The 56,923-nt window shown below is 64.5% G+C and carries 52 protein-coding genes and 4 pseudogenes (1 of these 56 cut by a window edge); 24 read left to right on the top strand and 32 right to left on the bottom strand.

The features are described 5' to 3' along the window. The 4 genes in view from QTI04_RS26890 to QTI04_RS26875 are tightly spaced (at most 11 nt apart) and all read left to right on the top strand, a layout consistent with a single transcriptional unit that may run on beyond the window. Nucleotides 1–449: the end of a glycosyltransferase family 2 protein gene (locus tag QTI04_RS26890; protein ID WP_286618218.1), read on the top strand. It extends 817 nt beyond the left edge of the window; only the last 449 of its 1,266 coding nucleotides appear in the window; its start codon lies beyond the left edge, outside the window; the stop codon is at nt 447–449. Beyond that, entirely contained in the window at nt 439–1,506 is a 1,068-nt protein-coding gene (locus QTI04_RS26885; protein WP_286618216.1) for a glycosyltransferase, read from the top strand. The genes QTI04_RS26890 and QTI04_RS26885 overlap by 11 nt, the downstream gene beginning before the upstream one ends. After that, nucleotides 1,500–2,243: an FkbM family methyltransferase gene (locus QTI04_RS26880; protein WP_286618215.1), complete on the top strand. Its 744-nt coding sequence runs from the start codon at nt 1,500–1,502 to the stop codon at nt 2,241–2,243. The genes QTI04_RS26885 and QTI04_RS26880 overlap by 7 nt, the downstream gene beginning before the upstream one ends. An 11-nt stretch (nt 2,244–2,254) precedes the next feature. Continuing rightward, complete coding sequence (locus tag QTI04_RS26875; RefSeq protein WP_286618213.1) at nt 2,255–2,959, top strand: glycosyltransferase; 705 nt, start codon at nt 2,255–2,257, stop codon at nt 2,957–2,959. 14 nt (nt 2,960–2,973) lie between these two features. Here QTI04_RS26875 and QTI04_RS26870 read toward each other — a convergent pair. Next, nucleotides 2,974–3,108 (bottom strand): annotated as a pseudogene (locus tag QTI04_RS26870) (IS3 family transposase); the annotation flags it as partial. A gap of 35 nt (nt 3,109–3,143) precedes the next feature. On the opposite strand from QTI04_RS26870, the gene QTI04_RS26865 reads away from it, so the two are divergent. The 7 genes and pseudogenes from QTI04_RS26865 to QTI04_RS26835 form a co-directional block, all read left to right on the top strand. Next, a complete protein-coding gene (locus tag QTI04_RS26865) occupies nt 3,144–4,544 on the top strand; it encodes a lipopolysaccharide biosynthesis protein (protein WP_286618211.1) in 1,401 nt (466 codons plus the stop codon). A 190-nt stretch (nt 4,545–4,734) separates the two neighbouring features. Beyond that, complete coding sequence (locus QTI04_RS26860; protein WP_286618210.1) at nt 4,735–5,412, top strand: hypothetical protein; 678 nt, start codon at nt 4,735–4,737, stop codon at nt 5,410–5,412. After that, on the top strand, nt 5,409–6,515 hold the full coding sequence (locus QTI04_RS26855) for a glycosyltransferase family 1 protein (protein ID WP_286618208.1): 1,107 nt from the start codon (nt 5,409–5,411) through the stop codon (nt 6,513–6,515). The genes QTI04_RS26860 and QTI04_RS26855 overlap by 4 nt, the downstream gene beginning before the upstream one ends. Before the next feature lie 131 nt (nt 6,516–6,646). Further along, nucleotides 6,647–6,883 (top strand): annotated as a pseudogene (locus QTI04_RS26850) (transposase); the annotation flags it as partial. Nucleotides 6,884–6,941: 58 nt separating this feature from the next. Next, nucleotides 6,942–7,856: a hypothetical protein gene (locus QTI04_RS26845; protein WP_286618207.1), complete on the top strand. Its 915-nt coding sequence runs from the start codon at nt 6,942–6,944 to the stop codon at nt 7,854–7,856. Nucleotides 7,857–8,072: 216 nt separating this feature from the next. After that, nucleotides 8,073–8,333, top strand: a pseudogene (locus QTI04_RS26840) (IS5/IS1182 family transposase); the annotation flags it as partial. Between the two features lie 306 nt (nt 8,334–8,639). Then, nucleotides 8,640–9,029: pseudogene (locus QTI04_RS26835) on the top strand (hypothetical protein); the annotation flags it as partial. A 352-nt stretch (nt 9,030–9,381) separates the two neighbouring features. On the opposite strand, the gene QTI04_RS26830 reads toward QTI04_RS26835, so the two are convergent. The 7 genes from QTI04_RS26830 to moaC all read right to left on the bottom strand — a co-directional run bounded on the left by QTI04_RS26830 (nt 9,382) and on the right by moaC (nt 17,096). After that, nucleotides 9,382–12,909 (bottom strand): pilus assembly protein, encoded by a 3,528-nt coding sequence (locus QTI04_RS26830; protein ID WP_286618205.1) that lies wholly within the window; start codon nt 12,907–12,909, stop codon nt 9,382–9,384. 30 nt (nt 12,910–12,939) lie between these two features. Continuing rightward, entirely contained in the window at nt 12,940–13,635 is a 696-nt protein-coding gene (locus QTI04_RS26825) for a hypothetical protein (RefSeq protein ID WP_286618203.1), read from the bottom strand. Beyond that, the gene (locus QTI04_RS26820) at nt 13,632–14,783 is read right to left on the bottom strand and encodes a PilW family protein (protein WP_286618201.1); all 1,152 of its coding nucleotides are present in this window, start codon (nt 14,781–14,783) and stop codon (nt 13,632–13,634) included. The genes QTI04_RS26825 and QTI04_RS26820 overlap by 4 nt, the downstream gene beginning before the upstream one ends. A gap of 4 nt (nt 14,784–14,787) precedes the next feature. Then, the gene (locus QTI04_RS26815) at nt 14,788–15,270 is read right to left on the bottom strand and encodes a hypothetical protein (RefSeq protein ID WP_286618198.1); all 483 of its coding nucleotides are present in this window, start codon (nt 15,268–15,270) and stop codon (nt 14,788–14,790) included. Continuing rightward, nucleotides 15,267–15,830: a GspH/FimT family pseudopilin gene (locus QTI04_RS26810; protein WP_286618197.1), complete on the bottom strand. Its 564-nt coding sequence runs from the start codon at nt 15,828–15,830 to the stop codon at nt 15,267–15,269. Before QTI04_RS26810 ends, QTI04_RS26815 begins: the two co-directional genes overlap by 4 nt. Nucleotides 15,831–15,850: 20 nt before the next feature. Then, a complete protein-coding gene (locus QTI04_RS26805) occupies nt 15,851–16,315 on the bottom strand; it encodes a type IV pilin protein (RefSeq protein WP_286618196.1) in 465 nt (154 codons plus the stop codon). Between the two features lie 286 nt (nt 16,316–16,601). Beyond that, nucleotides 16,602–17,096 carry a cyclic pyranopterin monophosphate synthase MoaC gene (gene moaC / locus QTI04_RS26800; protein ID WP_286618194.1) on the bottom strand — a complete coding sequence of 165 codons (495 nt, stop codon included), beginning with the start codon at nt 17,094–17,096 and terminating at the stop codon, nt 16,602–16,604. Between the two features lie 192 nt (nt 17,097–17,288). Between moaC and QTI04_RS26795 the strand changes: the two genes are divergently transcribed. Then, complete coding sequence (locus tag QTI04_RS26795) at nt 17,289–18,719, top strand: M48 family metalloprotease (RefSeq protein ID WP_286600794.1); 1,431 nt, start codon at nt 17,289–17,291, stop codon at nt 18,717–18,719. A 45-nt stretch (nt 18,720–18,764) separates the two neighbouring features. Here QTI04_RS26795 and QTI04_RS26790 read toward each other — a convergent pair whose 3' ends face one another. From QTI04_RS26790 to QTI04_RS26780, 3 genes are read right to left on the bottom strand one after another with little or no spacing between them, the layout of a single operon-like run. Continuing rightward, entirely contained in the window at nt 18,765–19,118 is a 354-nt protein-coding gene (locus QTI04_RS26790; protein WP_286600293.1) for a phage holin family protein, read from the bottom strand. Between the two features lie 16 nt (nt 19,119–19,134). After that, entirely contained in the window at nt 19,135–19,602 is a 468-nt protein-coding gene (locus QTI04_RS26785) for a hypothetical protein (protein WP_286600292.1), read from the bottom strand. Between the two features lie 50 nt (nt 19,603–19,652). Then, nucleotides 19,653–20,390, bottom strand: coding sequence for a TerC family protein (locus QTI04_RS26780; RefSeq protein ID WP_286600291.1), 738 nt, complete (start codon nt 20,388–20,390; stop codon nt 19,653–19,655). Nucleotides 20,391–20,807: 417 nt separating this feature from the next. On the opposite strand from QTI04_RS26780, the gene QTI04_RS26775 reads away from it, so the two are divergent. Then, entirely contained in the window at nt 20,808–21,269 is a 462-nt protein-coding gene (locus QTI04_RS26775) for a DUF3717 domain-containing protein (protein WP_286618193.1), read from the top strand. 16 nt (nt 21,270–21,285) lie between these two features. Beyond that, a complete protein-coding gene (locus QTI04_RS26770) occupies nt 21,286–21,591 on the top strand; it encodes a DUF2007 domain-containing protein (RefSeq protein ID WP_286618191.1) in 306 nt (101 codons plus the stop codon). 10 nt (nt 21,592–21,601) lie between these two features. On the opposite strand, the gene QTI04_RS26765 is transcribed toward QTI04_RS26770, so the two are convergent. From QTI04_RS26765 to QTI04_RS26750, 4 genes are read right to left on the bottom strand one after another with little or no spacing between them, the layout of a single operon-like run. Continuing rightward, a complete protein-coding gene (locus QTI04_RS26765; RefSeq protein ID WP_286618190.1) occupies nt 21,602–22,162 on the bottom strand; it encodes a YaeQ family protein in 561 nt (186 codons plus the stop codon). Continuing rightward, on the bottom strand, nt 22,162–23,541 hold the full coding sequence (gene purB / locus QTI04_RS26760; RefSeq protein WP_286618189.1) for an adenylosuccinate lyase: 1,380 nt from the start codon (nt 23,539–23,541) through the stop codon (nt 22,162–22,164). The genes QTI04_RS26765 and purB overlap by 1 nt, the downstream gene beginning before the upstream one ends. A 36-nt stretch (nt 23,542–23,577) precedes the next feature. Then, a complete protein-coding gene (locus QTI04_RS26755; RefSeq protein ID WP_286618188.1) occupies nt 23,578–24,642 on the bottom strand; it encodes a M48 family metallopeptidase in 1,065 nt (354 codons plus the stop codon). Next, the gene (locus tag QTI04_RS26750; RefSeq protein ID WP_286618187.1) at nt 24,639–25,772 is read right to left on the bottom strand and encodes a YjgN family protein; all 1,134 of its coding nucleotides are present in this window, start codon (nt 25,770–25,772) and stop codon (nt 24,639–24,641) included. The genes QTI04_RS26755 and QTI04_RS26750 overlap by 4 nt, the downstream gene beginning before the upstream one ends. Nucleotides 25,773–25,872: 100 nt before the next feature. Here QTI04_RS26750 and QTI04_RS26745 point away from each other — a divergent pair, with 100 nt between their 5' ends. Next, complete coding sequence (locus QTI04_RS26745; protein WP_286600281.1) at nt 25,873–26,484, top strand: glutathione S-transferase N-terminal domain-containing protein; 612 nt, start codon at nt 25,873–25,875, stop codon at nt 26,482–26,484. A 351-nt stretch (nt 26,485–26,835) separates the two neighbouring features. On the opposite strand, the gene QTI04_RS26740 is transcribed toward QTI04_RS26745, so the two are convergent. Then, complete coding sequence (locus QTI04_RS26740) at nt 26,836–27,420, bottom strand: glutathione peroxidase (RefSeq protein WP_286600279.1); 585 nt, start codon at nt 27,418–27,420, stop codon at nt 26,836–26,838. Between the two features lie 127 nt (nt 27,421–27,547). Here QTI04_RS26740 and QTI04_RS26735 point away from each other — a divergent pair, with 127 nt between their 5' ends. Then, nucleotides 27,548–28,405, top strand: a complete 858-nt coding sequence (locus tag QTI04_RS26735; protein ID WP_286600277.1) for a ferritin-like domain-containing protein — start codon at nt 27,548–27,550, stop codon at nt 28,403–28,405. Between the two features lie 13 nt (nt 28,406–28,418). On the opposite strand, the gene QTI04_RS26730 is transcribed toward QTI04_RS26735, so the two are convergent. Both QTI04_RS26730 and glnE read right to left on the bottom strand, forming a co-directional pair. Next, nucleotides 28,419–29,429, bottom strand: coding sequence for a septal ring lytic transglycosylase RlpA family protein (locus QTI04_RS26730; protein WP_286618185.1), 1,011 nt, complete (start codon nt 29,427–29,429; stop codon nt 28,419–28,421). Between the two features lie 43 nt (nt 29,430–29,472). Further along, on the bottom strand, nt 29,473–32,253 hold the full coding sequence (glnE, locus tag QTI04_RS26725; RefSeq protein ID WP_286618183.1) for a bifunctional [glutamate--ammonia ligase]-adenylyl-L-tyrosine phosphorylase/[glutamate--ammonia-ligase] adenylyltransferase: 2,781 nt from the start codon (nt 32,251–32,253) through the stop codon (nt 29,473–29,475). A gap of 25 nt (nt 32,254–32,278) precedes the next feature. Between glnE and QTI04_RS26720 the strand changes: the two genes are divergently transcribed. The 4 genes from QTI04_RS26720 to QTI04_RS26705 all read left to right on the top strand — a co-directional run bounded on the left by QTI04_RS26720 (nt 32,279) and on the right by QTI04_RS26705 (nt 40,222). Next, nucleotides 32,279–36,448: a YhdP family protein gene (locus QTI04_RS26720; RefSeq protein ID WP_286618182.1), complete on the top strand. Its 4,170-nt coding sequence runs from the start codon at nt 32,279–32,281 to the stop codon at nt 36,446–36,448. 34 nt (nt 36,449–36,482) lie between these two features. After that, entirely contained in the window at nt 36,483–37,298 is an 816-nt protein-coding gene (locus QTI04_RS26715) for a carbon-nitrogen hydrolase family protein (RefSeq protein ID WP_286618181.1), read from the top strand. Nucleotides 37,299–37,318: 20 nt separating this feature from the next. After that, nucleotides 37,319–39,370, top strand: coding sequence for a nitrogen regulation protein NR(II) (locus tag QTI04_RS26710; protein WP_286600792.1), 2,052 nt, complete (start codon nt 37,319–37,321; stop codon nt 39,368–39,370). Nucleotides 39,371–39,595: 225 nt separating this feature from the next. Then, on the top strand, nt 39,596–40,222 hold the full coding sequence (locus QTI04_RS26705) for a response regulator transcription factor (protein ID WP_286600270.1): 627 nt from the start codon (nt 39,596–39,598) through the stop codon (nt 40,220–40,222). Between the two features lie 2 nt (nt 40,223–40,224). Here QTI04_RS26705 and QTI04_RS26700 read toward each other — a convergent pair whose 3' ends face one another. Further along, nucleotides 40,225–40,872, bottom strand: a complete 648-nt coding sequence (locus QTI04_RS26700) for an OmpA family protein (RefSeq protein WP_286618179.1) — start codon at nt 40,870–40,872, stop codon at nt 40,225–40,227. A 206-nt stretch (nt 40,873–41,078) separates the two neighbouring features. Beyond that, nucleotides 41,079–41,237, bottom strand: coding sequence for a hypothetical protein (locus QTI04_RS26695; protein WP_286618178.1), 159 nt, complete (start codon nt 41,235–41,237; stop codon nt 41,079–41,081). On the opposite strand from QTI04_RS26695, the gene QTI04_RS26690 reads away from it, so the two are divergent. Continuing rightward, a complete protein-coding gene (locus tag QTI04_RS26690) occupies nt 41,236–42,378 on the top strand; it encodes a murein transglycosylase A (protein WP_286618177.1) in 1,143 nt (380 codons plus the stop codon). The genes QTI04_RS26695 and QTI04_RS26690 overlap by 2 nt on opposite strands. Before the next feature lie 132 nt (nt 42,379–42,510). Here QTI04_RS26690 and QTI04_RS26685 read toward each other — a convergent pair whose 3' ends face one another. The 8 genes from QTI04_RS26685 to QTI04_RS26650 all read right to left on the bottom strand — a co-directional run bounded on the left by QTI04_RS26685 (nt 42,511) and on the right by QTI04_RS26650 (nt 51,784). Beyond that, on the bottom strand, nt 42,511–44,916 hold the full coding sequence (locus tag QTI04_RS26685) for a PhoX family phosphatase (RefSeq protein ID WP_286618176.1): 2,406 nt from the start codon (nt 44,914–44,916) through the stop codon (nt 42,511–42,513). Nucleotides 44,917–44,992: 76 nt separating this feature from the next. Then, complete coding sequence (locus QTI04_RS26680) at nt 44,993–45,445, bottom strand: chromate resistance protein ChrB domain-containing protein (protein ID WP_286600265.1); 453 nt, start codon at nt 45,443–45,445, stop codon at nt 44,993–44,995. Then, the gene (locus QTI04_RS26675; protein WP_286600263.1) at nt 45,442–46,356 is read right to left on the bottom strand and encodes a Fe-Mn family superoxide dismutase; all 915 of its coding nucleotides are present in this window, start codon (nt 46,354–46,356) and stop codon (nt 45,442–45,444) included. Before QTI04_RS26675 ends, QTI04_RS26680 begins: the two co-directional genes overlap by 4 nt. A gap of 10 nt (nt 46,357–46,366) precedes the next feature. Continuing rightward, a complete protein-coding gene (gene chrA, locus QTI04_RS26670; protein WP_286618175.1) occupies nt 46,367–47,722 on the bottom strand; it encodes a chromate efflux transporter in 1,356 nt (451 codons plus the stop codon). Further along, on the bottom strand, nt 47,719–48,612 hold the full coding sequence (locus QTI04_RS26665; protein WP_286618173.1) for a chromate resistance protein ChrB domain-containing protein: 894 nt from the start codon (nt 48,610–48,612) through the stop codon (nt 47,719–47,721). The genes chrA and QTI04_RS26665 overlap by 4 nt, the downstream gene beginning before the upstream one ends. 126 nt (nt 48,613–48,738) lie before the next feature. Beyond that, complete coding sequence (locus tag QTI04_RS26660) at nt 48,739–49,953, bottom strand: CaiB/BaiF CoA-transferase family protein (protein WP_286600258.1); 1,215 nt, start codon at nt 49,951–49,953, stop codon at nt 48,739–48,741. A 13-nt stretch (nt 49,954–49,966) separates the two neighbouring features. Beyond that, a complete protein-coding gene (locus QTI04_RS26655) occupies nt 49,967–50,755 on the bottom strand; it encodes an enoyl-CoA hydratase/isomerase family protein (protein WP_286618171.1) in 789 nt (262 codons plus the stop codon). Between the two features lie 45 nt (nt 50,756–50,800). Next, nucleotides 50,801–51,784: a tripartite tricarboxylate transporter substrate binding protein gene (locus QTI04_RS26650; protein WP_286618170.1), complete on the bottom strand. Its 984-nt coding sequence runs from the start codon at nt 51,782–51,784 to the stop codon at nt 50,801–50,803. A 57-nt stretch (nt 51,785–51,841) separates the two neighbouring features. Here QTI04_RS26650 and QTI04_RS26645 point away from each other — a divergent pair, with 57 nt between their 5' ends. Both QTI04_RS26645 and QTI04_RS26640 read left to right on the top strand, forming a co-directional pair. After that, nucleotides 51,842–52,537 carry a GntR family transcriptional regulator gene (locus tag QTI04_RS26645; protein WP_286618168.1) on the top strand — a complete coding sequence of 232 codons (696 nt, stop codon included), beginning with the start codon at nt 51,842–51,844 and terminating at the stop codon, nt 52,535–52,537. A gap of 309 nt (nt 52,538–52,846) precedes the next feature. Then, nucleotides 52,847–53,749: a sigma 54-interacting transcriptional regulator gene (locus QTI04_RS26640; protein ID WP_286618167.1), complete on the top strand. Its 903-nt coding sequence runs from the start codon at nt 52,847–52,849 to the stop codon at nt 53,747–53,749. Nucleotides 53,750–53,825: 76 nt separating this feature from the next. Here QTI04_RS26640 and QTI04_RS26635 read toward each other — a convergent pair whose 3' ends face one another. The 3 genes from QTI04_RS26635 to QTI04_RS26625 all read right to left on the bottom strand — a co-directional run bounded on the left by QTI04_RS26635 (nt 53,826) and on the right by QTI04_RS26625 (nt 55,888). Beyond that, nucleotides 53,826–54,530, bottom strand: coding sequence for a hypothetical protein (locus tag QTI04_RS26635; protein ID WP_286618165.1), 705 nt, complete (start codon nt 54,528–54,530; stop codon nt 53,826–53,828). Nucleotides 54,531–54,589: 59 nt separating this feature from the next. Beyond that, nucleotides 54,590–55,198, bottom strand: coding sequence for a hypothetical protein (locus QTI04_RS26630; protein ID WP_286618163.1), 609 nt, complete (start codon nt 55,196–55,198; stop codon nt 54,590–54,592). A 159-nt stretch (nt 55,199–55,357) separates the two neighbouring features. Continuing rightward, nucleotides 55,358–55,888: a hypothetical protein gene (locus QTI04_RS26625; protein ID WP_286600238.1), complete on the bottom strand. Its 531-nt coding sequence runs from the start codon at nt 55,886–55,888 to the stop codon at nt 55,358–55,360. A gap of 122 nt (nt 55,889–56,010) precedes the next feature. Here QTI04_RS26625 and QTI04_RS26620 point away from each other — a divergent pair, with 122 nt between their 5' ends. Next, nucleotides 56,011–56,448, top strand: a complete 438-nt coding sequence (locus tag QTI04_RS26620) for a hypothetical protein (protein WP_286600237.1) — start codon at nt 56,011–56,013, stop codon at nt 56,446–56,448. 99 nt (nt 56,449–56,547) lie between these two features. On the opposite strand, the gene QTI04_RS26615 is transcribed toward QTI04_RS26620, so the two are convergent. Further along, nucleotides 56,548–56,923: OmpA family protein (locus QTI04_RS26615; protein ID WP_286618162.1), on the bottom strand; the 376-nt coding region annotated here is incomplete at its 5' end.

The raw sequence follows: 56,923 nt of genomic DNA, 5'->3' as shown, positions 1-56,923 counted from the left end.
GACTCGCGCATGCGCACCCGGGAGGATGGGGTCGATGGCCCGTCGGCATTCACACTCAATTGCTTGCGTCCGCCGGGATGGTGCTGGGCTACCAAACCATGCTTTTTGCGATGGGTGCGGTGCTTGCGCGCCACTGGGCTCACCTGAACACGATTCACCCTCGCGATCGATGGGCACTTCACGTGGCTAGCGGGTCGTTGCTGCCCGCCGGCGGCGGACTTGCTACCTTCGCGGGTCTGGCATTGTGTGCAAGCCTGACCTGGCAATGGGGCAGCAGCGGATTTGGCGCACTGGAACCAGAAGCGGCGATGCGTCAGATCATTCCCGGCGTGGCGTTGCTGCTGATGGGAACGCAATCGGTGCTCGCATCGATTTTTTTCGCCGCGCTACGCAGCGCATTCGATTCTCGCCGGCCGGCGGTGGCAACAGGACAAACAGTTGGGGGCTGATGTGGTAGCCCGTGATAACCTGCTCGATTCGACACCAGCAACAAGAAGCCTGGGGATTGCTGCAAATGCGCCGTACGTGGTCGTGATCATGTCGACCTTCCAAGGCGAGCGGTATGTACGAGAGCAAATGCTGTCCGTCTTGTCACAGCTTCCCGCGCGAGGCACTGTGCTTGTACGAGACGATGGATCTACCGACAGAACGGTGGACGAAATCGCGGCGCTGACCGACCCGCGGATCACCATCATCGCCGGCCAAAACTTAGGTTTCGGACAGAGCTTTCTCACCTTGCTGTCACTGGTTCCAAAGGACGTAGACATGGTCATGCTTGCCGACCAGGATGACGTCTGGCTCCCTGACAAGCTTCAGCGTGCGTGGGGACGACTCAACCAGCTTGGCAGCGAGCCCGGGCTGTACGGAAGCGCGCAGACGTTCGTCGATCAGAACTTGCATCCGCTGGGTCGAACGCCGCCCCTGCCACGCAGCCCCTCAATGGCCAACGCCTTGACCGAGAACATCATCGTTGGTTGCACGGCGGCTATCAATCGCGCCGCACTGTTGCTCTTGCAACGGGCCGGCGTACCGGCGTCGGTTCGCTTTCATGATTGGTGGATCTATCTGGTCGTGAGCGCCTTCGGTGTCGTGGTGTACGACGAAGAGCCGACGCTCCTGTATCGCCAGCATGGCGGCAACGTGATCGGACGACATCCGGGACTGGTGAAGCGCATGCAACGAGCCTGGAAGGTCATCGTGCGCGACGACTGGACCAGCAGCCTGCTGGGACAGATCCATGCGTTCTTCGAGCACTACGGGAACCTGATCTCACCTGATGGCAAAAGTTTGCTCACGCATTACTTCGTTGACCGCGAAGAGACCGCTGTGCCTCGCTGGGCTTCGGTGTTCAGTCCCCGGCAACGGCATCAGTCCCTCATCGATGATGTGGTCTTGAGGTGCCTGCTTGCGTTGCGCAAGTTGCCATCGGCCCCGTTCATGATGCAGCGCCCTGGGACTTCCAGACTCCAGCCAGCACGCAGAGCGCCGAAAGACCATCGATGCTGATGGAGATTCTTAGGTCCGCTCAGCTGTTCGCTCGTCGCTTTGGCATTGACGTCATGCCCTACAAGCCGGGTTCGCATCCCATCGCCCGCAGGCAGCGCCTGATCAAACACCATCGAATCGACACCGTGCTGGATGTTGGAGCGAATACCGGACAGTTCGGACTGGAGCTGCGTCGACAATTCGGATACCGGGGGCGCATCGTGTCGTTTGAGCCGCTCGGCGCCGCATACGCCAAGTTGGAGCGCGCAGCACGTGGAGACGTCGACTGGCAGGTGCTGCAAATGGGCTTGGGCGATATGCCGGGCACTCAGACGATCCACGTGGCGGGCAACTCCGAGAGCAGTTCGATTCTCGCGATGCTGAAACTGCATGAGGAGTCCGCGCCGCATTCCCGCTACATCGGCGAGGAAACCATCCGAATCGAGACGCTGGACGCCATGTTCGACAAGACCTGTGGCAGTGCACGCAACATTTACCTCAAGGTCGATACGCAAGGCTATGAGGCCCAAGTCCTTCGGGGTGCGGCTCGCAGCCTGGAGCGTATCGACACGATTCAGTTGGAGATGTCGTTGGCGCCACTTTATGCGGGCCAGGCGTTGTTCGATGACCTGTATGCCGACCTTCGCAGCAAGGGGTACATGCTGGTCGGAGTCGAGAACAACTTCGGCAATGCCCAGACCGGGCAACTGCTGCAGATCGACGGCATCTTTCGTCGTGAGCTGGCAGCGCAGTCGTGACTCCCCCACTGTTGAGCATCATCATCCCGGCACTCGACGCAGACCTCGAACTGCGTCGCTGTGTGGATTCGGTGTGTCTGGCCATTCCCGATCCAGAAATGCGGGAGATCGTGCTGGTGCTCCCCGGCAGCAAGGTGGCCGACACGGCCGCGAAGTTTCCGGATGCTCGCATCGTCGCCGAATCGCGACCGAGCGTGTACGCGGCCATGAACGACGGCGTTGCTGCCAGCACGGGACGCTATCTCTACTTTCTGGGCAAGGACGACATCCTTTTGCCGTCGGTCCATCGAGTTCTGAGCCTGGTGGCGGCCGAGTCGCCTGCAGCCGTCTTCTCCGATGTTTATTGGGGCTCGAAGGGGCGTCATCGGGCTCTACCCAACCGCTTCCAGATCCTCGTCCTCAACGTCTGCCATCAGGGGATTGTTTATTCTCGCGAGGCAATTGCCACGCACGGACCCTTCATGCGGCGCTTTCGCACGCATGCCGACCATCTGCTGAACATTCGTCTGTTGTGGGATGCGAAGCTGCGACAGCGCGTTCGTTATCTGGCGGTTCCAATCGCCTGGTACGCTGCCACGGGGTTGTCATCGCGTACCTTCGATGCCAATTTCGTGCGCGCGCAGCCAGCCATCATCGGGCGGTACCTGGGGCCGATTGCAGCAGCATTGTGGCAACCATTCAAATGGTTCCGGCTTCGATGGCACAGGGGCAATTGATGCGCCTCCAACGCGAGACTTTGCGCCCTGCCCTTGTCTACACGGATGCCGCGCGCGAGCAATTTCTTGCACATGCGCGGCCAGCCGTAGCCGCCACGCGTCTCGGCATGAATCGCCTTGATATGCACCAGTACAGCGTCGTCGCTCAGGTGGCTTATCTGGATGAGCAACCTAGGCGGTAGCCGTGAATCTTGTCGTCGTCGCGCGCCATCTGCGGATAAAGCCTTTCCCTGCCGACACCGAGGAAGGCCGGGCGGCCGAGCGCTACCGGCGAGCCTCGTGGACCATGTTGGCGCACGCAGCAAGCAGTGCCGCCAGCATGCTCGCCTTGGTGCTATCCGTTAGTTGGACAGTCCCCTATCTCGGCGCAGAGCGTTTTGGCGCGTGGATGACCATTGCCAGCTTGGCCGCTGTGTTGAGCTTCCTCGACCTGGGGGTCGGCAATGGGCTGACCAACCGCATCGCGCGTGCTGCGTCCGAGCTTGGGATCAACGAACTTTCGCAGGCCGTCAGCGGCGGACTTGGAGTGCTGGCTATCCTAGCCTTCGCGCTGTTGCTGTTGCTGGGCGCCGCTGCATGGCTGCTGCCGTGGCAGGTGTTGATCAAGACCACCTCGGACGCACTGGTCGATGAAATCCGCATCACTGTATTGATGTTTGCAGGATTGTTTGCCGCATCCATCTTCACCAATGGCGTGCTGCGGGTCTACCATGGCCTGCAGCGTGGCTTTGAGGTCTTCGCCACCAGCGTGCCCTGCACCTTTGTCGGGCTTTTGTTGTTGTACATCGCGACGCGATACCACGCTGGCATGCTAGTGCTGCTCCTATGTAGCATGGTGGGGGGCATGTTGCCCGGAGTGTGGCTGTGGATTCAACTGTGGCGCAAAGGATTGTTTCGCCTTGCCGGCTTGGTTCGTTCAACCAAAATTGAGAAACCGAAGTTGCTACGCGTCAGTCTGCTTTTCTTCGTCCTGCAGATCGGCACTGCGTTTGGGTGGGGAATGGACAGCTTGATCATCTCCAGCACGCTGGGCGCGTCCGCTGTTGCCGCCTTCACGCTGGTTCAGCACATGTACTTGTTCGCTGCCCAGCCAATAAACATCTTGAATAGCCCGCTGTGGCCCGCATACGCAGATGCCAATGCACGCAATGACCGGGCGTTCATCCGCAAGACGCTTGGCTCGGCAGCCCAGTTGACGCTCGCATATTCCGCCACGTCGGTGGTGGTGTTGGCCTTTTTGAGCGCTCCCTTGCTGCGGTATTGGACGGCCGGTCAGGTCGCCCCATCAGCCAGTCTTGTCTATGCCCTTGGTACGTGGACCGTTGTAGCGGCGATGGCTAATTGCTTTGCGATGTTTATGAATGGCATGGGAATACTCCGGCCGCAGGCCGTTGCAGTTCTAATCATCGTTGCTGTCGGCGTTCCCTTGAAATTTCTTATGGCACGAACGACGGGCGTCGACGCGATGGTCTATGTCTTCACCGCATTCTTTGCCATCACACATTGCACACTGTATGGCATCTTGTATCGCCCCCTGATTGAGAGGCACCTAGGACTCGCCATCTCGAAAATCGACCGCAAATGAATATCTGGATTCTTCTGAAGTTCGCGAAGCGCTGGCTCGCAAAACGGCAACATCGGTACTGTCTCGTTGGGACGCACCGCCGTATCACGCTGCCACTTGGCCACAGGCGGACGAAAACCAGCAGGCGTTTCTCAACTACGATCGAAAACTGCCCGTCATTGCCAGGCTGGTCGACAGCAAGTAAACAGGCATGGTGACACTGAATATCGGCGCCAACATTCGCAATCCGATCGATCGTAAGCGGCCCCATCCTGTGCTTGAAAGGCAATTCGGCGTTTCTGCCATATCTGCAGGCCAACCCTTTACCGTTGCCCGGCACGAACCGAGTGATTCCAACTTTCCTCGTCCGTCGGGGGCCGACGACGTGGATTTCGAAGTACTGACTACGGGAGGCACGGCGCATCTGATGCCAAGCCGGATGGTTATGCGTGAACAGGTCGCCAGTCGCACGACCACGGTGCCGGAAATATTGGCGAAGAATGCCGATCTTGGGCCCGGCAAGCTCATCATGACAGACACGAACGGTTTCGACTTTGCCATGTTGCTTGGGGCGCTGGACATGCCGATCCTGTTCTTCGAATTTGACCCTCTCATCGGGAATTGGAACCCCTCGGAAGCCGTCGCAGCAGTCGAAGGCTTGGGTGGTATCGGTTATCGCTCGGTCGTTGTGTATGACAACTATGGCAACTATCTGATGGGTACCGACCTCACGCGCGGCCTGGCGCAAGACTTGGTCTGCAATGTGATGCAACGCCGCGGCGCAGGCGGCGGGGCAGTCTACTTCGACCTCTGCTGCTTCTCGATCGCAGATGCGGACATTTTCCAAGCTCTGATCCAGCATGAACGTGCGGGGATCAGGGCGTCATGAAGATCGCCTTTGATCACCAGGCCTTCAGCATTCAGTCGTTCGGAGGCGTTTCCCGCTATGCCGTTCGTCTGGCGGAGCATCTTGGACAACACGGCCACGACACGAGGATCTTCGCCCCATTGCACATCAACCAGTTTCTGGATGATTTTGCTGCCCAGCGCGGCAGCATCCGCCTGCCGTTTTTCCCGCCTGAAGCAGCCCCTTTGCTGCTTGCGGCAAATCGAACAATACTCAAAATGCAGAACCGCCAAACTTGGCGACCCGACCTCGTGCACGAGACCTACTACACAGATCGCCCCGTGAACTTGGGCGGCACCAAGGTGGTGGTCACTGTGTACGACATGATCCACGAACGGATGCCCGAGTGCTTCCGTCTGCAGGACGGGACCACACGGCGTAAGAAGAGTGCGATCCGCAGGGCCGATCACTTGATCGCAATTTCGAACTCAGCGAAAAATGATCTGTGCGACTTGTTCGACGTGTCGCCGGACAAGGTGAACGTCGTTTACCTCGGCGTCGACCCACTGCCGTACCCGAATTGCACCGTTGGGACGGGTACGGGCCGGCCGTTCCTGTTGTATGTGGGGCAGCGCCATGGCTACAAGAATTTCCGAGCCCTATTGCGCGCTGTCGGCTCCCGTCCGGCACTGCGGTCAGCGTATGACATCCTGGCCTTCGGTGGCCGGCCCTTCAGTAGAGAGGAAAGGCAAGCAGCCGTCGACGCGGGCGTGCGCGTGGATGGTCTGCACCATCTGGGTGGCAACGACGCGGTGCTGGCAGCGTGCTACCGTGCTGCGGCAGCCTTCGTCTATCCCTCACTTTACGAAGGATTCGGTCTTCCTCCCTTGGAAGCGATGTCATGCGAGTGCCCTGTTATCTCAAGCAACACTGGTTCACTACCCGAAGTCATCGGTGACGCTGCTGAATTCTTTGATCCGAACGACCCGGACTCGATCGCGCACGCGGTCGACACCGTGTTGTCAGACCAGGATCGGCAACGCCAACTCGTACAAGTTGGACTGCGGCGGCTGCAGTTTTTCTCTTGGGACCGGTGCGCACGGGAAACGTCAGCTGCTTATGAGGTCGCGCTGGGCCGTCGGTAATGATCTCGAGCAGCAACGCTTCTGTTGGTGCACGAGCCATGCTCGACACCCTTGTTTCCGTGATCATCACGTTCCGCGCCGCGGGCGTTGCACTGGAACTAACGCGGCGCTGCGTATTCCGGTCGAGACATCAGCCGATGGGCGTGCCTAGGATGCTGCCTGCGCAGTACTGCCTCGCCGACGAGGCGCTGAAAGATGCCCTGTACGCAGCCAGGCACTGCGCGGCTTCTTGGGGCTCGAACTGTCGCGCGCATCGGTGCCCGCCCCCACCATGCTGCTCAAGTTCAGGCGCCTGCTGCTGGGCAATGACCTCGCCAAGGCGCTGTTCGACGAGATCACACCGTGCCGACCAAGGCCTTCTGATGCGCACCGCCTGAGGCGTCGGCTCACCTCGTCCGTTGTGCACCAATTCACAGAGAGAGCAACATGAGATTTTTCAGTAAGCTAAAGAGCCTGGCTCGTTTGAGTGACGTGATGAGGCGTCAATTGGAAATGCGCGAAATACAGTTGCTGGCGATAGGGAAGCAGCTATCTTGGGCCTGCTATCGAGCAGGCCAGCTTGACTCGCTGGCAGATGTTGAGTTCAAGATTTTTTCTCAGTTCGGAGATGATGGAATCATTCAGTGGTTGATTCACCACCTTGATATTCCACATAAAACATTTATTGAGTTTGGTGTGGAAAATTACCGCGAATCCAACACCAGATTTTTGATGATGAACAATAATTGGTCTGGGTTTGTAATGGACGGATCAAAGCGCAACATTGCTGATATAGTTAATGCCGATTACTTTTGGAAATACGACCTTACCGCAAAATGCGCGTTTATTGACCGCAACAATGTTAACGAATTAGTGTCTTTGTCTTCATTTGATAAAGAGGTCGGCCTGCTTCACATTGATTTAGACGGCAATGACTACTGGATATGGAAAGAGCTTACTGTAATATCGCCTGTGATTGTTGTCATTGAATTCAACAGCATTTTTGGCGCGAATAGAGCCATTACAGTTCCATACGACAAAGGCTTCCGTAGAACGGAGAAGCACCACAGCAACCTTTATTTCGGAGCATCTATATCTGCCGTTCACAAATTGGCGGAGCGGAAAGGATATTCTTTCATAGGCTGTAACAGCGCTGGCAACAATGCCTACTTCGTTCGAAAAGATAAGCTTAATGGCGTTGTCGGCGAGAGGGCTCTGAAAAATGGATACGTCGCTTCCAAATTTCGTGAGAGTAGAAATGAAGTTGGCGACCTCACGTTCGTGTCTGGACACAACCGGACGGCCCTTATACGGGGGATGCCTGTTCATAATATAGAAACGGATGCGATCGAAGCGTTCTGAGGGGGTCGGTGCCCAACAGGCGGTTCAAGCCGACGCGGATCGGTCGGGTATCCGAGGATGTGTTTGGATGGACAAGTGTCCAGTCGATCATCGAAGATTCTTACCGTGCCACTATCCAATCGACAAGGCAGATGTCCTTGTAATTGGGGACAGCTTTTCGAGCACGATTGCATGGCAGTCCGTTCTCCAAAAGGCAGGGGAGAAGGTCCACACTTCGAGATGGGAAAATGGGTGCCCGACACCACCATGCTGCTCAAGTTCAGGCGCCCGCTGCTGGACAATGACCTCCCCAAGGCGCTGTTCGATGAGATCGACACGCACCTTGCCGACCAAGGCCTTCTGATGCGCACCGGCACCATCGTGGATGCAACCATTATCGCGGCGCCCAGCCCGACCAAGAATGCGGACAACACGGGCGACCCCGAGATGCATCAGACCAAGAAAAAGAGCAGTCGCTGGCACTTTGGAATGAAGGCTGTGGCGAGTCAATCTAAGTGCGAGTCGCGCGACAATCTGGATGAGGATTGTGTTCGCGGCGACTTGATGATTCCCGATGATCCTATAGATGTGCTCGAGGTGGGCTGCTACTGGGCATCTGCTGGCCGGACTACCACCAGCATGCCGTCTGCACGTTATGGAACCTAACGCTGCGGCGGCGGCCAAAGCAGAAGCGCGCGGCGTACGGATCGCAGCGGAGCATTGGGAAAGCGCGGGCGACGTGCTGCACTATGACGTGATCACCGCCTGTGACGTGGTCGAACATGTTGCCAACCCCTTGAGTTTCTCGCCCACCTGGCAACCCGGTTGAAGCCCGGGGGTCGGATGATCGTGACGACAGGCAACTCAGAGGCTTGGTTGTGGAAGCAAATGCAGTCGAGGTTTTGGTATTGTCATTACCCGGAGCACATCAGCTTCATCGGCCCTCGCTGGCTTTCCTTGATGTCAACGCGTGCCGGGCTGCGCGTCACCCGCATTGAGCGCTTCAACCACGCCGGCAAGCCAGGACTTCTGGGTACGCTGAGCACGCTTGCACAGATGGCGATCTTCTTGGTGTCACCAATTGCCTATCGAAACTTGCATCGGTGGGCTGCGGGTACGCATGACGATGTGGTGCCGCCGCCGAGTGGGTCTTTGACGAAAGATCACATTTTATGTGAGCTGGTCAAAGTCTGAACTGTAAGCGGCTTTGATATCCGCCGCGTGAGTTCTCAGCGCTCGCGCGCCTCTTGGTCGCGGTTGCGGGCGCACGACGCGGCCATCGAGGTAACGGGGCTTGAACCGTGCCTGATTGCGGCGCGTGCCGTTTCCTGAATTTCCGACGGAAGTCCTGACATCAACCGCGCACTTCTCGTGCGCGTCCTCTCGGCATTCCAGGGAGACCTCACGGGCGTTCGGCACGGCAGTGAGCCCGGCCTAATGGCATTCGGCTTGCGCCGTGCTCCTTGAAGAAGGCAATTCTCGGAATTTTGCCTTCCGAGCTGGGGCATTGCCGCCGGCGAGCTCGGGCTCGAAACTTCAATTCGCCTCAATTCGTTATCACTTCCCGCCACATGATCCGAGTCGGGTTCGTCGAAGACGGTATCGCCACATCGTAGACCTTGGTCTTCGCGTCAGAAGTGCGCACGAGGATCTTCACGGTCCCGTTGGGCAGTCCTTCGGGCTGCACACGGCTCGCCAACACATTGCCGACGTAGCGGCTTGTCAGGTTCGGTATGGGTTTGCCGCTGCTGTAGTTGATGAAATAGAGATTGGAACTCCCTCCCGGCGCACATTGATCGCTCGAAGGTATGTTCGTCGTGAACGCAAGAACACCCTGGAACAAAACCGGACTCGTGTAGGAGCGCTCGCCTGCGGGTGTGGTCGCAAAATCCAGTACCCAGCCCTTCTTGGTCGCGAGATCCACCGGATTGCTGGTCACATTAATGTTGGTGCCGGACGCCACGGCGGTCTGCCGTACGAGCTGAGTGCGTAGCGGTGCGATCGTCGGGGTGGTCGACTTGTCGTCCAGCAGGCCGTACATCGATTGCGCCCGGGTGGCGCTCGCCTTGGCGCCAGATGTGCCCGGGATATCAGTCGTTCCGAGGTAGGACCCGGTACCCACGAAGACCATGCGTTTGTCATTCACGACGCCGAGCTCTGGCGTTCCGGTGACGGGTTGTGCCGCGCCGCTGGCGTCTACCAGCGTCGCCAGCAGCTTCACGTTCCAATTGGTGGTCGACGCATCAGACAGGTCGAAGCGCCAGACATTGCCAAGCGTGTCGCCACCGTAGACGTAGTCGGCGGTGTCGTCGACACCCGGGTTCGCCAGGAAGGCGCTGATCTTTGCCAGCCCGCTGGGGTCTGCGCTTGTTCCGGCACCGGTGCTGATGTCCTTGATCAAGGCACCCGTAGCGGTGTTCAGCACGTAGAGGTGGCCAGCGCCATCGCCCCCCGTCGTGGAACCATTGTTGTAGCCCGAAGTCACCAGGGTGACCCAGCCCGCTGCCTTGGTCTTGACGTTGAGCGGCGAGCCATAGGTGTAGCCGATGTTGTTCTTGACTGCCGCAGGTGTACTCGCGTTAGGAAACTCCCACATCACCTTGCTCGCCACCGTGCCATCGGAGGTGGCAGTCGGGTCGGTCACATTCAGCGCGTAGTAGCCCCTTCCACCCTTGGCGAAGCCTCCGACCAGGACGGTGGCCCAGCTTGCGGCGGGCGGTGTAGGTTGGTTCGCCTGCGTATTGCTGAGATCCACGTCGGTCGCCGTAGGCGTTCCATTCACATAGAAGCGGTGCTGAAACAGCGACTGCTGCGTCAGACCGACCAGCGAACTCGTCGAGGTGTAGGTAGTTGAAAGATTGGCGTCCAGCAGGTTGCCGGGCACATAGGCCCACAGTTCGGCGCCAGTACTTGCGTCGAAAGCGTGCAGCATGCCGTCATTGGCGCCCTGATAGACCACCTTGGTGCGAGTCGCCGCAGTGCCTGCCTTGAAAGTGGCATATCCGGTATCGGTGTAGCTCGAGCGCGGCGCGGACACGTAAGTCGGCTCGGCATCCACGATGTCGCCCAGCACATGGGTGCGCGTCCGGTAAGGCTTGGCGCTATCGCTGCCATCACCCTCCTTGCTTCGATCTCCCCGCAAGTAGGAGATCACCGCCGCATTGTCGGTCGGGCCAGGCGGCGTGCCCGGCGAGTTCAGCCGCGACAGCTTGGCAGCCAGGCCGGTCGCAGTGAAGGGCACTCCGGCACTCCCGTCGAAACTTGCGATATAGCGCGAGCTGAATGTCTTGCTGTCCAGCAGTGACTGAGCTGACCAAAGCGCCGTGTCGCTCAAAACGCCAGTATTCAGATCGATCGCGAAGGCCTGAAGGTCGCCGTACCACGCACCAGAGTTGAAGCTGGAGGCGAAGGCCGAGTTGTCACCCGATCTGACATTCGGGTTGCTGACGGCCACGGAGGCGGCCGAGCCCGTACGGTTGACGATGTCGTTGAGGATGGACGAAAGTGCCGTCTGCAGCTTGGCCGGGTCTTTGGTATTGAAATATTTCCCGTGGCCGTTGAGCGCTGCGTGCCAGAGGTCATCAATGGCGGTCGCGGTGTCAGCCACCGGAGTGGGCCATTTGCCCGTTCCCGTTGGCGCCGATGTAAGGGTGCCGCTCGCGCCGAGACCAATGGTGAAGGTCGTCATGTGCTGCCATGTGGCCGGATCGGAGGCATTGGAGGTTACTTTGCCTGCCGAAGAACCCGTGAGGTCGGTGATCCAGTACTTCATCGCCACGTCGGCAAGAGTGTCGGAGGCCGTGTTTCCGTCATAGAAAGGAGCAGGGAAACGCTGGTCTTTGACCAGTGGCGCGCCCGCGACCGGATCATTGATGGTCGCACCGTTGTCAGGATTCACGTAGACGTTGGCGGGCAAAGTCGGGACGGTGGTGTCCTGGTCATCCGCTGACGTGATTCCGGTGCCATTCCAATAGCCATCCGTCGAGAGGATCGAGTAGTTGGGCGTGCAGGCAAGGGGGACTGTTGTGCTTCGGCTTGTAGTGGTCGCGCCGGGCATGGTTCCACTCTTGAAATATCGACCGGCGCGGTCGAGTGCGGCGACCAATGGCGTGCCGCCGTTCGGATTGATGGAATGGAGCTTTGAGTACCAAGTATTCTTTTGGGTGCCATCGAAATCAGACAAGGCAACAAAATTGACCGCAGAGGTGTTGTTGTTTGAGTTGTTGTCGTTGATCGTCGCAAAACCTACACGAGACTTTGCGTCGAGAGCAGAAAAGGCGAGCCCCAACGAGGACTTTGCGGTCAAAATGCGGGTACGGTAATAACTGAACCAGTTCGCGAAATTCTGAATTTCTTGGTCGTAGCTGCAGGATGTGACGGTTGAATCGCCGCAGTCGGTTCTTGTGGCCGCCTTGGGGAACGGGGCCGAAGTACTGATAATTTCTTTCCGGTCGTAATTGCCATCAATGTCTTGGCCTGAACTCCCGTTTTCCGTCCCGGAGCCTTTCCACACGTAATAAAACGCGTAGCGGGCATATTGAGTTGTTTTGGAGGTGGTAGTCGTGGACGAGCAGCTGTTATTGGTTGCGAAGCTCGCGGCGTCGTATCGCGGCAAAGCGGGGGCATTTGCATCGTTCCAGCACGATGTGGTCAGATCCACGGTGCCAGTAACGCCCGATTGGGTCGGATACGGATCGATTCGCGCGCCGGCTTTCGGGCTGTTACCCATCGATGACGTAGATGTTGTGGCGGCGCCGTCGTATTTCACCCCTGGCAAATAGGTAATTCCCGGGTTGTAGTAGAGCTGATTGAAAGAGGGCGAGTAATAGGCTCGCACGTCTTTCCTGCCGTTCGTGTATTCGGCGGTTGCGTCGCCCCCCGTAATCGAACCCCACTCCATACTGCCCGAGTTATCGAGTGTGAAAAGGACGTTCGGCTTGACCCCGCTCTGAACCGCCAGCGGAACGTCCGTCAGGTCGGTCGTCGCCGCGAAGGCCTGAAAGGGCTGCGCAATCAGCGAGAGCACCATGATGGAAATGATGCCGGTCGAAGTTTTTTTGAGTGCTGGATACATGGTGCGTACTCGTTGTTGTTGCGGCCGTACTCAGCCGTACGGCAGTTCGATCGTTGTCTGGACGATGCTGCTGGTATTGCGCGGCCCCTGGACGCGCACAGTCACCCGGTAGTGGATGGTGGGCCGCGTGGGTGGCGGAGGCGCCAGGCTGCCGAAAACGTTGGTGGTCTGCGCGTGGCTGCTGGTGTTGTCGTCCACCGAACCACCGCCGGCAGAAAACGGCTGCCCGGCCACGCACTTGCTGGTGAGCAGGGTCAGTGGGTCGGTGAGCGCCGGGGCGGTGGTGCACAAGCGATCGATGACGTACTGCACCCGATACGTGGATTCATCGGTGCAACTCACGGCGGTGGTGCCGCCCGCAGTGTCGTAGCACGGTACGTTGGCCCAGTTGATCGTGGAGGGGACGCCGTTGGCGTCCACAGCCTGCATCAGGCGAAAGTATGTGTTCGCAACGTCCACGTTGTCCGTGGCGAGTTTGGGCAACGCGTTGAAGGCACGTTCGGCGCCGGTGTCGGCAGCACTGGTGGTTGCGTTCTTGAACGCGACGTTGCCGGATATGACGCTTGCGGTGTCGGTGGAACGCAGCAGCGCTGCCGCCGCGAGCGAAAGCGCCAGGAGCGCGATCAGCGCGATGAACACGATGACGCCGCTCTGCGGCTTGGCACGGCGGTAGCGCAGGGCCGAGGCGTGGACCCTTGGTCCCCGTAGGGATGAGGCGAGATTCATGGCAGGTTGGCCCAAAGAACGTTGCGAAGCGGCACCACGGTCTCGAAGGTGCGGTAGCGGTAGCAACGCCAGTCGGGGTCGTTGCTCAGGTCGATGGCCGGGCCGCCGGGCCAACTCGCGGGTGCCACGGTGGTGATCGCGCATGCGGTTGCGCCATCGGGCAGTCTTTCCCTCAGCGGGCTGCGGACGACCACCGCTATGCGCACGGCCTTGATGCGCCTGACGTCCGCCAGCAAGGGCGTGGCCCAGTTTCCTGCGGCTCCCCCGCTGGTCGCGCTGACCCAGTTGTTGACAACCTGGCTGCCGGCGTCGCTGATGCCGTATTGGGCCTTGAGGCTGACGACGTTGTTGGCCAGCTGTACTTGGGTCGTCGAACTGAAATAGTCCTGTGAAATCAGCGAGCCGTTCACTACCGAATACGTGCGCTGAGTGAGCGCGCCCACGTCGAAGATGCGCGGATTCGTGCTGTACGAAACCGGCCAGCCCTGCGCCGTCATGTAGGCCGCCGGGGGGTTGTAGGTGGGTTGCGCTGCAGTTCCTGTGGCGGTGTCGTGCGAGAGGATGAAGGTCGTCGGGCTGGCCGGGTTGGCCACGCTGCCGGTGATGCGCGCCAGGGCGCAGTCGCCGCTGTCATCGGTCACCCATACGAAGCCACCTGTGGACGAGAGTCCCACGGGTGTGGTCGGCTGAAGATTGGCGGCCGCCGTGTTCGGAGGATTCGCGGTGACGTTCTGCAGCAGCGCGTCAAGGACGTTGGCGCGCACGGAAGTGCCCCAAAGCAGGGTGATTCTGTCGGATGCGCCCGCCGCGGTACCGCCATCGGTGATGCGGACAGGCGTGCCCCCGAAGTCGGGCACCGGGCCGGTGAGGGTGCCATTGCTGAAGTAGGCGAAGTACCTCCCGCAATTCATGACGCGAGCCGATGGCATGCCCCAACCCGCGGCGCGAATGTCCCGCTCCATCGTGGTGAGACTGAAGATGCCGTTCTGCTGTGTGTCCGCACCGGACGTGGTCGTGCGCTTGATCCCTTCGTTGGTTGCGACCACCTGGTAGATGATGATCGTGACGACAAGGCCCACCACCATGCCCACGAGAATTTCGACGAGGCTGAATCCTCGCTGGCGCTTGGCGTGCTGAAGTGTTGACATGATTTCAGCCTTGAATCTGCGTCGTGAGCGTGAAGTTGTGAGGCGTCGCGTCTTGCGGTCCTTGCCAGCAGAGGGTCAGGGTGATGGCGTTGCTCGGCCCGACGACGATCTGTTGCTTCAGGTCGGTCGCGCCGGGCAGCGAACCCGGGTTGGTCGGGTCCGACAGCCCGCTGAGCCAGCTGGTCACCGCCGCATTGCCGGTGGCGTTAGTGCCTGAACTGCAAGGCACATCCGCGGCATTCAACGCATACGTCGGCACGTTGAAGCGGTCGACCCACATCTGCCCCACGATCTGGTTGGCGAGCAGGCTCGCCTTGGCACGGTAGTCGGCGTCGCGCACCGTTCGGATTGCGGTCGCCTGCAAGCCTACGATGCCGAGGATCGCGAAGGAAAAGATGGCAATGGCGACGAGCGCTTCGATCAGCATGACGCCGCGCTGCGATTGGGGCTGCTTGCGCGTGGCTCGGGGAGGCAGCTTGTTTCTCATAGACAACCTTGGGGATTCGTCGCCAGGGTGAACGCGGGGTCGCAGAGCCTGGCATCGCCGCCCGGCGCGAGAACAATCGACAGCGTGCGCGTTCCGGTGCCTCCGGTGACGTCGATCTTGCGTACGGTGGTCGCCGTGGTCAGGCGTCCCAGTCCGGTGAATGCAACGTTCGCCGGCATGCCGGCACCCGCGGCAGCCACCGTAGCGGTCACGGTGGTTGCGGTGCCGATGCGGGCATTCGACGAAGCGGACCTTTCCCTGCGGGTCTGGATCTGCTGATCGAATACCGCCGGCGTGGCTGTCGCCGCGGACATGACCGCCCAGTCCGTGCCGCCTGTGACCGCTGTGCTGTTCGAGGTGTTGAGCAACTGGAACTGAATGTTGGTATTCCGGCGTATGGCTTCGGCACGGGCGAGTTGCAGGCCGTTCAGAACCGAGTCCGCGGCGGCGCGGACCTGGGTGTTCCGGATGAAAGTCGTGTAGCTTGGGTACGCGAAGCTGAGCAGCAGGGCGAACAGCGAGACGGTCACCATCAACTCGACCAGGGTGAAACCCTTCATTCGAGCGCGCACGACGCGTTTCATGGCTTGCGAAGGACCCAGGTGGTCTGGGCACCACTGAAATTCCAGGCGCAACTGGTGCAGGTCGTCCCCTGGTTGTTGCGCTGGTCGATCGTGTAGGCGAGGCCGGCCGTCAAACGGCCCGTGGCACCGGTGGCTGTCGCCGTGTACGTCTGGCCCGAGTTCGCCGTGGCGCACGCATAAGTAAAGCGCGCGCTGGCCGGGGTTGGCAGCGCAACACCACAATTGCCGCCCGCAGCATAGGTGCGGTTGTCCTGGTAGTACTGCTCCATCTGCGTCCGATAGTCGGCAAGATTCGTAGGAGCCTCTTGCACCTGACCGCGTCGCTGATAGTCCGTGTAGCTCGGATAGGCGATCGTGGCCAAGATGGCCACGATCGCGACCACCACCATGATTTCGATCAACGTAAAGCCGGACTGGGGCTTCGGATTCGATGACCGATTCGAGAAACTGGACGGTTTCATAGGGGCTTGGTTCTCTGGCAAGTTAGGCTGCATGCGCAATTTCAACATTAGTCACAGATTGTCACAGCCTGCCTGAAGACCCAAAGCCGTTCGGCATGCGGACATCGCCGTTGGTCGGCGGCGGAGGCCCGGCGCCCAGGAATGGTCAGATCTGTACTTGTACCGACCTAACGACGAGCGCGCTTCGGCCACCGCGATCACTGATCGAGGTACGAAGCTCTTGGATGGTTTGCAGGCGGGCGCGTCTGCGGAGGGACTACCGTCCCAAAACTGTCAGGTAGCTGATTCAGCCCGGATTCGCCGTGCCGGCCGTATAGCTCCCCGACTTCCCCCCGTGCTTCTCCAGAACATGGACGTCGGTGATGCGCATGCCCCGGTCGACGGCCTTGCACATGTCGTAAATCGTCAGCAGCGCCACCTGCACCGCGGTCAGCGCTTCCATTTCCACGCCGGTCGGGCCCACCGTTTCGACTGTCGCCGTGCAGCTCACCTGGGGCAACCCGCCCTCGGACAGGGCGAAAGCCACCGCCACGCGCGTCAGCGCCAGCGGATGGCATAGGGGAATGAGGTCACTCGTCTTCTTCGCGGCCTGAATGCCGGCGATGCGCGCAACGCCCAGAACGTCGCCCTTCTTCGCGGTGCCCGATTCGATCAGCGCCAAGGTGGCTGCCTGCATCTCGATGCGCCCGGTCGCCACGGCCACGCGATGGGTGGCCGGCTTGGCGGCCACGTCGACCATGTGCGCCTGGCCCTGGGCGTCAAAATGTGTAAGGGAGCTCATCTGTGAACGTTCGGCGAAGTGCCGCATCATACGAGGCCGAACCATTGACCAGGAATGTTGCGGGTGACTCCAGTTTTCCACTCCACCGGCGCGCCTCGGCCCGCCTGGCGCCTCTTGCGGAGCGTGTGCGCCGCAGTGGTGATCGCCGCGCAATTGGCGCTGCCGGCCCCCGCCCTGGCCCAGCTGCCGGGCATGGGCGACGGCGGCGAGATGACCGCCAGCGCCGAGCGGCATCTCGGTGACCAGATTGCACGCGAGCTGTATCGCGATCCGGACTACATCGACGATCCGGTGCTCGCCGAGTACGTCGACGACATCTGGCAGCGGCTGCTTGCGGCCGCGCGCACGCGGGGTGATCTCACGCCCGAACTCGACGAACGATTCGCCTGGACGGTGGTGCTCGGGCGCGACCGCAGCATCAACGCCTTCGCCCTGCCGGGGGGTTACCTCGGGGTCAACCTGGGCCTGATCGCGGTGGTGGGCAGCCGGGACGAACTCGCCACGGTGCTGGGACACGAGTTGTCGCACGTCACGCAGCGCCATATCGCGCGGAATATGGCCAAGCAGAGCAAGCAGATGCCGCTGATGCTCGCCGGGCTAATCCTCGGCGCGATCGCTGCCAGCAAGAGCCGCAGCCCCGATGCCGGGCAGGCGATGATCATGGGTAGCCAGGCCGCATTTGTCCAGAACCAGCTGAGCTTTTCGCGCGACATGGAGCGCGAGGCCGACCGCGTCGGGTTCGGTGTGATGACGCAGGCCGGCTATGCGCCGCAGGGTGCAGCCGCGATGTTCGAGAAGCTGCAGTACGCGTCGCGGCTCAACGACAACGGGTCCTATCCGTACTTGCGCAGCCACCCGCTCAACAGCGAGCGGATCGCGGACATGCAGGGTCGCTTTCAGTTCAAGGCCGGAACGCCGCCGGCCGCGCTGCCCCTTGCGATGGACCACGCCATGATCGCCTCCCGGGCGCGTGTGCTCACGCGCCCGGGCGTCGACGTGCTGCGGCTGTGGGTCGACTCCGCCTCGAGCGGCGAGTTCGCGAAGAGTTCGCCCGCGCAACAGGCCGGCACGCTCTACGCGGCAGCGCTGGCCGCCAGCGAACTGCGCGACTTCAAGGCAGCCCGCGCGCTGGCGCAGCGGCTCGTCACGCTCACGGCGGGCAATGCGCCGTCCTCTCGCCTCGCGCGACTACTGTCGGCCGAGATCGAACTCGCGGCGAATGCTGCACCTGCCGCGGCGGCGCTGCTCGATCCCAAGGCCAAGGACCGGCCCGAGATGTTGTTGTCCGCACAGGCTGCAGTTGGCATGCGGAATTCCGCGCCGATGATCCAGCCGCTGCGTGATTGGGTGGCCGTCCATCCGCGCGACGCGTCTGCCTGGCGCACGCTGGCCAATCTGTACGGGGCGCAGAACGACACGGTCCGCGCGGTGCGCGCGGATGCCGAGGCCAACGTGGCGATACTGGACTATCCGGGTGCGCGCGATCGTCTCCGGGCCGCTCAGGATCTGATTCGCAAGGGAGGCGTGTCCGTCGATCACTACGAGGCGTCGATCATCGACACGCGCGCACGTGCAGTGGAGGTGCTCTTCAGGGAGCAGGCGGCCGAGCAGCCGCTCAGGTAGGGGAAAAGGAAAGCGCGCGGCGTGAATGCGCCGCGTCGCAATGCTTCAGCGCTTGGAGAACAGCCCGCCCAGCGCGGATTCGATGACCAGTCCCAGCAGTGAATAGATCAGCGAGCCAATCAACGCGGCGACGAAACCATCGACGTGAAAGCCCGGCAGCAGGCCGGACGCGGCCCAGAAGAGCAGGGCGTTGATCACGAACAGGAAGAGGCCCAGCGTGACGATGGTGACCGGTAGCGTCAACACCACCAGCACCGGCCGCACGAACATGTTCAGCAGGCCGATCACCGCTGCGGCCAGCAGTGCCGAGGTGTAGCTCGTCACCTGGACACCGCTGTAGAAGTAGGTGACTGCGAGCAGCGCGAGCGCGCTGAGCAGCCACTTGATGAGCAGTCGCATTCAGGGAGTCGCGCACCTATTCCGATAATTCGTTGGCCAGCATGAGCAATGCGCCCATTCCGACCACGGCGCCTGGCAAGGCCCAGCTCGACTGTCCGGGCGGCGCGACGTCGGGTGCCACGGGCTCGAGGTCGACTCCGATCTTGGGCCGACGCGCATCGACCACCTGGGCCGCGCCGTGTTCCAGCTTCAGGCGCTTGGTCAGATCGGTCAGCGGCCCCTTCGCGAGGACCGGGATTACCTGCCCGCCTTCATGGGCCAGCAATGGCAGCAGTTGATCCTGCACCTTCGCGAACCACTTGGCACGCCAGTTCTCACGCGCACTGTGGCTCACCCACTTGCTGATGCGGTGCGTCATGCGAGGGGCGCAAGCCACCAGCACCCATTGGCGTGGCCCGCCGCTGCCCGCTTCCGCCGCTGCGACCTTGGCGAGAAACTCGCGCGCATAGGCCGCATCGTCGACGTACAGAATGATCTTTTCCATAGGTGCTCCTTCTTTCATTGGTTGGAGTGGCAGAGGCAACGGGTCGGAGATCAGGCAGTCACGGTTTCAGCAGGCTTGGGACGACGTGCCGCAACCCATTTGCCGATAGCGAGCACCAGTAGCGCACCGAAGACACCGGCAGCGTAGCGCACCACATCAGTTTGCGGCAGTTTCGGCACCCACGTCCATGCCGCGGCATTGGCAACGGCCGGGTCCGACACGGCCATGGTGCCCGCGATCCAGCCCAGAAGCATGCCGCCGAGCGTGATGATGATCGGGAAGCGGTCCATCAGCTTGATGACGAGCTGGCTGCCCCAGACGATGATCGGGATGCTCACCAGCAGGCCGAAGATCACGAGCGGCATCTGGTGGCCTTCGCCGGCACCTTGCGCGGCGCCCGCAATGGCGATCACGTTGTCGACGCTCATCACGAGGTCAGCCACGATCACGGTCTTCACGGCGGCCCAGAGCTTGTCGCTCGCGGTGATGTTGCCATGTGCGTCGTCATGCTCGGGCGCGAGCAGCTTGACGCCGATCCACACCAGCAAGAGGGCCCCGGCGAGTTTCAGGAAGGGGATCGCAAGCAGCGTGAGCGCGAAGAAGATCAGGATCACGCGAAGCACGATGGCGCCCGCTGTGCCCCAAAGGATGCCCTTGGTGCGTTGCGCCGGTGGCAGCTTGCGGCAGGCCAGCGCGATCACGACGGCGTTGTCGCCACCCAGCAAGATGTCGATCATGATGATCTGACCGACAGCGACCCAGAACTCGGGGGTCATCAACAGTTCCATAAAGTCCTCCATTCAATTCGAAACCGCCCATGCGGGTCGGATGAAGCGGCTGACTGAGGATTCGGAAACCCCCAAGGAACTTGCAATCGCTTCGATCAAACCAGCACGGGTTCAAATCGAAGGTCTTGCTCGGCAGCGCGATGGCTGCCCGACAGGCCGGAAGTGTTGTGTGCTTCGTATTGACGACCTGACGATGTCCGCTCTCGACAGCGGACGGGAGCTACTCCCCTTCGTGGGCGCGATTAGAGCATCGAGGCCGTCCTGTGGCAACCCGCGGTCGCCGGCCATTCAAGAAAAAGGCGCTGGGAACCCCTGTCAACACAGAGATGATTGCTATCTATTTAATAGCGCCCAATTCCTTCGCCGGTTGCGGGACTTTGGCGGACTATGATGCCCGCTCGCATTTTTCGTCCCCCCATGGCCGCCATTCACATCACCGACATCGAGGCCGCCATCAACTTCTGGCGCGACAGGAAACCTTCACCCGACGGCATCACGCTCGCGCCCGAGTTGCGCGCGTTGGCCGAGGTCTACGCGCTGATGGTGTTTCATCACGAGGACGAGGTCGACGAGGTCGGCTTCCCGTCCGAGGCCTGGGCCGCCTGGCTCACGTGGTACCACAGCACTCCCGACACGCCTTGCATCGCGATCTGCTCCACCAGCCAGGGCGACGACGAGTGCAAGGGCTGCGGCCGCAGCTTCGACGAGGTGCAGCATTGGCCCGCGATGTCGCCGGCCGAGAAGCGATCGACATGGCGCCGCATCACCATGCAGGACAGCGCTTGGCGCTTCAACAAGTACGCCGAGCGCGCACGCGAGGCCGAGCATGTGTGGCCCGACGACGATTCCGGCGAAGCGGTACCGGACAAGTCGGACTGACGGACTGACCCTCGCCATGCGCCGCCTCGTGCAAGCCCCCAACCTGGCCATCGCCACGCTGTGGGTGCATGTGCTGCGTGAGGATGGCGTCGAGGCTTCCATCCAGCGCGAGTACCTCGGTGCCGCGGCAGGGCAGTTGCCGCCCGACCAGTGCCTGCCCGAAATCTGGGTCGAGGACGACGAGCAGTACGCGCTCGCCGAGCGCGTACTGCACGAATTGCGTCATCGCCCCCAGCGTCGCTGGCATTGCGTCTGCGGCGAACTGGTCGAAGGTGGCTTCGAGCAGTGCTGGCACTGCGGCGCCATGATGCCGGTGGGGTAGGGGGTGGGCCCTATCTTAGCTTGACTGGCTCGATGTCGATGTTGTGCGTGCCGTCGCCGAGCATCAGCGCGCCCTCCTGGATCGTCGCCTGCAACTGCATCGAGCGTTGGGCGAGCGCCGCCAGCGACTGCGAGGCAGCCGTCGGCACGCGGAACACGCTGAGGTTCTGCGGCCGCGTCAGCTTGTTCTCGATGCCGCGCCACCAGATCTCGGCCGCATGGTTGAAGCAATAGACGATGACTTCATCGGCCTTGCCGCAGGCCTTGATGATGGGCTTGTCTTCCGGCTGTCCGACTTCGATCCACAACTTGACCTCACCGGTGAAGTCGCGCAGCCACACGTCGGGCTCGTCAGGGTTCGACAAGCCGGCGCCGAAGGCCAGTGTGCCGTCGCCGTTGCACACGTCCTGCAGCTTGTACGCATTGAGCGCGAGCGCAGCCAGGCGGATCATCATCCGCTCATCCGTTTCGCTGGGATGGCGCGCGAGCGTCAGGGCATGGTCGGCGTAGTAGTTGTGATCGATGTCGGCGACGGCCAGGTTCGCTTTGAAAATCGTGGACTTGAGCGCCATCAGACCCGCCGCGCCAGTTCGGCCGCCTTGCCGATGTAGCTCGAGGGCGTCATGGCCAGCAGGCGCTCTTTTTCCTCGTCAGGAATGGCGAGCGAGCGGATCAGCCCATGGAGCGCCTCGGCCGTCACGGTCTTGCCCCGCGTGACTTCCTTCAGCTGCTCGTAGGCTCCTTGCACGCCGAAACGCCGCATCACGGTCTGGATGGGCTCAGCGAGCACCTCCCACGACGCGTCGAGGTCGTCGGCGAGCGCCTCCTCGTTCAGTTCGAGCTTGCCCAGACCCGTCGCGAGGCTGGCGTAGGCGAGCGCCGCGTAGCCGAATGCCACGCCGATGTTGCGCAGCACGGTGCTGTCGGTCAGGTCACGCTGCCAACGGCTGATGGGCAGCTTTTCGCTGAGGTGGCGCAGCACCGCGTTCGCCAGGCCCAGATTGCCTTCGGCATTCTCGAAGTCGATCGGGTTGACCTTGTGCGGCATCGTCGACGAGCCGATCTCGCCCTTCTTCAGCCGCTGCTTGAAATAGCCGAGGCTCACGTAGCCCCAGATGTCGCGCGAGAAATCGACCAGGATGGTGTTGATGCGCGCCACCGCATCGAACAGTTCGGCCATGTAGTCGTGCGGCTCGATCTGGATGCTGTAGGGCTGGAAAGTGAGCCCGAGGCCCAGCGGCGCCGGTGTTTCGACGACCTTTCGGCTGAAGGCTTCCCAATCGAAGCCGGGCCATGCCGCCATATGGGCGTTGTAGTTGCCGACGGCGCCGTTCATCTTGCCCAGCAACTGCACGGCTGCGATCTGCTCGCGCGCCTTCGCCAGACGCACGGCGACGTTGGCGAGCTCCTTGCCCACGGTGGTGGGGCTCGCGGTCTGTCCGTGGGTGCGGGAGAGCATCGACACGCTGGCGAACTTGCTCGCCATGTCGCGCAAGGTCGCGATCAGGCCATCGATGGCCGGCAGCATCACCTTTTCGCGCGCCGCCTGGATCTGCAGCGCATGGCTGGTGTTGTTGATGTCCTCGCTGGTGCAGGCGAAATGCACGAACTCGGAGGCCGCGAGCAGCTCGGGACGGGCCTCGAACTTCGATTTGATCCAGTACTCGACGGCTTTCACATCGTGGTTGGTGGTCTTCTCGATCTGCTTGATCGCGACCGCATCGGCCTCGGAGAAGTTGGAGACCAGGCCCAGCAGGTACTTGCGAGCACCCCCGGTGAGGGGCTTGAATTCGGCGAAGCCGCAGTCGGAGAGCGCGATGAACCACGCCACCTCGACCTGCACTCGCCGGTGCATATAGCCCTGTTCGCTCATCAGCGGACGCAGCGCCGAGAGCTTGGCCGCGTAGCGGCCGTCGAGGGGAGAAAGTGCGGAGACGGTGGAGAAACTCATGGGCGAATTTTAGGTTGCGCCCCGCAGGAGGCAATTTCAGTCCTCCGGCGCGTCCCGAAAGTAGGCGATCCGCTCCGTGGCCGCCGGGTGCGAGGAGAAGGCGAGACCGATGGCGTCGTCGCCGCTCCGTGTGCCGCGTTGCGCCGTGTCGCGCCAGTGTTCGATGGCCTCGAAGAAGGCGACCATCGCGCGTGGCGGGATGCCCGCGGCGCGCATCAGGCGCAGCGACTCGGCGTCCGCTTCGCGCTCCGTATCGCGCGAATAGCCGAGCGAGGCAAGCACGACCGGCGCGCTGCTGATCAAGGTGCCGTAGTCGCCGACCGCGACCGACGCCGCAAAGCCGATCGCCGAGACCTGCACGAGCTGCCGCATCGCGTGGCGCTGGCGGACATGGCCGAACTCGTGCGCCAGCACGCCGAGCACGGCGTCATCGTTGCCCGGCATCAACGCGACCAGTTCGTCGGTCAACACGATGGTGCCTCCTGGCAGGGCCAGCGCATTGGGCCCCAGCTGCCGGCCCTGCTCGCGGCTGCGCCGGAATTCGAGCGTCCATGCCGGCGCGTCGACCGCATGGGCCGTCTGCACCATCCGCGTGAAGGATTTGCGGATGCGTTCCTGCTCCGCCGGGGCGAGCGCGCTGGGCTGGAGCAGCGACTGGTCGAGTGATTCGAGGACTTGCTCGCCGATCAGCGCGTCGACGCGCTGCGGCACCATCGCGGTCACGCCGCGTGCCACCCAGGGGAGGCCCCATTGGTACATCGCAGCGATGGCTCCCACCAGCAGCACGAAGGCGACGGCGACGCCGCGCCAGCTCTGCTGGGCACGAACCACCCAACTCTCGCCGCGGCCGAGCTGCGCGACCCATGCATCCCACGCGGAAGTGTCGAGCGCCTGCACGCTGGCGCCTTGGGGCAGGTGGGCGATGCGGCCTCCGTGGCGGGTCCGCTCGGGCCAGCGCACCTGGGCGAGGGAGACCGTCAATGGCGGGAAGGTCTCGCCCGGCATGGGGGTGACCGTCAGGGCGTCGTCCTGCACGCACAGGCGCGCCGCATGCGGCTTGCTGCTGCAGCCGTCGAAATAGCGGACGTCGAGGTCGTTCAAATCCCGATGTCCAGGCCGAACAGGTCTGCGGCCATGTCGCCGGCGGCGCCGGGGTTTTCACGTCCCGCCACTTGCATGATCTCATCGAGTGAGATGCGCGTCCGCAGTTCGACGGCGTCGAGCTGGGCCCGGCGAGTGTTCACCACCGCGAAAGGCCAGTAGAGCCCGAGCGTCAGGATGATCAGCAGGTAGTTCTTGCATTGCAGGCGCAGGTAGCCCGGCAGGCGCAGGCCGCTCTTGAAACGCAGCACATTGTTTCCCGTCTTCGACCAGATCAGGTTCTGGAGCCGCACCTGGAGGTAGGACTTGGGAAGGATGTTGAGCAGCAGGATGCCCGCGAATCCCAGCACCACGGACAATGCGATGAATCCCGCGCCGACGCCGATGCGCTTGCCCGTCAGGATGAAGCCGCCGATGAGGATGCCGGCGGCCAGCAAGGCCAGCAGCGTGACGCCGATGAGCTTGATGAAGATCCCGTAGAGCACGCCCACGTCGGCTTCGAGGCGGGTCTGCAACTGGCCGATCGCGTAGTTGCCGTGCTGATAGCGCCTCACACGCCAGAAGAAATAGGGCAGCCCCGCGAAAAAGGCCAGCATCCCGATGCCGATCAGCCCGGATGCCGCGGGCGGCATGCCGCGCGGTGCCATGACGCCGGCCACGGCAACGGGAAGCAGTGCCAGAGCGAGCGGCGGCAGCATGCAGGCATACGCGCCGGGCAGGTCGCCTGCGAAATGAAAACGCAAGCCGCGCCAGCTCGTATTGGCCAGGCGGAAGCGCATGGCGGCACGGAACAACGCCGGCCACAGGGCCACGAAGGCCAGCGCCGCCAGCAGCGCGGCCCAGCCGGAGAAGTTGCTGCCGACCGAGTAGGTGATCAGGAACAGCGCGGCGACCATCGTGCCGCGAAGCATCTTGCGGGGCTCGCCGTGGAAATCGAGCGCATCGCCGTCGACCCAGGTGTTGCTGTAGAAATACTTGAGCTTGCGAACCTTGGCCCACGGAAGATAGATCCCCAGCGTGACCAGAATCAGCAGCAGGTTCACGATCCAGATGCGAAAGTATTCGCTGCCGGTCGCCGTGAATTCGATCGGATGGCGTTGCGGGACGCTCGCGCCGGGTTCCAGATTCACTTTCGCTCCATCTTGTCAATGATGGGGCTGGATTCTGCATTGCCGCGTTCCCCTAGAATCAAAGCGCTACAACGATGACCCTGATGGGGGGAAAGCTCGCATGAAACTGATCGGATCCGCTGCCAGTCCTTACGTGCGCAAGGTACGCGTGGTCATGGCCGAAAAGCGGCTCGACTACCAGTTCGTGATCGAAGACGTCTGGTCTGCCGACACCACGATCTCCAGCGCCAATCCGCTCGGCAAGGTGCCCTGCCTGATCATGGACGGCAGCGAAGCGATGTTCGATTCGCGCGTGATCGTCGAATACCTCGACACCCTGTCGCCCGTCGGCAAGCTGATTCCGCAGCAGAGCCGCGAACGCGCCGAAGTCAAGACCTGGGAAGCACTGGCCGACGGCGTGATGGATGCCGGTGTCCTGTGTCGCCTCGAGGCGACCTGGGTGCACCGCGCAGACGGCGAGCGCAGCCAGGCCTGGATCGACCGCCAGCGCGGCAAGGTCCTGGCTGGCATCGCCGCCATGGCCAAGGGCCTGGGCGACAAGCCCTTCTGCAGCGGCATCCACCTGAGCCTGTCCGACATCGCAGTCGGCTGCGCCATCGGTTGGGTCAGCCATCGATTTCCCGAGATCGACTGGCGCAGCGACTACAGCAACCTCGCCCGCCTCTACGACAAGCTCATGCTGCGCCCCAGCTTCGCCGACACCAAGCCCTGAACGACCCGGCACACAAACAAAAAAGCCCCGCACTGCGGGGCTTTTTTTCGTGACACACCGCGGATCCGGCTTTGCCGGTCCGCAGGTGTTGCCCCCGGTCAGGGGGTAGGCGGCTACACGAAGTGAGCAAGCCTGGGGGCGAGTAATAAAAACGTTGCGAGGCGCCCCAAGACGAAGGAGGGAGGGAGGGAGGAGGAGAAGAATCGCCTCGGGATTTCAACCCGGCGGGATCGCCAGGAAGACCTCGCAACATGAAAACGGTCGGGCTGTCCAAGCCCGAACCCGTATGAGGCCGACCCGGGCGGCCCGGTTCCCTCGACAGTGGTAAGCGTTTGTGACGTCCTCAGCCGATCAGCTCGGACCCAGCGCGCTTTCGACTGCCCGCACGAAGGATCGATCATCCGGCGCCGTCATGCTCGAATACGAGTCGATGACCTTGCCGTCGCGGCCGATCAGGTACTTGTAGAAGTTCCATTTCGGCGTCGTGCCGGACGTCTTCGCCAGTTCCTTGAACAGCGGATTCGCGTCGATGCCTCGCACGGAGGATTTCGCGAACATCGGGAATTTGACGCCGAAGGTACTTTCGCAGAACTCGGCGATTTCCTTATTGGAGCCCGCCTCCTGCGCGAAATCATTCGAAGGAAAACCCAGCACCACCAGTCCGCGCGATCGGTACTTGCTGTCCAGCGCCTCCAGGCCCTTGTACTGAGGCGTGAATCCACAAAAGCTCGCGGTATTCACCACCAGCACCACCTTGCCTGCGTATTGGCACAGCGGTTGCGGTTTTTCGTCCTGCAGTCTCGGAAAAGTGTGCTGCAGGATGGCCGGACAGCCCGGTGCCGCCGTCTGCGCACTGGCGGCGGCGGGGGAGAGCGAGGCCACCACGATCGCGATCGCAGGAAGAAAAGGCACTGTTGGCCGGATGGGGATTTGCATGGTGTTTTTCCCTCTGTCAAAGCGCACGAAACCGCGCCGTCGAGGCGAGCGTATACGCATCATCACGCCCTTGTCACGGGTGCGCCAAACCAGCCGACTAAAATCCGTCGGCTCAAGAAAGACACCAATGCTCTACCCGGAACTCTTCAGACAACTCGAATCCGTCCGTTGGGACATGGACAAGGATATTCCGTGGCAGTCTTTCGACGCGGCCCTGCTCTCCGAGGAGCAGGCCAAAACCATCAAGATGAACGCGATCACGGAATGGGCCGCCTTGCCGGCCACCGAGATGTTCCTGCGTGACAACCGCCATGACAGCGACTTCTCCGCCTTCATGTCGATCTGGTTCTTCGAGGAGCAGAAGCACTCCCTGGTGCTGATGGAGTACCTCAAGCGCTTCAGCCCGCAGCACGCGCCGACCGAGCAGGAACTGCACGAGGTGCGCTTCGACTTCGACCCCGCTCCCCCGCTCGAGACCCTGATGCTGCATTTCTGCGGCGAAATCCGCCTCAACCACTGGTACCGCCGCGCGGCCGAGTGGCACACCGAGCCGGTCATCAAGCACATCTACACCACGCTGAGCCAGGATGAAGCGCGCCACGGCGGCGCCTACCTGCGCTACATGAAGCGCGCGATGGAAAAGTTCGGCGACGAGGCCCGCTCGGCCTTCACCAAGGTCGGCGTGCTGATGGCCAGCGCGCGCCGCACCGCGCAGGCGTTGCATCCGACCAACCTGCACGTCAACAAGGCGCTGTTTCCGAACGACACCATCCAGAGCCGCGTGCCCGATCCGGATTGGCTCGAGCACTGGCTGGACAAGCAGATCAAGTTCGACTCCGTCTGGGAAAACAAGGTCGGCGATCGCATCCTTCACAACCTGAGCCTGTTGATGAACAGGAGCTTCAAGACCGTGCAGGAACTGAACCGCTATCGCAAGGAACTGGCGGCGTCCTTGGGGCCCAAGCCCGAATACCAAGGGGCCTGACTGTCCGACGGGCCTAACGGCGCTCGACGATGACGGGCGTCAGTTGGAGGCCGTTGCGTACCTGGTCCGCGGTATCGCGCGCCAGTTCTCGCGATGCGTAGGGGCCGGCTTGCAGACGGTGCGTGCCGCGCTCGGTGAATATGTTGAGGGACGGTGTCAGGTTGGGCAGCTCGCGTGCGACCTGCTGCTGAAATCTTGCCGCACCATCGCGCTGGCTGAATGCGCCGAGTTGTACCCAGAATCCTGGCGGCGGTGCGGAGGCGATGCCTTCGGGTGAAGGCATGGGGGAGGCGCTCGGTGGCGCCGCTGCTGGCGCCGCGAGCGGTGCCATGGGTGGCAGCGCGACGACTTCCATGGTTTCCATGCGTGGGGCGGCTGCAACCGGCGCGGTCCAGGCGGCCGGGACGGAGACGCTGTCCATGGCGGAGGGCGGTTGCACGGAGGCTGCGGATGCGGCGGGCGGCGCACGCTGCGCCAGTTGTGTCGCATCGACGTTACCGCGCCGCCACCCGCCGGCGCGGATGTCCGCGTTGGTGATGCGCTCGATCTCGACCGGCGCCACACCGCGCAGCAGGTCCAGCTTGAGCGCCGCGGTGTAGCTCAGATCGATGACGCGATCGTCGTGGAAGGGCCCCCGGTCGTTCACCCGCACGATCACCTCGCGCCCATTGGCCGGATTGCGCACCCGCACGTAGCTCGGGAGTGGCAGGGTCTTGTGCGCTGCCGTCATCGCGTACATGTCGTAGGGCTCGCCGCTGGCGGTGGACTGGCTGTGGAACTTGCGGCCGTACCACGACGCAAGGCCGCTTTCGCGAAAGGGCCGGTCGTCGACGATCGGCACATAGGACTTGCCGAGCACGACATAAGGCTTGCTCGTGCCGCCGCTGCTGCGGATCGACTCGACGCGCGGCTCGGCATCCGGCACCTGGCTGAGGCCCGAGGGTGGACTGGCGTCCGCACCGTCGCGCCCGATGCCGGAACCGCCCCGCGGGCCGCTTGCACAGCCGGCCAGGAAAAGGAGCATCGCACCCGCGAACGCGAGGGCGTGTTGCGACGACAGGCCCCGCTTAGCCAAACACCGCCTTCCACAATGCGAGCATGGCCTCGCGCTCGGCCACGAGCGAGTTCATCGGCACGTGCGTCGGTTCTTCGTTGAGCCGTGCACGGTGCTGCACGCGCCGCAGTTCGCGATAGGCCGACGCCGCGTTCTGGCCGATGCCTTCGGGCAGCAGGCCGGCAGCCTCGGCGCGCAGCAGCAGGGCGATGTTTCCGACATTGGGAATCAGCTCCGGATGCGTCTTCGCCTCCGAGAGCACCAGGAACTGCACGGCGAACTCCGCATCGACCATGCCGCCGGCGCTGTGCTTGACGTCGAAGCGGTCGGGTTTCACCGGGCGTGCGGCGCGCACCTTCTCGCGCATCGCAACGATCTCGGCCTTGAGCGCATCGCGATCGCGCGACGCGGTGATCACCGCGTCGCGAATGCGATCGAAGCGATCACCCAGCGACGGATCGCCCAGGACGAAACGCGCGCGCGTCATGGCCTGGTGCTCCCAGGTCCATGCCGTGTTGCTGCCCCGGCCGAGCTGGTATTTCTCGTAGGCCTCGAAGCTGGTCGTGAGCAGACCCGAGTTGCCGTTGGGGCGCAGCGCGGTGTCGATCTCGAAGAGGTCGCCCTCGCGCGTCTTCACCGTGAGCCAGTTGATCAGCTTGCGCACATAGGCCGCGTAGACCTCGCCGGCACGCTCGTCGTCGTCGTCGTAGACGAACACGATGTCGAGGTCGCTGCCGTAGCCCAGCTCTTTTCCGCCGAGCTTGCCGTAGCCGATGATCGCGAACTGCGGATGCTCCCGATGCGGGTTGCGCAGGTGCGGCCAGCACCAGCGTGCCGTGACGCGCAGGACCGAATCGGCCAGGGCGCTCAGATCGTCGGCGACCTGCTCGACGGTGATGCGGCCATCGACGTCGCGCGCGAGCGTGCGGAACAGTTCCGCATGATGCGCATGGCGCAGCAGGTTGAGCAGGCGCTCCTCGTCGGCTTCTCCGGTCCGCGTCAGCGAGACGTGGCGGCTTTCAAGCTCGCTTTCGAACTCGGCCGCGACGAATCGGCCGGACAGCATCTCGTCGCTGGCCAACTCGTCGATCACGCCCGGATGCTGCATGAGATAGCGCGCGGGCCACTTGGCGGAGCCCAGCAGGCGCAGCAGGCGCTCCTGCACCGCCGGCCGCTCGACCAGCAATGCGATGTAGCTGTCGCGGCGCAGCAGGGGCTCGATCCAGTCGGCCCAGCGCAGTGCGGCATCGACGTGGTGGCCGATCTTGCCCGGCGCTTCGCTGTCGGGTTCTCGCAGCCACTGGCCGGTTCGTTGCACCAGTTGACGAAGGCGCGCGCGCGTTTCGTCGCGCAGCGCCAGGACACGCGGGTTGTCGCACCAGGCCTTGATGCGCTCGCCAAAGGGTTCCGGGAGTTCTTCGATCAGGTCGGCCAGATCGATCACCGGCGCGGCCGCGGACTTGCCGTTGCAATTCGTGCAGGGCTTCTTGCCGCCGAGCAGCTTGTCGAACTCCTGCGCAACGAACTCGCGATGCGCATCGAGTTGCGCCAGGAAGGCGCAGCAGTCCGCGTAGCCCATCGACTGGGCGATCCAGCGAACGTCGTCGTCGTTGACCGGCAACACGTGAGTCTGCTGATCGTCCAGGTACTGGATGCGGTGCTCCACACGGCGCAGGAATTCATAGGCTGCGGCCAAGGCATCCGCCGTTTCCTGCGGCATGAGATTGGCGCGGGCCAGCCGTTGCAGCGCATCGAGCGTGGGACGCGTGCGAAGCTCGGGGAACTGCCCGCCGCGCACCACCTGCAGCAGCTGCACGGTGAACTCGATTTCCCGGATGCCGCCGCGCGACAGCTTGACGTCGTTCGCGCGTTCCGGCCGGCCCGCGCTGCGGCGCGCCGCCTGTTCGCGGATCTGCCGATGCAGGGTGCGCAGCGAGTCGAACACGTTGTAGTCGAGGTAGCGCCGAAAGACGAAGGGCAGCACCACGCCTCGCAGGGCTTGCGCCGAGCGGTCGGCCACCACCGAATAGGGCGCGACGACGCGGCTCTTGAGCCAGGCGAAACGCTCCCACTCCCGGCCCTGCACCTGGAAGTACTCTTCCAACGCATCGAGCGAGACCACGCTCGGGCCGGAGTTGCCATTGGGCCGCAGCGCCAGGTCCACGCGGAACACGAAGCCGTGCTCGGTGGTGTCGCCCACCAGCGCATAGATGCGTTTGACTGCGCGCGAGAAGTATTCCTGGTTGGACAGCCGCGCGCGTCCATCGGCATCGCCTGCGGTCTCGCCGTCGTGGTCGTACAGGTAGATAAGGTCGATGTCGCTCGACACGTTCAGCTCGCGTGCGCCGAGCTTGCCCATGCCCACGACCCAGAGCTGCGCGCGTTGGCCCTCGCCGCCGAGCGGTGCGCCATGCAGCGCGTCGAGCTCCGCGCAGGCCTCGCGGCATGCCACGTCGAGCGCGAATTCGGCGAGTTCGGTCACGGCTGTGGTCACGACCGCCAGCGGCGCCTGCGCGTCGCAATCGAGCGTGATGAGCCGCTCCATCACCAGTTGCCTCACGGTGCGCAGCGAATCCGCCACATTGTCCCCGCGCGAGCGAAGGGCATCGTAGGCTTCGGCGATGTGCGCCTTCAGCGGTTCGCCCGGCGGCAGCAATGAAAGTTCGCCCGCGTAGCGACGCCTGAGCCGCTGCACGAAGCGCGAATAGGCGGACAGTGGCGCTGGCGAGTTGGATGCCGGTGGCGACCGATGCGCCATGGCGTCGGTGGAACCCGGGTGGGAGCTGGCGGTCATAATTCCTGCCACAGCGCGATCCTCAATGAACGACACGACGTCTTCCCCTTCACGTCTGCTCAAGATCACCGCTGTGACGGCGCGCTGGTTGTTGGGTTTGTTGCTCGGTGCATGGCTCCTGCTGGCGCTGTCCGTCGTTGTCCTACACATTTGGATTGTGCCGCGAATCGGCGACTACCGCGTCGCGTTGGAGGCGCAGGCCACCCGCGCCATCGGCGTACCGGTCCTCATCGGCTCCATCGCCGCCCGCTCGGGCAGCATCTTTCCTACCGTCGAACTGCGGGACGTGGTGCTGCAGGACGCCCGCAAGCAGGAGGCGCTGCGGCTCGAACGTGTGGTCGCCAGCGTCTCGCCGCGATCGCTGTGGAACCTGAGCTTCGAGCAGCTCTATATAGAAAAGCCCGAGGTCGAGGTGCGGCGCGATGCGCTCGGCAAGCTGCATGTGGCGGGGCTCGATATGTCCACCGACACCACCGGCGGAGGCGACGGCGCCGACTGGTTCTTCGCCCAGCGCGAGGTGGTCGTCCGGGGCGGCACGGTGCGCTGGAGCGATGACCTGCGCAAGACGACCCCGCTGCTGCTGACCGACGTGGAGTTCGTCGCCCGCAACGGCAGCCGGAGCCATTCGATGCGGCTCGATGCCACGCCGCCTGCTGGGTGGGGCGAGCGCTTCACGCTGCGCGGCAAGTTCCGTCAACCGCTCCTGTCGGTCCGCAGTGGCAACTGGCGCACGTGGGACGGCCAGTTGTACGCCGACCTGCCGTACATCGACGTCACGAGGCTCGGCCGCTACGTGGACCTCGATGCGCGGATCCGCGAAGGCAGCGGTGGCATGCGCTTGTGGGCCGACGTCAACGACGGCAAGCTCACGGGCGCGGTGTCCGATCTGGCGTTGGCGAAGATCGACGTCTCGTTTGCCAAGGGGCGCCAACCGCTGGTCCTGCGCGGCGTCACCGGGCGCCTCGCCGGCAAGATGACGGACGAGACGCTGGAGTTTTCCACCACCAACCTGCAGTTCGACACCTCCGACGGCATGCGCTGGCCCGGCGGCAACCTGTGGTTCCAGCACACGCCCGCCAAGGGGCGCGTGCCCGAGCGCGGCGCGGTGCGCGCGGACCGTCTCGACCTCGCAGCGATCGCGCTGATCGCCGATCGCCTGCCGCTCGGCGATGCCACGCGCAAGCTCATCGAGTCGTACGAGCCGCAGGGACTGGTCGAGCACATCGATGCGAGCTGGCAAGGCTCGGCGGGTGCGCCCGACAAATACCAGTTGCGCGGCCGCATGAGCAATTTCGGCATCGCCTCGCAGCCCGGCGAGCACGCCGATGCCACGCCGCGCGCAGCCGAAGCGCCCGCCGCGGGCCGGAACGGTTCGCGTCCGGCAGCACCGGCCCATGGAGCGACGGCCGCAGCAGCGACCGAGCCGCCGCCCGTGCCCGTGGGAACGCCCGGCGTGCGTGGCGCCACCATCGACTTCGACGCGAACCAGGCCGGCGGCAGCGCGGCGCTGTCCATCGCGAAGGGCGCGCTGGATTTGCCGGGCGTGTTCGAGGAGGCGGTGGTTCCGATCGAACAGCTCTCCACGCAGCTCCAGTGGAAGCTCGACGGCGAGGCGGTGCAGCTTCAGCTTTCGAACCTGCGCTTTTCCAACGTCGATGCCGATGGTGAGGCGCAGGCCACCTGGCGCACGAGCGATCCCGCCGTGTCGCGCAGTGCCGCGCGCTATCCGGGCGTGCTCGACCTTCAGGGCAAGCTCACGCGCGCCGACGGAACACGCGTCTATCGCTACCTGCCGCTGCACATTCCCAAGCACACGCGCGACTACGTGCGCGATGCGGTCACCAAGGGCACCGCGAGCAGCGTCGATTTCAAGGTCAAGGGCGATCTGCACGACATGCCCTTCATGGACCCGAAGCACGGCGACTTCCGCATCACCGCGCGAGTGGCCGACGTCACGTATGCCTATGTGCCTCCCACACCCGGCACCAAGGTGGTCTGGCCCGCGCTGAACGGGCTGTCCGGCGAGCTGGTCTTCGAGCGGGCCGGCCTGCTGGTGCGCAATGCGCGCGGCCGCATCGTCGGCGCGCCCGGCATCGAGGTGACGAAGGCCGAGGCGCAGATCGCCGACATGGCGCACCATGCGCCGCTGCTCAAGGTCGACGCCCAGGCCAAGGGTCCGCTCGACGAGTTGCTGCGCGCTGGCGCGCCGCTGACGGGCGAGGCCGAGTCCACCCTCGCGGCCATGCATGCGACCGGCAATGCCGACTACAGACTCCGGCTCGAACTGCCGCTCTCAGCTCTGGACAAATCCAAGGTGCAGGCCAGCGTTGCGCTGTCGGACAACGAGATCCAACTCTCGCCTCAGGCGCCGACGCTGTCGCAGGCAAAGGGCACGCTGAGCTTCACCGAGAGCGGCTTCTCGTTGGCCAACGTTCAGGCGCGCGCCTTGGGCGGCGCGATGCGCGTCGAAGGCAGCGGCCGCTTCGGCAGCGCCTCGCAGGAACTGAGCTTCCGCGTCCAGGGCACCGTCACCGCCGATGGCCTGCGCGCGGCGCGCGAGGTCGACTGGCTCGCGCGCTTTGCCACCAACACGACTGGCAGCACGCCCTACGCGCTCAACTTCTCGGTGCGTGACGGCGCGACCGAATTCCTGGTCACCAGCACCTTGCAAGGACTCGCACTGCAACTGCCCCCGCCGCTGACCAAGGCCGCCGACGAATCGATGCCGCTGCGCGTGGAGAAGAAGGTCGTGCTGCGCGAAGCACGACCCGGGTCTGCGTCTCCGGTGCTCCACGACCAGATCTCGGTCGAGCTTGGCCGCGCCGCCTCGGTGATCTATGTGCGGGACATCTCCGGCGCCGAGGCGCGCGTGCTGCGCGGCGGCATCGGTATCGGCCTGGCGGCCGGGGAATCGGCGGCCCCGCCGGAGCGCGGCGTTTTCGCGAACCTGCGTTTCACGCGGCTCGACGTGGGTGCGTGGCAGTCGATCTTCGGTGCGGCGACCGGCAAGGCGTCCGAGACGGCAGCCACGCCGGACGGCGCGGTCGACGCGCTTTCCTACCTGCCCACCATCATCGCGCTGCGCGCTCAGGAACTCGTGCTGGGCGGCCGGACACTGCACAACGTCGTGCTCGGCGGCACGCGCGAGGGCCAGCTCTGGCGGGCCAACGTCGATGCCACCGAACTCAGCGGCTACGCCGAATACCGGCATGACCAGGCGGGGCGCCTCTACGCGCGGCTTGCGCGGCTCAAGATTGCACGCAGCGAAGCCACGGCGGTCGAGTCGCTGCTGGACGAACAGCCCAGCACCTTGCCCGCGCTCGACATCGCCGTCGAGGACTTCGAACTGTTCGGGCATCGTCTCGGACGGGCCGAGATCGAGGCGGTCAACCGCGGCGGCGCCGGTCGCGAATGGCGGCTCAACCGGCTGGCCCTCATCAATCCGGATGCCACATTCACCGCGCAGGGCACTTGGGCAGCGCCGGCCGGCAGCACCCCGGTGACCGGGCGCGACCAGCGTCGCACCAGCATGGATTTCAAGCTCGAGATCGCCGACGCCGGCGCGCTGCTCACGCGATTCGGCATGAAGGACGTCGTGCGGCGCGGGCGCGGCCGGCTCGAAGGCGATGTGCAGTGGACCGGATCGCCCTTCTCCCTGGACTATCCGAGCCTGAGCGGACAACTGCAGATCAACGTCGAAACGGGGCAGTTCCTCAAGGCCGACCCGGGCATGGCCAAGTTGCTCGGCGTGCTCAGCCTCCAGGCCCTGCCGCGGCGGCTCACGCTGGATTTCCGCGATGTCTTCAGCCAGGGCTTTGCCTTCGACTTCCTGCGCGGCGACGTCAGGATCGACCAGGGCGTGGCGTCCACCAACAACCTGCAGATGAAAGGCGTGAATGCCGCCGTGCTGATGGACGGCTCCGCGGACCTCGCGCGCGAGACGCAGAACATCCGCGTCGTCGTGGTGCCCGAAATCAGCGCGGGCACGGCGGCACTGGTCGCGACGGCCATCAACCCGGCCATCGGCATCGGCGCCTTCCTCGCGCAGATGGTGTTGAGCAGGCCGTTGGTCGCCGCCGCAACGCAGGAGTTCCAGATCGACGGCACCTGGACCGACCCCAAGATCACCAGGATGCCGCGACGCTCGACGCCCGAGGCCCTGAGCACACCACCGGCAGTGCCCACCTTGCGCTAGAACAACCCCAAGGACAAAGACAAGGAGATTCGCCATGAAAGTCGCAGCGATCCAGATGGTGTCGGCCATCGCACGCGAGGCCAACCTGGCGCGTGCCCATGCGCTGCTGGCCGAGGCGGCATCGGCAGGCGCCGAACTCGCCGTGCTTCCCGAGTACTTCTGCATGATGGGCGCGCGCGACACCGACAAGCTCGCGTTGCGCGAGACCGCTGGCGCGGGGTCGGTGCAAAGCTTCCTGGCCGATGCCGCGCGCGAGTTCGGGCTGTGGATCGTCGGCGGCACGTTGCCGCTCGAGACGGACGACGACAGCCACGTGTTCAACAGCTCGCTGGTCTATGCGCCAGACGGCGCCTGCGTCGCGCGCTACGACAAGATTCACCTGTTCTTCTTCGACAACGGCCGCGAGCGCTACGACGAAGGCCGCGTCATCGCCCCGGGTTCGCAGCCCATGTGCTTCGACCTGCCCTCGCGCGACGGCCATCGCTGGCGCGTGGGCCTGAGCGTGTGCTACGACCTGCGCTTTCCCGAGTTGTATCGTGCGTTGGCTCGGCAGGGTGCCGAACTGATGGTCGTGCCCAGCGCCTTCACGCGCACCACCGGCGCCGCGCACTGGGAAGTGCTGCTGCGCGCGCGTGCGATCGAGAACCTCGCCTGGGTCGTCGCGCCCGCGCAGGGCGGCACGCACGAGAACGGGCGCCACACCTGGGGTCAGTCGATGGTGGTCGATCCCTGGGGCACTGTGGTGGCGCAGCAAGCCGTCGATGAGGCCGTCGTGCTGTTCGACATCGATGCGCAGCGGGTCGAGCGGGCGCGCACGCAACTGCCGGCGCTCTCCCACTGCGTGCTCTGACGCCGGTGTCCTCGCCTCCACTGCCCGTCGCCCGCGTTCTCCGTCCCGCGTTCGCGCGGCTGCGGTTCCTGCGCTCCGTGTGGCGGCGCTGGTTCCTGTGGGTGTTGCTGGCCGTGCTGGTGCTGGTGCTGCTCGTCACCGTCGTGTGGTTGGCCGGTAGACACGAGGTCGAGCAAACCCAGAACGTGCTCGATCGCGACACGGCCGATGCCGTGTCCGACCTGCGCGTCGGCCTGCAGCGCAATGCGCAGACGCTGCGCGCATCGCTTGGTAACGGCGTGGACCGCGAGCAATGGGAAGCGCGTGGGGCCGACTTGCTGCGTGAACACCGCGAATGGCTGCGGCTCGAATGGCGCGACGCGGCACTGCAGCTGCGCGGCGCGGTCGACACGCCCTATCGCCGGCACGCGTTCGAGGATGCCCGCAGAGGTGCGGACCAACCCGACGTGCTGCTGGCCTGCGCCGCCGCGCGCAAGCTGGGCGCGCCTGCGTATTCGCCGAGCCACTACGTCCCGTTCTCCCAGGGGACCGGCTTCGAAGTGATGGAGTTGTGCCTGCCGGTGGAAGGCGGGGGCTACCTCGTGGCTTCCTACTCGCTGCGCGACACGCTGATCGAACTCGTGGCGCCGACGCTCAGCCGTGGGCAGGAAGTCGCCTTTACCGAAGCCGACGGCACCCGGCTCGTGGCCATTGGCGCACCGCGCCGCGTGGGCTCGCGCGTGTTCACGGCCCAGCAACTGATCGACCTGCCGGGCGCCACCATGATGCTGCGCGTGGATGGCTGGCGGGCCGTGCCGGATCTGTTCCCGAACATGCTGACCGCGCTGGTCACGGCGATCTCGATCGCGCTGGTGTCGGTGCTGGTTCTGCTCGCGCGCGACACGCGAAGACGGCTGCGCGCGGAGCGCGATCTGGCCGATGCGCTGGCGTTCCGCAAGGCCATGGAAGACTCCGTCATCACGGGGTTGCGCGCGCGGGATCTCCAGGGTCGCATCACCTACGTGAATCCCGCGTTCTGCGAGATGGTGGGCTTCGGCGTCGACGAACTCATGTCCAGCGATGGCGAGGCGCCGTACTGGCCGACCGAACTCGCGCACGAATATCAGCGCCGGCAGGCGGTGCGCTTGGCCGGCGCGATGCCGCCGCGCGAAGGTTTCGAGTCGGTCTTCATGCGCAAGGACGGCACCCGCTTTCCGGTGCTGATCTTCGAGGCGCCGCTGATCAATGCGCAAGGATCCCAGACCGGCTGGATGAGCGCCTTCATCGACATCAGCGAGCAGCGCCGCATCGAGGAACTGTCGCGCGCCAGCCAGGAGCGCCTGCAGGCCAGCGCGCGACTGGCGACCGTCGGCGAAATGGCCTCGCTGCTCAGCCACGAACTCACGCAGCCGCTGGCGGCGATCGCCAGCTATGCCAGCGGCTCGCTCAACCTGCTGGGCGCCGATCGCTCGCAGCAGCGCAGCGGCGACCACGACGAGGTCGCGATGGCGGTGCGCCGCATCGCGGAGCAGGCCGATCGCGCCGGCCAGGTGATCCGCAGCGTGCATGACTTCGTGCGCCGGCGCGACCGCACGCGCGAGGCGGTCGCGCCGCATGCATTGGTCGACGCGGTGCTGCCCCTGGTGCGCCTGCAGGCGCGCAAGCTCGGCGTTCGCGTCGAACTGGCGCTCGAAGACCGGCTCCCTCCGGTGTTCTGCGATCGCACGCTGGTCGAGCAGGTGCTGCTCAACCTCGCGCGCAACGGGATGCAGGCGATGGACATGCCCGAGCTGACGGAACGCGTGCTGCGCCTCAGGGTCGTGCGCGCGGGCAGCGTCGGGCGGGACGGCGAGGGCGCAACGGCCGCCGATGCGCGCCGCTGGATGGAGTTCTCCGTCGCGGATGTCGGTTGCGGCATCAGCGCGGAGGTCGCCGGGAGACTCTTCACTCCCTTCTTCACCACGCGACCCGATGGAATGGGCCTGGGGCTGAGCCTGTGCCGCACGGTGGTCGAGCAGCACGGCGGCGTCCTGATGTTCGAACCCCAGCGGCCGCGTGGCACCATTTTTCGTTTCACGCTACCGGTAACATGACACACCCCCAGGCTTGCCCACTTCGTGTGGCCGCCCACCCCCTTGCCGGGGGCAATACCGGCAGTCCGGCCAAGCCGGTTCTGAGGTATTCCTGGAAGGAGGCGCCGCACGGCGGCCTCTGTTTGGGAAATACCGCGGGCCGGCTTGGCCGGGCTGCCGGTATTGTCCCCGGCAGGGGGTGGCGAAGCGACACGAAGTGCGCGCAGCCTGGGGGCGAGCCACAAGATGCAACCTCTGATTGACGCGCTGATTTTTATCGTTGACGACGACGCCAGCGTCCGCGAGGCGCTGGCTTGGCTGCTGCGTTCGCGTCGGCTGGTGAGCGAGAACTTCGCGAGCGCCGAGGCGTTCGAGGCGCGCCTGGCGGACGAGCCGTTGCGCGATCAGCCGCATTGCCTGTTGCTCGACGTGCGAATGCCGGGGACCAGCGGACTGGTGCTGTTCGACCGTCTTCAGGAGCGAGGGCTGCTGGAAGCGATGCCGGTCATCTTCCTGACCGGGCATGCCGATGTGCCGACGGCCGTGGATGCGGTCAAGCGCGGCGCGTTCGACTTCTGCGAGAAGCCGTTTTCCGACAACGCGCTGGTGGACCGCATCGAGCATGCGTTGGGGGCTTCGTTGCGCGCCATCGAGGCGCGGCGCACGCGGCAACTCCTGAAGCACCGCATCGATGAGCTGACCGAGCGCGAACGCGACGTGATGCGTTGCGTGGTCGAGGGGCTGCCCAACAAGCTGATTGCAGAGCAGCTTTCGATCAGCGTGCGCACGGTGGAAGTCCACCGCGCGCGCCTGTTCGAGAAGATGGAAGTCAAGTCAGCCGTCGAACTGGCCAACCTGCTTCGAGGGGTCTGAGGTCAGGCCGGCGAGCGCTCGCCGACGAAGATCTCCACACGGCGGTTCTGCGCGCGGCCGGCATCGGTGTTGTTGTCCGCGATCGGCTCACGAGAGCCGCGACCTTCGATGCGGAATGCGGTCGGCGACACACCGCGCGCGACCAGGTAGTCGCGCGTCGCCGCAGCGCGTTCGACCGACAGCGGGTTGTTGATGGCGTCGGTGCCCGTGCTGTCGGTGTGGCCGATGATGCGCACGTCGGCGTTCGGGTTGTTGCGCAGGCCGCTCGCGAACTGGTCGAGGATCGGCGAGAAGTTGGGTTTGATCGCCGAGCGGCCCACGTCGAAGGAGATGTCGCTCGGGATCGCGAGCTTCAGCTCGTTGTTCGGGGTCTGCGTCACGGCAACGCCTGTGCCCTTGGTGGCGGCTTCCATCTGACGCTTCTGGTTCTCCATGCGCTGGGACCACAGGTAGCCGCCTGCTGCACCGGCCAATGCACCGATCGCCGCACCAGTGCCAGCCTTGCCGCCGGCCACGCCGCCGATTGCTGCACCGGCCAGTGCGCCCCCGCCGGCGCCGATGGCCGTGTTGCGTTGCGTGTCGGTCATGCCGCCCGCGCAGCCCGAAAGAACGATGGCTGCGGCAGCGGTGGCGAGTACGAATTTTTTCATGTGTCAGTCCCTTTCGACCGTGAAAACAAAAAGAGCGCCGATTATCCCGAGCGCCCAAGGCGAATTGGCTCGATCCGGCGTTTCCGCGTGTAACGTCCGATTTCGGCGGTGCGCCGGGAAAGCATGCGAAATCTCGCACTGTTGCTATGAAATGAATAGCACGCGAGTCCGGCCGACATGACGAAGCGACATGGAGCTACGCGAATTCAATCGCGCCGCGGCGGCTCCTCGGATGACGCTGCATCGTCATCGGCCTCGGACTCTTCATGCAGCTCGCCGCGCTTGCGGCCTGAGAACATGGTCCACCAGATGATCAGGATGAACACGATTCCCGCGCCAAGTGCTTCAAGCAAAATCAGACCCATGAACAAAGGACTCCAGTGGCTGGTAGGGCTCGCGATCGTAGCAACGCTCGCCGGCTGCTCCACCGGCACACGGCAGCCCGACGCGCCTGCCCCTACGACGACACCGTCCACGAGCCCTTCGCGCGACCTGGGCCCGCTCACCGGCTCGCTCGCACATCCCAAGAGCCGGTGGGTGCCTGTCGCCTGGTCCGAACTGCCCGGCTTCAACGACGATGCATTGCACGAGGGCTGGGTCGCCATGCTGTCGAACTGCACGCGACCCAACGCCGCCTTCGCGCCCTTGTGCCGCGAGGTGCGCCAGCTGTCGCTTGCGGAGACCGTGGAGCAGCGCGAGTGGATGATGCAGCGTCTGCAGCCGTACCGGGTCGAGTCGCACTCGGGACCGACCGATGGCAAGCTCACCAGCTACTACGAGCCGGTGTTCGATGCCACGCGCCGGCCGACCGCGACGAACACCGTGCCGCTGTACCAGACGCCCGTGGGCCTGGTGCCGAAGCGGCCGTGGTTCACGCGGCAGGAGATCGACACGCTCCCGCAAGCCCAGGCTGCGTTGCGCGGACGCGAGATCGCATGGCTCGCCGACCCGATCGACGTGCTCATGCTTCACATCCAGGGCTCGGGGCGCCTGCGCATCACCGAGCCCGACGGCTCGCAGCGCATGGTGCGCGTGGCCTTCGCCGCCACCAACGAGCAGCCCTACCGCAGCGTGCAGCAGTGGTTGGTGAGCCAGGGCGCGACCAAGGTCAGCCTGTGGCCCGACGACACCAAGCAGTGGGTGGCGCAGAACCCGCAGCGGCTGCAGCCCTTGCTGTGGAGCAATCCGCGCTACGTGTTCTTTCGCGAAGAGCCCTTGAGCGAAGTCGATGCGTCCTCAGGGCCGGTGGGTGCGCAGGGCGTGCCGCTCACCGCGGGGCGCTCGATCGCGGTGGACCGCGACAGCATTCCCTACGGCACGCCGGTCTGGCTCGCCTCGCCCGGCCCGACCGTGTCGCTGGCCAAGCTGGTGGTGGCGCAGGACACGGGCAGTGCCATCGTCGGCGCGGTTCGGGCCGACTATTTCGCGGGCACCGGTGCCGACGCGGGCCGTTTCGCGGCGCGGATGAACCAGCCGCTTCGCTTGTGGGCGCTTTGGCCTAAATAAGAACGCCCCCCAGCCTCGCCCACTTCGTGTGGCTCGGGCACCCCCCTGCCGGGGGGCAACACCGGCGGACCGGCTGAGCCGGATCCGCGGTGTTTCACGAGGGGGCGGCTTGGCTTCGCCGGCTGCTTTGGACTACAGGCCGATGATGCCGCCGTCGTCTTTGGTGAGCATCACCGTTGCCGAGCGGGGGCGTGCTGTGCTGCCACCTGAGCCGTAGGCGGTCACGCCGGCGCCGTTGCCGGGCCAATGGCTTTCGTACTTGGCGGGCGTGGCGATGTTGGCTGCGGCGGTGTTCTCGCCCGGGTGCTGGATGTTGATGAACAGCGCCTTGCCGTCCGGCGATTCGGCCAGGCCGGTCACTTCCGCGCCCAGCGGTGCGGTGAGGAAGCGCTTGAAGATCGTGTCGTTCATCTTCTTGCCCGCAAACGTGCTCACGGTCACCGGGCCGGTGCCGGCTGCGCCGGGCTTGCCGTTGGCCTGGTTGACCACGTCGATCTTGCCTCCGTCGCCGTATTCGCCCGGGATCGCCGCCAGCAGCATGCAGTTGGTGACGTCGGTGTAGGCGTTGTCGTCGGTCTCGATCCAGAGGATGCCGCTGGCGCGCGAGAACCAGCAGCCGTCGGGCTTGGAGAAGTCGTTGAAGTCGGAGAGGCCCGACAGGTTCACGTTCTGCTGGTAGTTCACGTCGTCGAGGCCGGCGTCCGCCTTGGCCTGGCTGCCGAACAGGAAGATGTCCCAGTTGAAGGTGGTCGCCGATGCGTCGTTGCCGCTCTCGCGAATGCGCATCACCTGTCCGTTCACGTCGCCCCTGGAGACCGACGCCGCTGCGTTCTGCGTCGAGATGCCCTTGTTGTCGAGCCAGTAGCGCGGGAAGGCCGGGTCCACGTCCGGGTTCGGCACGTTATTGCTGCTGGTCGTGCCGATCGAGCCGCGATCGGGGTTCTCGGTCATCGTGATGTAGATCTCGCCGTTCTTCGGATTCACGGCGGTCCACTCGGGCCGGTCGCACTTGGTGGCGCCGGCGGCATCGGCGGCGAGCCGTGCATTGACCAGCACGTCGGCGAGGTCGGCAAAGGCGTACGCGCTGTTGCCTGAAATGGCGGTGTTGCTCAGGTCGAGCTTGAGCCACGTACCCGATCCGTCGGCGTTGAACTTCGCCGCGTAGAGCGTACCGTCATCGAGGTACTTGCTGCCGGTAGCGAGGCGGTCCGCGGGGTTCGCGTCGGCCGCGCTCCACACGGCCTTCGATACATACTTGTAGACGTACTCGCTGCGCGAATCGTCACCCATGTAGAACGCCAGCGGCTTGCCGACCACCGGGTTGCTCGGCCATGCGCCTTCATGTGCGAAGCGGCCGAGCGCGGTGTGCTTGACGGGCGTCGATGCCGGGTTGTACGGATCGATCTCCACCACCCAGCCGAAGGTGTTGGCTGTGTTGCGGAAGTCGTCCGTGCCGTCTGCCGATGCGCCGATGCTGCTGGTGTCCCAGCGTGCGTATTCGGTGTCGGCGTTGTCGGCCGGCACGACGGTGGACCAGCGTTGACCGCCGGCGGCGCCTTGCGCGAGACCGATCCGCTTGAAGGCGACCAGTTCTTTGGCGCTGCGCTTCGCGTCGTCGACGGAGCCGCGGCGGAAGAAGCCCGCGAAGTTCTCTTCACAGGTGAGGTAGGTGCCCCAGGGCGTGTAGCCCGATGCGCAATTGCCGATCATTCCGCGCGTGCCGGTGCCGGCGGGCGAATACACGGTCTTGAGCAGCGCGGAGCCGCGTGCGGGGCCGCCGAATTCCATCGGCGTGCGCGGCGTGACGCGGCGGTTGAAGGTCGAGTTCTTGACCACGGTGAACTTGCCGCCCGACTTGGCGATCTCCACCACCGAAGCGCCGTGCGCTTCCACTTCCTTCAGCGCTTCGGCTTCGGGACGTGGACCGGCGCTGGAGCTGATGTTGGTCTGTCCATTCGGATGCATGAACATCACGGTGCCGTTGATGGCCTCGTGGTTGATGCACATCAGCGCGCGTTCGGTGCTCGACAGGGACGGCTTGCTGTCGGGGGTCAGGCCGAAGTAGTGCATGCCGTCATGCTGGTCGCCGCTGCGGCGGCCGAAGGTGTCGTCGCTGCCGTCGTTCTTGTAGTCGGTGACGGCAGGGTCGATCGAATCGCCCGTCGCGTAGATCACGGTGGCCGTGTAGCCGGCCGGCACGGCGATGCGGTCCGCGAGATCCTTGCCCACGGCGGTGAAGCCGAGCTTGGGTTCGGCCGCAAGCGCTGGCGCCGGGGCGGGAGCAGGCGGCGCGGGCGCCGGCGCGGGAGCGGGCGGCGCGATGGGGAAGTTCCCGTCGTTTCCGCCGCCGCAGGCGCTCAGCGCCAGCGGGCCGAGCGTCGCGGCCGTCAGTGCGCCGACGCCGCCGCGCAGCAGATGGCGGCGGTGCATGCGCGAAGCGATGACTTCGTGGAGGCTGGTGTTCGAGGTCGGGTTGTTGTCCAGATCGTCCGGATCGATGAACTCGTTCGGAGCGGGAGGTGTGGGCAGATTTTTCATCGTGAAGGCTTGGCTGACGGGAGCCCGACCTTAACGATCCAAGATGAAACTTTTGTTGCAGCTCCTGCGCCTGGTCTCACATCTTCGGCGGCCAGGCGTGCGTCTCGCTTTGGCAGCTCTTGCACCACGCATAGAGGGCGTCGTACATCACAAGGCCGTGGCCCAGCATCTCGTGATCGTCAGGGAACACCTGAGACAACCCGAGCGACATGGCGTACAGACCCGGCGACTGAGGCGTCAGATCCAGGCGCGATGTATCCGCACCGCGAACGATGGCCGCCATTTGCTCGAGCGCTGGGTCGGTCAGTTCGTACTTCGACAGGAACGCATCGAAGCTGCATAGGTCCCCGACATGGGTCATCTCTACACCGGGGATGTCGTAGGGCACTGCGCCGGTCTTCTCTGCCATCGCGAGCACCTCGGATGGAGGAACGTAGAGGAACTCTGGTTCCTTGTCGATGAACCGTGCAATGAGCCACGGGCAGGCGATACGGTCGATCTTCGGGCGTTCACGGGTGACCCATTTCATGATGTCGCTCCTTTGGGTTCCAACGCGCGACCAGCAGTCTGCCAGCCGTCGATGCCACCGCGCAGGTATCGCGCCCGCACCCCGGCCGCGCGAAGGCGCAGTGCGGTCGCGCGGCCGACCTCGTGTCCGTAGACACAATAGACGACGACTTCCCGGTCGGATGGCAGATCGCCAGCCCAGCTGTCGACGGTCGCTGGGTCGCGCCACGCGGCACCGGTCAACCGAGTCGGCGCGTCCTTGACGACACCGGCGCGACGCACGTCGACCACCAGTGCGCCAGCGACCTCATCCTGCGTGGCACCGAATGGTTCGCTGGCACCGTGCACGGCAAGCTGATAGCGCTCGTACACGATGGCCCAGTCGATGTTCTCCATGAACGCATCGACGTAGTTGCCCGCAGCGGCGCCAAAGTCCATGTGGTACGCGTGCTCGTACATGTCCAGCGCGAGGATGGGCACGCCGCCGGCCAGTGCGTGCGTATGGTCGGCGCCCCATTGGTTCACGAGAGTCCCGTCCCGTGGTTGAAACACGAGGAGAACCCAGCCTGACCCGCCACCCAGCGCCTTGCCCATGGCGACGAACTCCTCATGCCAACGAGCGACGCTCCCGAAGCTGGCCTGGAGCGCCAGTTCCATGGCCGGCGTCATCGTCTGTCCGTCTCCACCAAGACTGCCGAAGTACAACTCGTGCAGGAGCATGGAGTTGTTCGCAACGAGCTCTTCGCGCTTCAAGCCATTGAGTTCGAAACCCGGCATGGTCGCGGGCGACAAGGCAGCCAGTTTCGAGCGGATGGCATTCAGACGCTTGACCGCGCCGCCGTAGTTGTTCTGGTGATGGCTGCGAAGCAACTTCTCGGACAGACCGTGCAGTGCCGCAGGCTCAAAGGGCAAGTCCTGGATTCGACTTTCCATGGGGAACCTCTCATGCAAACAGGGGCCGTAGAAATGTCAACGCCAACCCAGCCAAGCCGGACGCCAGGACCACGGGAATGACGCCAACCTTGAACCGGAACAAAGCCACCGCCGCTGCGATGCCGATGAGCGCGGAAGCCCACTCGAAGTGGCCGGCGAGTCCCTGCGGCCAAAGCACGTGGTACGCGAAGAAGACGGCGAGATTCACGATGACGCCGACCACCGCGGCGGTGATGCCAATCAGTGGCGCGGTGAACTTGAGATTGCCGTGGGTCGATTCGATGAACGGCGCGCCGAGCAGGATGAAGAAGAACGAAGGCAGGAAGGTGAAGAAGGTCACCACGGCGGCGGCGACCGCGCCCGACAGGAAGAGCGCGTCCGGGCCGAAGATGGCCTTGGTCCAGCCGCCGACATAGCCGACGAACGAGACCACCATGATGAGAGGACCGGGTGTCGTCTCGCCGAGCGCCAGTCCATCGATCATCTGCGCAGCGGTCAGCCACTGGTAGTGTTCGACAGCCCCCTGGAACACATAGGGCAGCACCGCATAGGCGCCACCGAACGTCATCAGCGCTGCCTTCGTGAAGAACCACGCCATCTGCGTCAGAACGGCGTCCCATCCATAGAGCGCCGTCAAGGCCCCGATGCCGACGGCCCAAAGCGCCAGGCACACAACCAGCACTCGGCTGAAGCGCCGCCAGGTGAACAACGCATGCTCGGGCGTGGGCGTGTGGTCGTCGATGAGCGCTGGGCCGAGCGAGTTGCCAGCGTTGCCGTGAGCGCCTCGGGTCGTGAACTTGGCCGGCGCAAATCGGCCGCCGAAGTACCCGATGGCGCCAGCGGCCAGAACAATGAGCGGGAACGGCACTTGCAGCGCGAAGATGGCCAGGAAGGCTGCCACCGCGATGGCCCACAGCCATGCGTTCTTGAGGGCCCGTGATCCCACGCGATAGGCCGCGTGCATCACGAGCGCGGTAACGGCAGGTTTGATGCCATAGAACAAACCGGCAATGGCCGGCACGTTGCCGTACGCCATGTAGACCCATGACAGGCCGATGAGGATGAACAGTGACGGCAGCACGAAGAGGACGCCCGCGACGATGCCGCCCCAGGTGCGATGCAGGAGCCAGCCGATGTACGTCGCGAGTTGCTGCGCTTCGGGTCCGGGCAGCAGCATGCAGTAATTCAACGCATGCAGGAATCGGCCCTCGGAAATCCAGCGGCGTCGCTCGACGAGGTCCTCGTGCATGATGGCAATCTGCCCGGCCGGCCCCCCGAAGCTGATGAACCCGAGCTTGAGCCAGTAGACGAGGGCCTCTCCAAAGCCAAGGCGCTCAGGCGCCGCCGTGATTGTCGTCGTGGTCACTGGCGTTCCTTCATGGCGGCGTAGAGGGTGTCGAACAGGGGCAGAGAAGCCGCGAGCAGCGCATCGTCCTTGTCGTGCTGCGCCTGAAGGCCTCTGACGATGGTTTCGATACCGGCCGCCTCATCGACGGGAATGCCTCCGACATCGATGTAGTGCACGAGTTCGCCGAGCCGCCGGATGCCCGGGTCCTCTTCGAGCCCGAAGGTATGCGCCACGACCTCGAAAGTGACCTTGTCGCCAACGTGCGTGAACGTCGCACCATCGAAGTCGAAGCCGAGGGCGCCCTTCGGACGCTTCCCTGGGTCCGCCAGCCAGACGAAGCGCGGGGATGAATCGACGAAGCGTTGGATCAGCCAGCCGGTGGCAAGCCGGTCGACCCAGGGCCGCTTGCGCGTGGCCCACGTCCGTCCCTGGAAGGACTCGCGTTGGCGCCGCTCGATCGACCCCGATGCGGCCATCGGCTCGCCGGGGGACAACCTTTGCTCGATCTCCGCTCGCAAGGTCTCCAGGCCAGCCGCCGCCGCTGCGGCCGCCTTGCCAGGAAAGAAGTCCGTCGCGCGAATGGCCCGGTACTGCTGGTCCAGTGCGCGCAGCGACTTGCGCAGGTCTGCCTCTTCGGTGGACTTCAGCGCCTTTCGGGTTTCCTTGAGCGTCTGCGCAAAGTCGGCGTATGGCTCGGACCGGTCGAACAGGCCGAGGAACGTCTTTTCCTGCACTTCATCGCGGGCCTTGAGAACGAGCATGTGCGCGTCAGCGCCACCCTGCTGGATGGCCCTCTCGATGGCCCACAGTTCGCTCGCCGACGCTGCATTGGAGGGGAGGATGTAGACACCGTCCCGCAGGGTTGCGCATCCTGTCGCCTTGAGCGAGCGCCAGATGCGAACACGCAAGCCACTCGGAGAGGTTGGGAGCGATGCGGTAAGGACCAGCCAGTCATGCATGTAGCAAGTATCACGTAGCGTGATAGCTGTTGCAGCAACATGGTCTTGCCGATGCGGGCGGCGGCGCCGACTGGCTCAATCGAGGGTTGCGATGACCTTTGCAGCCTGCAGATCCGCGATTTCGCCGTCGCCGTAGCCGAATGCCTTCAGCACCTCTCGCGTCTGCTGCCCGACCGTCGGCGCCGCGGACCGGGCGCACGGCGCTTCGCCATCGAAATGAATCGGCAGGCCGAGCGAACGCATGGTGCCTCCGTTCGGGCTGTCGACATCGACCACCATCGAGATGGCGCGCGACTGCTCGTGATCCATCGCCTGGCCGACGTCGTGCACCGGACCGACCGGAACGCCGGCCTTGTCGAAGACCTCGACCCAATGACCAGCAGGATGGCTGGCAAGAGCCTCCGTGATGAGCCCTGCAAGCACGGCTTGATGGGCCAGCCGGTCGCGACCCGTCGTGAAGCGTTCATCCGCAAGCCACTCGGGGTGGCCGAGCACCTCGGCAATGCGGCGCCAGTTGGCCTGATTGCCGCCGCCGAGCGCAATGGCGCCTTCGCCGCATCGGAAGGTCTGGTACGGCGCGATCAGCGGGTGCGAGGTGCCCATGGGCCTGGCCACGGTGCCGTCGTGAAAGTACGCGGCCGCAAACCAGTACATCTGCTGCAGCGACGCCTGGAGCAGCGAGGTCTCGACCTTGCTGCCGACGCCCGTGCGCAGCCGCTTGATGTACGCCGTGAGGCTGCCGAGCGCGGCCAGAATGCCGGCGTTGATGTCGGCCACCGAGTTGCCCGGCTTGGCCGTCTCGCCGTCGATGCTGCCGGTCACGCTGATCAACCCGGAGAACGCCTGCAGCACCAGGTCGAAGCCGCCGTTGTCGCTCATGGGGCCGTTCGGGCCGTACCCGCTGATCGAGGTGTAGACCAGCCTGGGATTGACCTCGCGCAGGTGCTCGTACCCCAGACCCAGCGCATCGAGCTTCCCGCGGCGGAAGTTCTCGGTGACGATGTCACAGCTGGATGCGATCCGCTTGATGATCGCCTGGCCCGCGGGCTGGCGAATGTCGATCGCGATCGAACGCTTGCCGCGGTTCAGCATGAGAAAGCCCGGAGCGAGACCCGGATCGCCGGGCCGCGCGTAGCCACGAGCATCGTCGCCCGCGGGAAACTTCTCGACCTTGATGACCTCGGCGCCCATGTCGGCCAGCATCAGGCCGCAGATAGGGCCGGCCATGATCTGGGACATCTCCAGGACGCGAACGCCTGCCAGCGGCAGGTCCTTGGCTTGTGGATTCATCGCGTTTCGTTTCTCAGGTGCCGGTGAAGACGGGTGCGCGCTTCTCCGCGAACGCCGCGAGGGCCTCGCCGATGTCGCGCGTCTTCAGGCTGGCCGCATAGGCCGCATGCGCCGACGCCTCGTCGTACTCCTGGCGCGCGACCTCGTTGAGCGTGGCCTTTATCGACGCCAATGGGATCGGTGCCTGGGCGAGCAAGTCATCGGTCCAGGTCTTCAGCTCGGCATCGAGTTGCGCGGGCTCCACCAGCGCATCGAGATAGCCGATGCGGAGCATTTCTTCCGCCTGGATCGGCCGCGACGTGAGGAAGAGCTTCTTGGCGGGGCCGAGGCCCAGGCGCGACACCCAGCGGCGAATACCGTGCGGGTAGTAGTGCAGGCCGAGCCGTGCCGCCGGCATGAACATCCGCATACCGGTGACGCCGATGCGAAAGTCGCACGACAGCGCCAGGTCGGTGGAGCCACCGTACACGGGGCCGTGCAAGCGGGCGATCGTGACGGCCCGCGCGTTTTCGATCTCGTCGGTGAAGGTCTGGAACGCGTTGTCGGTGCTGTTGGCGGCCTTGCCCAGGTGCCCCAGGTCGAAGCCGGAGCTGAAGCTCTTGCCCGTGCTCCGGAACACGATCACCCGGACCGCCTTGTTGGCATTGAGGTCGGCCAGGTAGCCGCGCAGCACCGGCAGATCCTCGGGCTCGATCTTGTTGTGGGTGGCCGGGCGGCGCAGCGTGATGGTCGCGATCGCGCCTTCGATTTCGAGCAGCGGCGAAGCAGGGGAGACGGGAGGCGATTCGAGAACTGTGGACATACGGGTTCCTGGTCGATGGTGATTGGAGGGTGTCAGGGCAGCGGATCAGTCGAAGTGCAGGTTTTGCTCGCGGATGACGCGGCCCCACTTCTGCAGGTCGGACTTGACCAGCTCGCTCGCAGCTTCCGGCGTGGAAGGCACGACGTCGTTGCCTTGGCTCAGGAGCTTGTCGCGCAGCGCAGGCGTGTTCAGCGCGGAGTTCAGGGCCACGTTGAGCCGCTGCACGACCTCGGGCGGCATGCCCTTGGGCCCCACGAGAGCGAACCAGCCCTGCGCGTCGTACCCCGGCACGCCTTGTTCGGCGACCGTCTTGACGCCCGGGAAGGCCGGCACCGGCTTGGTGGACGTGACGGCGATGGCTCGCGCCTTGCCGCTCTTCACGATCTGGACTGCGGGTGCGATAGTCGAGAAGGAAACCTTCACTGCGCCCGCCAGCAGGTCCGTCAATGCCGGCGCGGCGCCCTTGTACGGAACATGCAGCATCGTCGTCCCCGTGCTGGCGCCGAGCAGTTCGGCAGACATCTGGTGGATGGTGGCGAGGCCCGAAGTGGAATAGGAAACGCCGCCCGGGTCGGCACGCACGAGCTTGAGCAGCTCAGGCAGATTCGTTGCCGGGACAGACGGATTCACCAGGATGACCATCGGCGCCTTGGAGACGACGCCGATGTAGCTCAGACCATTCATCGGGTCGTAGCTGACTTTCCGCGCATTCGGAATGATGGTCAGCGGCGCGACGTCGGCCAGACCGATCGTGTAGCCGTCGGCCGGCGCGCTGGCAACGGTCTCGACGCCGATCGCGCCGCCGGCGCCCGGCTTGTAGTCGACGACCACCGGCTGGCCGAGCACCTTCTCCATGGCCGGTGCCAGGTCGCGCGCCACCGCGTCGGCCGCGCCACCGGGCGTGTAGCCGAGCACGAGACGGACCGGCCGCGTTGGCGTCCACGGCTCCTGCGCATTGGCAGGCAACACAGCCGCCGAAGAAACTACGATTGCCGCTGCGGCGGCCAGTTTGGGGAGTGAAAAGTGCACGGCTTGTCTCTTAAAATATTTTTGATGATTTAAAATATACCAGAACATCGGATAAATATGCAAAACACCAAGATGCCGGGAGCCCCCACGGCGACACTCGGCGAGGCCGTGCGGCAATCGATCATTCGTGACTTGTCCGTCGGCGCATTGCAGCCGGGCCATCCGCTGGACGAGCGCGCGCTGAGCGAGCGCTTCGAGGTGTCGCGCACGCCGATTCGCGAGGCGATCCTTCAATTGGCCGCGCAGGGTTTTCTGGTGATCAGCCCGCGCAGCGGGGCATCGGTGCCGCGGCTGTCGATCGTGCTGCTGCGGGAGCTGCTCGAACTACTGGGCGAACTGGAGGGCATCGCCGCCACCTTCGCCGCCAAGCGCATCCGCCCGCAGGAAAAGGCCGAGCTGGCCGAAAGCATCGCGCAGTGCACCGCGGCGGCCGAGGCAGACGACGCGGCCGCATACCAGATCGCGAACGACCGGTTTCATGGCCTGATCTACGCCGCCTCGCGCAACGGTTCGCTGGTGGAGCAGATCAGGTCGCTGCGCACGCGAAGCGCGGCCTACACGGTCAATCGATTCGACTCGCCGGGCCGCATGAAGCGGTCGGCGCTGGAACACGCGGCGATCGCCAAGGGCGTGCTGGACAACGACGCCGCGGCCGCGCATGCCGCGATGCTCAACCACATCTCGATCGGCGGAAAGGACTTCGCCGAGTTCGTCAGCGGCATCCCGACGGAGCTGCTGGATGGCGGCGGATGAGCATTTGCCCCGTCAATACCCCGAAGCGGATGCGAAGCCGGCTACCTACGGCGTAGTCCAAACGCCAGATCGACGGCCCAGCCAAAGGCCCCGAGCACTACGTGCCAGGGGGCTTGATTCCGGCCCCGGGTCACCGGCCCGCGTGCGAAATGAAAACTTTGGACCCCAGCCCGCCGGTCGCCACGGGCATGGGCGTAACAAGCGGTCACGCCTCTTGCGAACTGCGTCTGCAACGCATCACAGGCTTCCGTCGTATTTCGCCGTCCGCAGCGAATGCTCACACTATCTCCCCGCTCGACAGGAGGAGACATGCATGGAGCCGACGCGTCGCCGAGTGCGTGGATCCAATTCGTCGATCCGCTGTCGGCCGCTGCGCGCGAGGCGGTGCTGGCCATCCTGCACCGGTCGGGGTTGCGGACGATTCCGATGCCGGCCGACGCGCAGGACTACGGACTGATGGTGCTCGGGGCGATCGACGACCGGATCCTCGACGAGCTGCGCCTGGCCAGCCGCCGCGCGGTGGTGCTGGTGCTGGTGGTTGCGCCGTGCAGGCTGTCGGCCGCCGAGGCCTGGTCCCTTTTGCGCGCGGGCGCGTCCGACGTGATGCGGTGGACCCCCTTGCCGACCGACGCCGCACAGGTGTGCGCCCGGCTGTCTCGCCTGCGCACGGTGCAGGCGCTGGTCGACAGCTCGCGCGTGCGCGACGTGCTGGTCGGCGACAGCACGGCCTGGCGGGCGCTGGTGCGGCAGGTGGTGGAGGTGGCCGTGTTCTCCCAGGGGCCGGTGCTGATCACCGGCGAGAGCGGCACCGGCAAGGAACTGATCGCGCGCCTGATCCACGACCTCGACCGCCGTGCCGACAAGGGGGCGATGGTGATCGTCGACTGCACCACCATCACGCCCGAACTCTCCGGCAGCGAATTCTTCGGCCACGAGCGCGGCGCCTTCACGGGCGCGATGAACCCGCGCGAGGGCGCGTTTGCACTGGCCCATCGCGGCACGCTCTTCCTCGACGAGATCGGCGAACTGCCGCCGCCGTTGCAGGCCCAGCTGCTTCGGGTGGTGCAGGAAGGCAAGTACAAGCGGGTCGGCCCAGCACCATCGCGCGCATCTCGCGCCGGCCGGCCACCAGGTAACGCTCGGTCGCGGCCTGCGCGCCGGGCTGGAGCGCGGCGGCCGGCAGCATCGGTTCGAGCAGCGCGAAGGGCTTGACCCGGGACAGGCGCGTGAGCAGGGCGCGCGCCTCCTGGGCGAGCATCCATGCGGCGAAGGGGCTGATGGTCATCGCTCACACCCCGTAGAGCACGATCTTGTTGCCGCGGCGCATCCAGCGGCCGCTGCGGCCGCCGCCCATGCCGGACGAGCCGCCGGCGGCGCTGCGCGCGGCATTGAGCAGTCCAGGGGCCAACTTCTGGGCGGCCGAGATCGCAGCGCTTTGCGCCACCGCGCGCGGGTCCGCGCCTGCAGGCGCAGAGGTGGCCTGCTTCACGGTGTCGGCGGCCAGCCGCACGAACTGCTTGGCGCCTTCGAACTCGCTCTCTTCCTGCTCCAGCGACTCGGCCTCCAGCCCCAGCGCGCTGCGGGCCGCCGATGCCAGGCCGCTGCCGATCTTGGCGCCCAGTGGACCGCCCAGGTAGGCGCCGACCGCGCCGCCGGCCAGCGGAAGCGCCTTCTTGGCCACGCCCTTGAGCACGCCGCCCACGGCCTGCCCGATGGGAGAACGCACGGCAGAGCCGACCGCGCGCGCGGCACGGCCCAGCAGGTTGCCGAGGAAGCGGTCCAGCTCGGCCTCGTTCGTGACCTCGAGCAACTCGCTCGCCAGCTCGGCCTCTTCCGCTTCGCCGAGCACGGTCTCGCCGTAGCTCTCGAAGCTCTCGCCGTAGCTTTCGCCGTAACTCTCGCCCGACCATTCCTGCTGGCCGAACTCGTAGGCGCCGGATTCGTAGCTGGACTCGGGGTTGTACTCCAGCTGGGTGCGATCGATGTCATGCATAGCGGTCTCCTTGGGTGAAGCGGAAGATGCGCGAACGCCTCGGCGGTGATCCCTGCGGATCAGGGGTTCAGCGCGGTCACGCCCGCGCCGTGGCGAGCCCATCGGCCTGCGGATGCGGAAGGCGCCGCGCCGGGCGCGTCGAGCACTTGCGTCCAGCCCGGCGCGAAGCGGCGCGCGGCACGCCGGGCGGCCCAGCGCGCGGCGGCGGCCGGCGACAGGCCGGCGGGCGTGATGGCGAGCTGGTGAGCGGCTTCACGCGTCAACTGCGCGAAGCGGCGCGCCAACTCGAATTCCTGGTCCTCGGGCGACAGCCCTTCGAGCTCGATGCCGAAGAAGCGGCCCATGCGCTTGTAGGTCGTGCCGGCCTGCCGGGCGGTCGCGCCGGCCACCAGCGGCAGCGACTGCCGGGCCGCGGTACGCAGCAGCGAGACAAGCTCGGCCGCTGCCCGGGCGACTGCATCGTGCGGCGCGTGGGCGCGCACCATGCGCCCCAGCGTCGTGGACAGGTGCTGCCCGCTGGCGGCGTTGAGCAGCTCGGCGGCAAGGCCCGCGGACTCGGTGTCGAACGTCACGGCCTTGCGGCTTGCGCGAGCCGTCGCCGGCCCTGTGGCGCGGGCGTCCTCGAAGAGATCGAAGTCAGGGCTGTAGCCCAACAGCATCCGGTTCATGGTCGGCCTTTCTGGCGGAACTGGCCTTGCTTCCGCATAGGCCGTGCCAGCCGGAAAGTGCCGCTTTCGGGGCGTCTGGAGCCGCCCGGCGCGAAGCGCGCTTCGTTTTCAGCCGCTCAGCGCCCGCGGCAGGCGAAATCCGCTTCGCCGCCGGTCGCCTTAGCGGGAGATGACCGCCCGGCGGTATGCGCGCCGCGCAACCCCGGCATACGACAAGGGCGTCAACGGCATGCCGATGACGTCGATGAAGACGGAGACATCGGCGCCCTTTGAGGGAACCTTGCCCTTCAGAACCCTGATCGTGTAGGACAGCGTGTCGCGCTTGAGAGCAGGCGACTGCAGCACGACCACGACCTGGTGCAGCGAATTGCCCTCGACCATCGAGATATCGGCATTGGGCGGGTCCGACAGAAAACTTTCCTTGCCCTTGCTCCAGAACGGGACGAAATCCGCAGTCTTCATGTTTCCAGCGATGCGCTCGGGACGATCGGTGAAGAACACGGTGATCGGGCTCACCGCTTTCAGCGTCAGCAGTCCAGTTGCCCTGTCATAGGTCATGCTCCTGGCTGTCTGCACGAACAGGAAGTCCGCCTCCTTGGGAGCGTCGGCGTTCTCCGCCAGAGCAGATCTCAGCACGGACGCGGGGGCGAGCAAGGCTGCCGAGGTCACGATGGTGCGACGAGTGGTCATGAAGATCCCTGTGCGTTGATGCATCCGTGCCAGCATTGTGGCGGGACCGGCCCCTGCGTGCAGCAGTCCTACAGAACTTTAGGCCTAGTGTTGAAAACGTGCTGCCCGGTTAGATTTTGCTGATGAACCGGCACACTGCAACCGCCCTCTTCGTCCATGCGTCCGATCTCGATGTCGAATCCCTGCTTGGCATGTGGCCGAAGAGCATCACCGGGAAAGTCATTCCGCTCGGCGCATCAGCCTTTGGCGACCTGTTTTTTCAAAGGCCCGAAGGAAACGTCGAGAAGCTCGACGTACTTCGCGGCGGTGTTCACTACGCCGCTGCCAGCCTGGAAGAATTCAAGCTGCTGATGAACTCCAGGTACTGGCGCGATGCCAACCTGATGAGTCATGGAATCGACGTTGCCGCAAGCAAGGGAATCGCCAGAAAGCAAGGGCAGTTCTTCGGGTTCGGGAAGCACCCTTCGCGCTCGGGCCGGATCGACTGGGCTTCGTTGATGTCTCTTGAGGCGACGGCATGGCACGCCATTTGCGCCAAGGCGCTGGACTGTACGCGTTGAAGGACGCATGAGCGGCGCCGCTCTTTCCGTCCCCCTACGCGCGCCGTGCGCAGGCCACCAAGGCGACTATCACGTCGTCTTGGTGGCAGTAGCGCACCCTTAGCCCGGCTGCTCGCCCGTGGCGCGGATATCCACTCGGCGATTCGGCTCGAAGCAGGCAATGAGCGCAGTGCGGTTCCTGGCCTTGCCCTGGGCTCTGCAATCGGCTTCTGTGACCTTCAGCTCCGAGAAACCGCGGCCTTCGGTCGTGATGATGTTGGCCGGAACGCCTTGGGCGACCAGGTAGTCGCGCACGGAGTTGGCCCGTGCCACGGACAGGCGCTGGTTGAACTCGGCGCTGCCGATCGGGTCGGTGTGCCCGACTATGGAGATCGCGCGCAGCCGGATGCCCGAGGCCTTGAGCTCCGCGAGCGTGTTGTCGATGCGGGTGCGGCCGGTAGGCGTCAAGTCCGACTTGGCGAACGCGAACGTGCCG

It is taken from the genome of Variovorax sp. J22R115, from assembly GCF_030317005.1.
Taxonomy (GTDB): Bacteria; Pseudomonadota; Gammaproteobacteria; order Burkholderiales; family Burkholderiaceae_C; genus Variovorax.
This window is presented reverse-complemented; position numbering and strand designations above follow the sequence as displayed.

Coding starts and splice junctions, on each gene's coding strand:
- QTI04_RS26685 (WP_286618176.1), bottom strand. CDS start 44,916: ATGAAAAATCTGCCCACACCTCCCGCTCCGAACGAGTTCATCGATCCG.
- QTI04_RS26770 (WP_286618191.1), top strand. CDS start 21,286: ATGCGCCGCCTCGTGCAAGCCCCCAACCTGGCCATCGCCACGCTGTGG.
- QTI04_RS26700 (WP_286618179.1), bottom strand. CDS start 40,872: ATGAAAAAATTCGTACTCGCCACCGCTGCCGCAGCCATCGTTCTTTCG.
- QTI04_RS26810 (WP_286618197.1), bottom strand. CDS start 15,830: ATGAAGGGTTTCACCCTGGTCGAGTTGATGGTGACCGTCTCGCTGTTC.
- QTI04_RS26860 (WP_286618210.1), top strand. CDS start 4,735: ATGGTGACACTGAATATCGGCGCCAACATTCGCAATCCGATCGATCGT.
- QTI04_RS26740 (WP_286600279.1), bottom strand. CDS start 27,420: ATGCAAATCCCCATCCGGCCAACAGTGCCTTTTCTTCCTGCGATCGCG.
- QTI04_RS26805 (WP_286618196.1), bottom strand. CDS start 16,315: ATGAAACCGTCCAGTTTCTCGAATCGGTCATCGAATCCGAAGCCCCAG.
- QTI04_RS26845 (WP_286618207.1), top strand. CDS start 6,942: ATGAGATTTTTCAGTAAGCTAAAGAGCCTGGCTCGTTTGAGTGACGTG.
- QTI04_RS26785 (WP_286600292.1), bottom strand. CDS start 19,602: ATGGAAAAGATCATTCTGTACGTCGACGATGCGGCCTATGCGCGCGAG.
- QTI04_RS26655 (WP_286618171.1), bottom strand. CDS start 50,755: ATGTCCACAGTTCTCGAATCGCCTCCCGTCTCCCCTGCTTCGCCGCTG.
- QTI04_RS26660 (WP_286600258.1), bottom strand. CDS start 49,953: ATGAATCCACAAGCCAAGGACCTGCCGCTGGCAGGCGTTCGCGTCCTG.
- QTI04_RS26715 (WP_286618181.1), top strand. CDS start 36,483: ATGAAAGTCGCAGCGATCCAGATGGTGTCGGCCATCGCACGCGAGGCC.
- QTI04_RS26720 (WP_286618182.1), top strand. CDS start 32,279: ATGAACGACACGACGTCTTCCCCTTCACGTCTGCTCAAGATCACCGCT.
- QTI04_RS26820 (WP_286618201.1), bottom strand. CDS start 14,783: ATGTCAACACTTCAGCACGCCAAGCGCCAGCGAGGATTCAGCCTCGTC.
- QTI04_RS26630 (WP_286618163.1), bottom strand. CDS start 55,198: ATGAACCGGATGCTGTTGGGCTACAGCCCTGACTTCGATCTCTTCGAG.
- QTI04_RS26635 (WP_286618165.1), bottom strand. CDS start 54,530: ATGCATGACATCGATCGCACCCAGCTGGAGTACAACCCCGAGTCCAGC.
- QTI04_RS26735 (WP_286600277.1), top strand. CDS start 27,548: ATGCTCTACCCGGAACTCTTCAGACAACTCGAATCCGTCCGTTGGGAC.
- moaC (WP_286618194.1), bottom strand. CDS start 17,096: ATGAGCTCCCTTACACATTTTGACGCCCAGGGCCAGGCGCACATGGTC.
- glnE (WP_286618183.1), bottom strand. CDS start 32,253: ATGACCGCCAGCTCCCACCCGGGTTCCACCGACGCCATGGCGCATCGG.
- QTI04_RS26795 (WP_286600794.1), top strand. CDS start 17,289: ATGGGCGACGGCGGCGAGATGACCGCCAGCGCCGAGCGGCATCTCGGT.
- QTI04_RS26675 (WP_286600263.1), bottom strand. CDS start 46,356: ATGGAAAGTCGAATCCAGGACTTGCCCTTTGAGCCTGCGGCACTGCAC.
- QTI04_RS26825 (WP_286618203.1), bottom strand. CDS start 13,635: ATGAATCTCGCCTCATCCCTACGGGGACCAAGGGTCCACGCCTCGGCC.
- QTI04_RS26640 (WP_286618167.1), top strand. CDS start 52,847: ATGCATGGAGCCGACGCGTCGCCGAGTGCGTGGATCCAATTCGTCGAT.
- QTI04_RS26830 (WP_286618205.1), bottom strand. CDS start 12,909: ATGTATCCAGCACTCAAAAAAACTTCGACCGGCATCATTTCCATCATG.
- QTI04_RS26815 (WP_286618198.1), bottom strand. CDS start 15,270: ATGAGAAACAAGCTGCCTCCCCGAGCCACGCGCAAGCAGCCCCAATCG.
- QTI04_RS26880 (WP_286618215.1), top strand. CDS start 1,500: ATGCTGATGGAGATTCTTAGGTCCGCTCAGCTGTTCGCTCGTCGCTTT.
- QTI04_RS26645 (WP_286618168.1), top strand. CDS start 51,842: ATGCAAAACACCAAGATGCCGGGAGCCCCCACGGCGACACTCGGCGAG.
- purB (WP_286618189.1), bottom strand. CDS start 23,541: ATGAGTTTCTCCACCGTCTCCGCACTTTCTCCCCTCGACGGCCGCTAC.
- QTI04_RS26690 (WP_286618177.1), top strand. CDS start 41,236: ATGAACAAAGGACTCCAGTGGCTGGTAGGGCTCGCGATCGTAGCAACG.
- QTI04_RS26730 (WP_286618185.1), bottom strand. CDS start 29,429: ATGCTCCTTTTCCTGGCCGGCTGTGCAAGCGGCCCGCGGGGCGGTTCC.
- QTI04_RS26625 (WP_286600238.1), bottom strand. CDS start 55,888: ATGACCACTCGTCGCACCATCGTGACCTCGGCAGCCTTGCTCGCCCCC.
- QTI04_RS26705 (WP_286600270.1), top strand. CDS start 39,596: ATGCAACCTCTGATTGACGCGCTGATTTTTATCGTTGACGACGACGCC.
- QTI04_RS26695 (WP_286618178.1), bottom strand. CDS start 41,237: ATGGGTCTGATTTTGCTTGAAGCACTTGGCGCGGGAATCGTGTTCATC.
- QTI04_RS26790 (WP_286600293.1), bottom strand. CDS start 19,118: ATGCGACTGCTCATCAAGTGGCTGCTCAGCGCGCTCGCGCTGCTCGCA.
- QTI04_RS26855 (WP_286618208.1), top strand. CDS start 5,409: ATGAAGATCGCCTTTGATCACCAGGCCTTCAGCATTCAGTCGTTCGGA.
- QTI04_RS26775 (WP_286618193.1), top strand. CDS start 20,808: ATGGCCGCCATTCACATCACCGACATCGAGGCCGCCATCAACTTCTGG.
- QTI04_RS26680 (WP_286600265.1), bottom strand. CDS start 45,445: ATGAAATGGGTCACCCGTGAACGCCCGAAGATCGACCGTATCGCCTGC.
- QTI04_RS26620 (WP_286600237.1), top strand. CDS start 56,011: ATGAACCGGCACACTGCAACCGCCCTCTTCGTCCATGCGTCCGATCTC.
- QTI04_RS26745 (WP_286600281.1), top strand. CDS start 25,873: ATGAAACTGATCGGATCCGCTGCCAGTCCTTACGTGCGCAAGGTACGC.
- QTI04_RS26765 (WP_286618190.1), bottom strand. CDS start 22,162: ATGGCGCTCAAGTCCACGATTTTCAAAGCGAACCTGGCCGTCGCCGAC.
- QTI04_RS26780 (WP_286600291.1), bottom strand. CDS start 20,390: ATGGAACTGTTGATGACCCCCGAGTTCTGGGTCGCTGTCGGTCAGATC.